This is a genomic window from Halomonas sp. 11-S5, assembly GCF_029889825.1.
GTDB lineage: Bacteria > Pseudomonadota > Gammaproteobacteria > Pseudomonadales > Halomonadaceae > Halomonas.
The window spans coordinates 55,256-111,842 of sequence record NZ_JARANW010000006.1; the positions used below are offsets into that span (position 1 = coordinate 55,256).

A 56,587-nucleotide genomic window follows, 5' to 3' on the forward strand; every position below is an offset into this window, starting at 1 on the left:
CGCCTGGAGAACCTGGCCTCGCTGCCCGGCCCCCTGGAGCTCGACTTCACCGCCGCCCCGCTGCGCGATGCCGGCCTCTTCGCCATCACCGGCCCCACCGGGGCCGGCAAGAGCACCCTGCTCGACGCCCTGTGCCTGGCGCTCTATGGCGGCACGCCACGGCTGCGCCAGGCGCCGGCCCGCGACAGCCAGATCGACGACACCCCGGACTCCACCCTGACCACCAGCGACCCGCGCACCCTGCTGCGCCGCGGCACCGCCGCCGGCTACGCCGAGGTCGACTTCCTGGGCCGCGACGGGCGCCGCTACCGCGCCCGCTGGGCGGTGCGACGCGCCAGGGAGAGGGTCGGGGGCAAGCTGCAGAAGGCCGAACAGTCGCTGCGCGACCTCGACGACAACCGCCTGCTCACCACCCAGAAGCGCGAATTCGACCGCCTGCTGCCGGAGCGCCTGGGGCTCACCTTCGACCAGTTCACCCGCGCCGTGCTGCTCGCCCAGAGCGAGTTCGCCGCCTTCCTCCAGGCCGACGACAACGAACGCAGCGACCTGCTCGAGCGCCTCACCGGCACCGCCGAATACTCGGCGATCTCCATAGCCGCCTACCACCGCGCCAGCGAAGCCCGCAAGGCCGTGGAGGCCCTGGAAGCCAAGCTCGCCGACGACCGGCCTGCCGAGCACGAGGCCCGCGCCGAGCTGGAGCACGCCGCCAAAGCCACCCAGCAAGCACTCACTGACCTGCAGAGCCAGGCGGAATCGCTCAAGGCGCAGAGCCGCTGGCACGACGACGATGCCCGGCTGCACGAGGCCTATCATCAGGGCCTGGCCCAGCAGCAGACGGCCGAGGCGGCGTGGCAAGCGCTCGCCGACCTGCGCGCCGACCGCGAGTGGCGCCGGCTGATCGCCCCGCAGCGCCACGCCCTCACCCGCCAGGCCGCCCTGCCTGAGGAGATCGCCGCCCTGGAGGCGAGCCACGCAGAGACGAAGCGAGGGCTGAGCGACGCCGAGCGCACGCAGGAACAGGCCCGCCAGGCCAGCGAGACCACCGAACGCGCCCTGACAGAGGCCGGCGAGGCGCGGCGAGAGGCCGAACCCGCCCTGCGCGAGGCCCGCGACGAGGCCCAGCGCCTCGCCACCCACCAGAAGCAGCTCGCCGACCTGGAGGCGACCCGCACCCGACAGCAGACCCAGGCCGATACGCTTGCGCGCGAGCACCGCAAGGCCGAGGCAAACCAGCAGGCCCGACAGCAGCAACGCGACGACTGGCAGGCGACCCTGACGCGGTTAGTGGGCACTCACTCTCACCTGGATGACGCCCGCCAGGCCGCCCAGCGGAACCACGACCAGGCCGCCCAGCGCCACCTGGCCCTGGGCGAGCTGGCCAGCCGCTGGCAGGAGTTCGGCCGCGCGGAGCAGACCCTGGCCCAGCTAGTCCGCCGGCTCGGCGACGACGAGACCCGAAGGAACAAGCTCCTGACCGAGGGCCAGAGCGCTCGCCAGGCCTTGGACCAAACCCAAGCGCACCTCGACAGCGTCGGCGCGCTGATCGATCGCAGCCGCGCCGTGCGCAGCGAGAGCGTGGTCCAGCTGCGCGAGGCCCTGCAGGAAGGCGAGCCGTGCCCCGTGTGCGGCGGCCTCGATCACCCCTGGCGCCAGCACCCGCCGGCAACGCCGGAGGCCGCCCAGATCAAAGCCCAGGAAACGGAGGAGACACGCCAGCTCGGCGAGGCCCGCGAGGCGCGCGATGCGGCCCAGCGGCAGCGCGACGAGCTGCTGGGCGAGTACCACGCCGTGGAGGCCGCGCTCCGCCGGCACCGTCAGGATCGCGAAGGGGCCGAGCGGCAACGGGACGCCGCCCGCCAGGCCCTGGAGACGCACCCCCTGCAGCAGGAACTCGCCGTCATCGAGGCGAGTGAGCGCGACGCCTGGCTGCAGGCCCAGCGCAAGGCGAGCGAGACCCTCCGCCGAAAGGCGCGTCAGCAGCTGGACGAGCTGGCCCGAGCCGAGGCCGAGTTGGCCCCGCTGGCGCAAGCCCTGCAGGAGGGCCGGGTGGCGTTGGCGCGCCTGGAGGCCGAGAAGGCAGGTGTCGACAAGCAGCTGGCCGAACTGGACGAGCAGCTGCCGCCGCTACGGAAACAACGCGACGAGCTCGCCCGCGCCCTCGCCGCCCGGCTCGGCGAGTACGCCTCGCCGGACGCCTGGCAGCAACAGCTCGACGCCCATCAGGATCAGGCCCGCCAGGCACGCGACAATACCCAGGCACGCTGGCACGCCGCCCAACAGGAGCAGCAGCGCCTCGCCCAGCGGGCCGAGCACGAGGCCGACCGTCTCGAACGACTGCGCCAGGAGCTGGGAACCCTCACCCGCGAGCTTGCCGACTGGCGAGCAGCGCACCCCGCGCTCACCGATGCCACCCTCTCGCGACTGCTCGCACAGACCGAGGAGGACGCCCGCGACGAGGAGCGGCGCATCGCGGCGACCGACCAGACCCACCAGCGCGCCGCCGCCACCCTGGCCGAACGGCGCGACGCCCTGCTGCGCCACCGCCGCGACCAGAGCTTGATCGAGAGCATCCACGACGAGGCGCTGATCAGCGACGCCGTGGCCGAGGAACTACGCCGCCGCCGGGAGGCCCTGGAGGAGGCCCGGGCCGAGCTGGCGCCCCGCCTGGAGGAGGCCCAGCGAGCCCGCGACAGCGCGGCCTTCGCGCTGAGCGACGACAACCGCAAGCGCGAACGCCGCCAGGCCGGCCAGGCCGAGCTGGAGGCCGCCCAGGCCGAGTTCCGCCGCTGGGGCCAGATCAGCGAGTTGATCGGCTCCGCCGACGGCAAGGCGTTCCGGCGCATCGCCCAGGCCTACAACCTGGAGCAGCTGCTGGAGCACGCCAACGCCCACCTGGCCGGCCTCAGTCGACGCTACCGGCTGGTGCGCGGCGGCAGCCCCCTGGGCCTGCTGGTGGAGGACTTCGATATGGGCGACGAGCGCCGCTCGGTGCACTCCCTTTCCGGCGGAGAAACCTTCCTGGTCTCCCTCGCCCTGGCCTTGGGGCTCGCCTCCATGGCCTCGGGAGAACTCACCATCGAGTCGCTATTCATCGACGAAGGCTTCGGCAGCCTCGACCCGCAATCCCTGGCGCTCGCCATGGAGGCCCTGGACGGCCTGCAGGCGCTGGGCCGCCGCGTAGGCGTGATCTCCCACGTGCAAGAGATGCACGAGCGCATTCCGGTGCAGATCCAGGTGGAGCCGCTGGGCAACGGAACGAGTCGGGCGAGGTTGGTCAGCGTTTGAAGACTCGAGCCGTTCGCGCCCCCACCATCATCGCCTTACCGCGAACGCCGGAACGCCTTGCCGTCGGCGGCCTGCTCAGCGCTGATCAGGCCACCGAAGTTGACCATGCGGGTCTTCACGTAGCCGGGGTGGATTTGGGCCACGGCGATGCCGCGGGGCTCGAGATCCACCGCCAGCGACTTGCCGAAGACGTTGAGGACCGCCTGGAGGCGGCTTGGTAGTGGCGAGCCAGGGCCAGGCCAACGCCGCGCTTGGCGCCGGTGATCAGTACGGTGGAAGTCATCTCAACTCCAGGGTGGGAAAATGGTGACACCCGACAAGGTGGGGCCGGGGGACGCAGTTCAACCCGGCGCCAAAAGCTGCAAGGTCAGGCCCCCAGCGGCGCCAGCGCCATCACCTCGTCTCGCAGCGCCTGCTTCTGTTCCTCGAGGGCGCTGCGCCAGGCAGCGCACTCCTGCTTCCGCCTGGGGGCGTTGCGAGAACTTGCGCTGAAGGCATCGATCCAGGCCTGTCGGGTACACAGGTCCTGAACGTCGCCGAGCAGGCTCTGGCGGCGCTTCAATCCCGACAGGAAGGCGCGGTGGCGTTTCGGGTCCAGCTCGGCCAGATAGCGGATGCGCTTCATGCTCTTGCGCAGCTCGTGGAAGGCGGCGTCAGCGGAGTCGCAGGAGAGTGCCGCCAAGTCGCCATCATGGCGGGCGATGCGCTCGGCCAGTACCGCCTCGATGCGCTTCGACGAGAGCTTGCGCAGGGCCTTACGAAAGTCCCCGGAGGCGATGAAGCCCTGCCAGGCCTGCATCTCCTCGGCATAGTCGGAGGCGCTTAACTGCTGGCACAGCGCCTCATGCTGCCCGCGGTGGCAGGCCTGCAGCCAGCGCTGCAGGGCCTGGTGGGAGCGCGGTGAAAGCGGCGGCGGGGTCTCGGCCAGACTCTCCAGGAACACGTCCAGGTCGCGCAGCTCGCTGGTGGCCTGGGCGCGTCGCTTGAGCCGTTTCAGCCTCTTCTTGAGGCCAGACACCTTGGTGGTGGCCAGCACGGATTCACCGATCGCCCGGCTGCGGCGAAGATTGACGCGGTACTGGTGCAAGAACTCGGGATCGACGCCGGCCGTCACCCCGGGCTCCAGGGCCCTGACCATCAGATACTGGTGCTCCAGCAGGCCGCGAATGCGCCTGGCCAGGCCGGCCTTGTTCAGGTCAGGTGGTGCAGGTGTGTTGCGTTTGAAGAGTGCATGGCTGGCCTCCTCCGGGGTCAGGCTCGCCGCCAGCTCGGCACAGTGCTGCTCCAATGCCGGCCAGGGCGTATCCGGCAGGGTGACATGCAGCAGACTGCCGGTGGGCAGCGCTTGTGGGGCCTCCCCGCAGAGCCAGTGGGCCAGCTCGAGCAGGGCCGGATTATGGCCGATCACCAGCACCCTGTCGGCCTCGTCTGGCAGGGCCTTCAACCACGCCAGCAGCGCCTGGCCATCGAAGGTGTAGAGGGCCTTATTGAAACGCGCCCGTTCGACCAGGGAGAGTTCGGGAAGCTGCCCGGCGATCTCGTCAAGGGTCTCCCGCGTGCGCGCCGCATCGCTGACATGGATCTCGCCCTCCGGCGCCTGCCACCGCTGTAGCGCCTGAGCCATGGCGGCCGCTTGCCGCCTGCCCCGCTTGCGTAACGGCCGCTGGTGATCGGTCATGTCGCCACGGGCCCGTTTGGCCTTGGCATGACGCATCAAGTAGAGCTCCGGCATCTCGACCTCCCAGACGCAAACCGACCCGAAGGAGTGACCCGACGGGTCGACTCGACCCACGGGGCGAACCTATACCACACGATGCGGAAGCAGCCACTGCTTTAGCTGGGATCAGGCCCGCCTGGCGAGCGACCTCGTGACCGCCGCGGAACACCACCCACCAGGGTGGGGATGCTGCGAATCACGAAGCGGCCTGCCAGCGCCCGCTCGGCCTCGGTATCCAGCTTGGCAAAACGCAGGCGCGGCTCCAGTTCACGGGCCGCCTCGGCGAAGATCGGCGCCATCGCCTTGCAGGGGCCGCACCAGCTCGCCCAGAACTCCACCACCACCGGCAGGCTGCTGCGCTCCACCAGGGCCGGGAAGTTGGCCGCTGTCAGCGCCAGCGGCTCGCCGCTGAATAGCGGCTTGTGGCACCTCGTTCAGCCGCGCCTGGCTGACGCGATTGATCGCCAGGCAGTGTGGGCAACCGAGGGTATAGGCATCGCACATGACAGATTCCGACGCATCATTGCGGCGAATATGGCGGAAAAACGCCGCGACGTACAGTGGGACGGCACCGTCCTGCGACCGACGACTACCAACCGGCGCTCAGCCTCCTGAACGAGAAACTCGAGGCGAGCCATGAATTTCAATATGACGGCTTGCGGCCAGCAGCGGACGATCCGGCGAGCCTGATATAACGCCACGCGTCAGGCACGCGGGTGCCGCGTCACCTGCACGCGGTTGTTCGGAAGCTTTGGGACTCTCCTCAATAACCTTCTTGTACAGACGCTCCTCTTTCAAATTACACAAGAGCCAGCCGTCCCGCGTCCGAGATCATCCACCAACAACTTGGTAGAAGGTCGGCGTGGGATTACCATCAAAGAGCGGTCTTACTTTGTCGCCTGCCTCGTCATGGATAGCACTCCCATGCATTGCTTGGAATGCGGCTTGATCTTTGAATTCAACTATGGCCGCATAATTCCCTCCATCTACAGGCTTCAGAAGTCTTCTACTTATGAAACCGGTAAATTTGCTGAATGCTTTACCTGAAGAGGCAAACCATTGTTGAAAATCGGCATCTCTACCTTCCTTAATCGGTGGAAATGATATGATAACGATAAACATGGGGCATTTTCTCCTTTGTGTTATAAATAACTTCGTTCTAAGTCCAAAACTGTAGGCAAGAATCTCTGTGTTGACCTCCTTTCGTTGGTTGGACCGAACGCCCGGCTCACCGAGCAAATTTTTGATGGCGGCTTTTGTGCGTGTTTTTGCACAAAAGGTGACAGCAGAAATTTGTCCGGTGCAGCCGTTTGTTAGCTGACGACCACTACAGTATGAGAAACACATTTTCTTTACCGAATGCCATTTTCATACCTGTGTCTGTAACACCAGTGTATACAGTTGAGTCAAATTTCAAAATACTTACAGTGTGCTCTATACCAGAAAGGTCTTTGACAATAACTTTTGAGCCAACCTCAACTTCTTTTTTAACCAAAATTTTTCCTGAGCCCATGAACGGAATATTTTCAAGATTTGATACTTGCAGATTTTTATTTACTGACATGATTGCTCCAGTGGTTTATATGTGTTTTCGTTGTTATTCCAAGTTTGTATGCAGCCAGACCAACGATCAGCTCTGACCTCAAAACCAAGCCTTGTTCCCATGTACTCATAGCGGAACATAACAGCGAAAACAATAATTCCTAATAACATCATGAGTGCCATTATTGATATTGGGTGCTTCACTCGTAGCCTCCCTTAAGGCAGCTAACGTCAGCATAACCGGTGGAGCAAGCTGACGCGCGTTTTTGCACACAAGATGCGCACCAGCTTGCGGAGTCCGAGTTGATGCTTTTGTTAGCTTTTATGCAGCTACAAACATCCCCTCATTCGGACGGTCAGAATCAGAGCGGTCATCTTTCTCAGCTGCATAAGTTGACTGTGCTGTACTTGTTGATGCGCCTGATCCATAAATCTTTTGAGCATCAGGATTTGAAGGAGTCCAATTCCATTCATCTTGAACAATCTCATCGTTACTTGGAGCTTCTAGAAACTTAGTAGCGAATACTTTCATTTTTCACTCTTCTCCGTTGATAACATAGTCACAATTGAATCTGATATACCTATCCCAGTTAAGTCTTCAATCCATAACCATTGCCCCATTGTGTTAATTTCTAAAAAAAACCACTCACCAGATGGCGTCACAATAAAGTCTAAAGCACCAAATTCAAGGTCTAAAGACTTCATAAACTGATTAACTTTCTCTCGAATTTCGGTAGGAGGCTCGATTGAATAGTGTGGTGTATTTGGAATGTCATACCTCCTCCAGTCAACTCTTGCTAATTTTGATTTTTGCGATTGAATTTGGCATACATGATGATCTGTGCCGACTACAGTGTACCTAACCTCGTAATCTTTTTCTACATATGCCTGAAGAACAATTGGGTTTTCATCAATATTACCAAAATCACAAATTTCAGACTCCGAAATTTTATTTACATACAAGCCCTTAAAGCTTCCATCTGCATCCTGATAAAACTCCTGATTCATGAGCTTCATCACCACATCACCATACGTGTCGATAAATCTGCAAAGCTCTTTTTTTTCATTGCTCACAATTAGCGGTGGCAATATAAATCCGACATTTCTTGCTATATCCATCTGTAAGTATTTATTTTCGGCTTGATATGACTTTGCTAATGGATTCAGCCATTTCGCAGTTTTTAATGTATTGTACAATCCAAGTAGTGTTTTATTCCATTCTCCACGCCATATTTTAAATCCTGGCTCATTTATGTTAGCCTCCTCTAAAGAGACTTCAACGAAAGGTCTCCTTACCCAAACCTTATCTATCTGGTCTGAAATTATAGAAAGGTCATTCTGATTAATATTCCATCTTCCCTGAAAAAACGTAATGTGTGAAGACTTCAGTGAGTCTGTGTCCAAATCAAATCTAAAGTATTTTTTATTACTCGAACCCAGCTTACTGCATACAACATCAGCATGTTTGTCAAATTTATCACTCAATATCAATATCATTCTCTTTCATTTTCCTCTGAGCTAAGTTCTGGCAAAACTAACGCTGAGCTTAGCGGCGGCCTTGCAATGGAGGCGAAGCCGTAATGAAAAGGGCGTCCGGCGGCCATTGGCCGCGTACTACAGCGACTTGTTAATTCTACTCTTTGATCAACTTACCCCAGTCGTCGTCCGTTTCCTCAACGACAATATTGACGCCACAGAAAACTTCTCCGTTGCTCATTCGGATATAGTTGAAAAGCCTTGACCGTACTTTGCCAGTAAACATCGTTCTTTCCCCTCCATCCATAGAGTTATCTATGTGCACGTAATCACCGACGTTGGGCAAAATAGTCTGGCCCGAATCACTTGTAGCCTCAATTCCGACTACTTCGCCGTCGTCCTGAGGGCGCGAGCTACCTTTCGGCAAATATTGGTAATCAATTCCGTATTTGATTTTCATACTCTCACCTTTCTCCATATTTGAATTAACAGGTATTAGACGGCGCGTTCTATGATTGGATAAACGTGCCGGCACGTTTATCCAGCAAATGCTGCCTGCCAAGATCCTCGCAAGCCTCTGATCCTTCAGGAAATTAATTAAAATTAGGCTATATATCCAAAACTCGCTCACATGTCGCCTTTGGTCGATAGCGGCCATATTCCTCTCTCCTCCACCGTGCCGATCAGATTGGTCGAGGTGTGGCCCGGCAGCTGCTGTAATTCTTGTAGTCGCCGTATCATCGTTTTGTCTCTGTGCATCCCGTTGGCCCGCCGCCATGGCGTCGCAAGCCGCTGCGTAATGATTACCTCTAGCCTGCCACCAAAGCCCGCTGAGGGCCAGCCGTGCATCGCGCGAGGGAGTCGCTCCGCCGGGGCTGGCCCGCCAGCCGGTGAAGATCTCCGCCTCGTGGTCGATTTCCATCGGGTAGCAGATGGAAGATGTTGTGCATCCTGGCGTCTGAATTGCCCAGCGCATTCATTGACGGACAAAAGCGGTGCGCATAGGCTATGCGTATAGCCTATGCAAGGCCCAGCCCATGTATCAGCCCTACAACGTACAAGCGCCGAAGAAGCCGACGAACGTCAGCATCAATAGTGAACTTCTCGAGCAAGCGAGGCGCCTGGGCATCAACCTGTCCGCCGCGTTCGAGAGTGCCCTGGCGGAAAAGGTGCGGGCTGCGCTGCGCGAGCAGTGGCGGCAGGAGAACACTGATGCTATCCAGGCCTATAACCGCTTCGTGGATGAGAATGGCACCTTCGGCGATAGCGAAAGGCAGTTCTGATGGCTCAGTTCTGCGTGTACGCGAACTGCAATCCTGCGTCGCGTAAGCGCTATCCCTACCTGCTGGATATCCAGAGCGATCTGCTCAGCGAGCTCCCCACCACCGTGGTGGTGCCGCTCTGCCCTGCCGGCCAGGCCGAAAGTATCCAGATCTCACACCTCAATCCGAGCCTGGCCATCGATGACAACGTCTATATCGCCATGACCCAGGAGCTTGCTGGCATCGAACGTCACCGGCTTGGGAAGGAAGTTCATGATCTTGGCCAGTTTCGTGAACCGATCCTGGCGGCCCTGGACTTCATGATCTCCGGTATCTGAACGCCGGCTGCATGCCTGCGTTATTCGCAACCGGTTGATCCTGTCTCGTTGCTCAACTCGCGCAGCCTGACCTCGAGATCATGGCGCCGGTAGTCGCTATCGAAGGCCATCACCGCGAAGACGCTAGCATCGCGCGGGCCGACCAGCCTGGGGCTCGAGTGGTGAACGAATGTCTCGCCATCCACCGTCAGTTGCAGGCGCGGCAGGCCATCCTCGTCGTAATCCAGGCGCAGTGACTCGAAGCGCCAGGCCAGCGGCGGGTCATCGGCACAGCTCGGCAGATCCAGCGGAACACCCGGCGTGAGCTCGAGGCGCTGCCGCTCCAGTTCGCTGCCTTCTGAATCGGTCACCACCAGCCGGTAGGTGCGCGGCCCCGCGTAAGGCTCGCCCTGTTCGGGTAGCTGGGCCTGCAAGGCGGCACGGACGGGCTCCACCGGAAACAGCGGTGGCTGATACGGCAGTTCCCGCCCCGGGGCAGGACGATAGACGAAGCGCAGCGAGAACAACCGTTCGCTGATGGCATCCAGCCCCGGTACCGAGCCGGTCATGGCAGTTACCGTCTCAGGCTCCCAGGCCAGCTTGGCGTAGCGATCTTGCGGGGTGCGCAGGAAGAGCGTGCCGGGGGTGTCATCCAGCGTCAGCCGCGACGCCGAGGGCGGCTCGGGCGAGGCATCCAGGTAGCGCAGCAGATAGTCCCAGGAGGCGTGGGCGATCCCCTGCTCCTCGGCCGACACGAAGTGAAGCCCGCCCCCCTCGGCCGCGGCCAGGGTGACCGCGAAGGGCTCGCGCTGCATGGCGACGGGGGTGAGATCGGCAAGCGCCAGGGCACGCGTCGGGGCGTCGTCGATGAACGACCAGCCGAAGGGCTCACCATCTTCATCCCAGCCGAGATAAGCGGTGCCACCGGGCAGGCGCTCGTCGCGATTGGCCACCGTCTGCAGGACCAGCTCCGCCCCCGGCGGCACGTAGCCGGCCTCAAGAGACTGAAATCCCGCCGCCTCGGCCTTCAATCGGCCAGAGCCGCTGCCCAACAGCCATACCGGGCCGGGCATGGGCACGCGAAAGTGCCCGTTGGCGTCGGTGGTCGCGGTGGTCGAATAGCGCTTGTTCCATATCAGCTGGCCGTCATGGTCGCTCAGGCCCCAGCCCTGACGGCGCACGGTGATGGTGGCACCGGCCACCGGCGCATCATTGTGGTACTCGACCAGCCGTCCCGAAACGGGCGCCGGCGACAGCCACCACAGCGCCAGCCATGCCAGCAGCGCCAACGCCGCCAGGGTGCCGATCAGCACCACAGCAAGGCGACGGAAGAGCCGCGAACAGCCGCTCATGGCGCTTCACGGGTCGGTGCGCCGCTGAGATAGCGGACGGCGTGGACCGCCACGCGCGGATGTCTCGATCTCAGCACGATGTTCGTCGGGCCAAGCAGGGTGTGAAGGTCCGCCTCCAGCAGTGTCTCGCCACGGAAGGTGACGGCAAGGCGCTCGCCCAGGTGAGAAGCGAGCAGGCCATGGAAAGCGCCGAAACAATCCGGCGTTTCGGGCATATCGAAGCGCAGATACACGAGGTCATCCTCGACGACGGCATGGTCGACCCGCTGGGCGCACGCCGGGGTCAAGACGTAGCGCTCATCGCCCATGTCGAAGACCATGCCGGCCTCGTCGGCCTGGGCCATGGGCACCGGCAGGAACAGCGCTGCCAACAGCAGAAGGTGATGCATCTCTCTCACGCTCCTCTTCGCATCGCTCGCCTGGCTGAACGCATCAACAAGCGCACCCCGTGTATTGGCAGCTCACGCTGTCACTCGCAATGTCCCGGTACCGACGATCACCGCTTGCCCGGCGATACGGATCGCCAGACCGTTTTTATCGCGTTCGGCCTCGGCAAAGATACGGCTCGGGCGCCCCATCTCGATGCCTTGTTCGATTCGCCAACGCCACAGATCGCCGCCCTTCTTGCTCGTCGCCAGTTTTCCCGCCAGGGCTGCGGCGGCGCTGCCGGTAGCCGGATCTTCACGCACACCTCCCTCGGTGGAAAACATCCGGGTTCGCAGCACCTCACTATCTGCGGATTCATCCCCGGCAACGTAGAGGTAGATCTGCTCATGGCCGCTGGGTGACACCCATTCCGCCCAGGCGCTCGGCGCGGGCCGTGCCCTCTCGATGGCTTCCAGCGAATCGAGCTCGATCAAGTGATAGGGTAACCCGCAGGAGGCAAGCACCGGCTCTCCGACGACCTGGCCGGATTCAAGGCCCAGCAACTCTGCAGCAGCAACCTGGTTCAGCGTACTGGCCAGGATGCTGACCGGTTCTGCCGTGGTAAAACTCGCCAGCGCCTGATCAAACGCCACCACCAAGGGCCCGACGCGGGCTTCGAGGGTCAGAGGCCTATCACGCTCGGCCATGCCCAATTCCATCAGCAGATGGGCCGTACCTACCGTCGGGTGGCCAGCGAAGGGCAACTCCATGGTGGGCGTGAAGATACGCATGGGGTAACGGTTCGGGCCGCTAGCCTGTCCGACAAACACCGTCTCGGAAAGGTTCAGCTCGTTGGCGATGGCCTGCAACGTAGCGGTATCCAGGCCTTCCGCTTGCGGAAAAACCGCCAGCGGATTCCCGGAAAAGGCTCGGTCGGTGAAGACATCGAGCAAGGTGTACTCATGGCCTTTCATTGCGATCCCTCTTGCAAATCTCTACCCCTCAGAGTGGATAGGAGCATATCCCCCATGCCCGCCTCACCTGCTGCATGCACCAACTCCACGATTATAGCTTCTCAGCCGAAGCGCTCCCTGAACCCTTCCCTTGCTTCGCCGATGATAGGAAGTAGCTGGTCCTCGGGAATATAAACTACACTAATGCCCAGCCTCTTTGCTTCAGCGGCCAAAAGCGTAGCCGGCTGTTCGCTCGGCACAAAGAGCTTTTTTGGCCCCTTTTTCTTATGCGCTTTCCCCTGCTTCAGCAGGCGCCGAGACTCTAGCTTGCTTGGCTCGTCACTCTTTGCTGATACTGGCGAAGAGCTGAGAATGAAACAGCTTGCGGCATCGATGAGCGCAAAGAAGTTGAAGTCACCATCCTGGTCCGTGTGGATTGGCTGATCGTTCAACTTGAATACGATCCACGCCTCGTTGACTTTAAACTGATTCGGTTGAAGCATTACATCTCCTTGTTGAAAATAACGATAAAGTCAGTCCCGCCAGTGCTATAGATCGGTTTTTTCCTTGGCAGAAAGCGAACGCCCCTTTCTTGATTCTTTCTTCTGGTTTATTGTCTTGTCAAATGATCGCGGAGGAGCGGCTATTTCATCGCATTTTCCAAGACATCGCACAGGTAATCCAACTCTTCCACCAAGGAAATCCGTCGGACTTCCTTGATTGATATACTAAGATCTCCCACTATCTTCTCTAGCCAAAACCTGCCGATCACCACTTGGTAGCAACCCTTTTTCCCTGCAACCGCTTCAAAAGCGGACGCCTCATCCAGGTGGCGCGGCTCGCGCAGACGGGTCTGAGCGTCGGCGTAGATGGCGGCGATCAGCCGGTCGTCGCTCTGGGTCATGGGGTGTCCTGATTGAGAATGTCGATGTAGCCTCGGTAGGCGTAGATCCGGTTGCGCTTCTGCCCGGTGGCCTCGGGGAGGTCGTTGATGAAGTGCTCCAGCGCCGACCAGCCGTCGGCGATGCTGTCTACGTAATGGCCTGTGAGTCCACGGTCCATGGGGCTTCACCTCACCGATCGAAAGCGGGCCTGAGTAAAATAGCGTCACGCCTTATTTTAACTTATGCCCGAAATTAAAATAAGACTCGGCGTTATTTTAACTTCGCCGCTCTGTTTGCCGGCCAACGTGTCGATGCTATCGACATGTGGCCACGACATGTTTAATGAATGCCATTTTTTCGACACGTCCCGCAGACATGTCGATGAGATGGACATCCGGCGGTGGGTTGTCGGCCATGTCGCCCAGGGTGGCGATATTGTAGATCTGCGACAGCCGGTGGTTGTGCTCCAGCGGCGCCTCGTCGAAGGCGTCCAGCGCCTGCTTGCCCAGGGCGTTGCGGTCGACCAGGAAGAGCACGTCAGGGCGCCTGCGGCGCCATCGCGCTGCAAGCAGCGCTCCCACAGGAGGCGCCATTCGCGCTGCAAGAGTGCTCCCACAGGAGGCGCCATCGCGCTGCAAGCAGTGCTCCCACAGGAGGCGCCATTCGCGCAGCACGCAGTGCTCCCACAGGCGCGTGGCATGACGAGGCGTCAGCGCCCCAGATGCGCCTCGAATACCTTCATCAATTCGCGCTTGTCCTCGAAGCCGATGCCCGGCACCTGCGGCAGGGCCACCTGCCCTGCCTCGATGGGCGTGGAGTCGGCGAAGCCGCCGAAGGGGGCGAAGACCCGCGGATAGGACTCGTTGCCGCCCAGCTTGAGGCCGGCGGCGATGTTGAGGGCGAACTGGTGGCCGCCATGGGGAATGCACTGCCGCGATGACCAGCCGTGGGCGCGCAACACCTCGAGCATGCGCAGGTACTCCACCAGGCCATAGCCGAGCACCGGGTCCATCTGCAGGATGTCGCGGTCGGGGCGCATGCCCCCGTAGCGCAGCAGGTTGCGCACGTCCTGGTGGGAGAAGAGATTCTCGCCGGTGGCCATGGGCGGCGCATAGTGTTCGCTCAGTTGCTGCTGCAGGGCGTAGTCCAGGGGGTCGCCGGCCTCCTCGTACCAGCGCACGCCATAGGGCGCCAGGCCATCGCCGAAGGCCAGTGCGGTGCGCAGGTCGAAGCGGCCGTTGGCGTCCACCGCCAGGCGCCCCGCGTCTCCCACGATGTCGATGGCGGCCTCGACCCGCGCGAGATCCTCGGCCAGCGGCACTGCGCCGATCTTCATCTTGGTGCAGGTGTAGCCCAGGTCGAGGTAGTCGCGCATCTCGTCCTGCAGGCCCTGGACCTGCTTGCCTGGATGGTAGTAGCCGCCCGCCGCATAGACGGCGACGCACTCGTCGGGCCGGCCGTCGCCGTGGCGCTCGGCCAGCAGCCGCGCCAGGGGCTTGTTCTCGACCTTGGCGACGATGTCCCAGATCGCCATGTCGATGATGCCTACCGCCACGCTCCGCTCGCCGTGGCCGCCCGGCTTCTCGTTGGCCATCAGTACCGACCACACCTTGAAGGGGTCCAGGTTGTGGCCGCTGTCGTCGAGCAGCGCGCTAGGCTCGGCGTCGCGAAGTCGCGGCAGGAAGCGCTCGCGCAGCAGCCCGCTCTGGGCATAGCGGCCATTGGAATTGAAGCCGTAACCCACCACCTGGCGGCCATCGACTTTGGCATCGGTATAGATGGCCAGCACCGAGACATCCATCTTCGAGAAGGAGATGTAGGCGTTGGCGATGTCGGAGGCGATCGACACGCGGGCCTCTCGAATATCAGTAATCCTCATTCGATATTTCCTGTAGTTTTGCCGTCATGTGCTGGCGCTGGCGCTAGAACCATTTCCCGGTCGGCAACCTGACGCTGAGCACCTCCGTAAAGGCCAGATAGAAGACACCGATCAACACCGCCATGATGGGAATCCACATCAGCAGCCGTCGTAGCGATACGTGGCCTTCCACGGAAGCCAGGAACCAGGTGAAGCCGAAGAAGGCGATCGAGGTCGCCACCAGAAAGCCCAGCCAACCGATGGCGTACCACCACGCGATCAACCCCAGGATGGTCACGACCAATCGCCCGACACTACCTTCGATCTCGACCTCACGGACGCCAGGCTTGATAATGCCCTTGACGATCAAGGCGATGCCCAGCAGTACCGTCATCAGCAGGACCGCGCGCGGGAAGATGATGCTCAGCCGACCCATTTCCTCGCGCGGCAGCCACAGGCCCGCAGAAAACACCAGACCCAGGATGCCCGCGACGATATCGGTATTCAGTCGCACGACCATCAGCTTGTTTCCTCTTCCGAACCCGCCTTTTCCAGGAGCCCCTTACGCGCCAGCCAACCAGGCAGCAGCGCCGTGGCCGCGCTGATCAGCACCAACACCGCCAGCACCTTGGAAAGGGTGTTGTCCACTAGCCGCAGCCAGGGAATCGGGTCGACCACTGCCGCCAGCATGGTCTGTACATAGCCCTGTTCGGCGATGCCCCCCAGGATCATCCCCAGCACGATCGGCGCGGCATGAATGCCGATCAGTCTCAGGAAATAGCCCGCCACCCCCAGGATCAGCATGATGCCGACATCCAGCAGACTGTTACGCAGTGCATAAGTCCCGAGTATCGTGACCATCGCAATGGTCGGCAGCAGGAAATAGAAGGGTGTCTTGATGACCACGCGATGGATCAGGCGGCCACCCAACAACCCGACCGGCAACAGCATGATCGCCGCGAAGCCCATCGACAGGATGAAACCGTTGGTCAGCACGCCGGTCTCGGTGAACAGGTCGAGCCCAGGTCGCAGGCCGTGCATCAGCAGCACGCCGAGGATGATGGCATCCGGTGGCGCACCAGGAATACCCAGCGTCAACAGCGGCACCATGCTACCGGCGACCATCACGTTGTTGCTCGACTCGGATGCAATGACGCCATCGACATTGCCCTTTCCGAAGGAGGATGGATCGCTGGAGAAGCGCTTGGCTTCGTTGTAGGCCACCAGGCTGGTCACGTTACCACCCGCCCCGGGGATAATGGCGATGATTTGCCCGATGAGGCAGGAGCGGATCAGGTTGGTCGGCCGGAGAAAGATATGCCGTCCCATCTTGCGGATAGATGCGAGGGCACCACCCTCCAACTTGTTGCTTTCCTTCAGGGAGCCATGTCCCTGAGCCGCCATCGAGAGCAGTTCGGGCACGACGAACAGACCGATCAGGGCCACGATCAGCACGATGCCTCCCTGCAAGGGCGGAAAATCGAAGATGAAACGGGTTTCGCCGCCGATCGGCGAAACCCCGATCGTGCTGAGCAAGATGCCGATACAACCACCCATCAAGCCCTTGAGCAGGGAGCCCCCTGCCAGGCTGGCGACCAGGGTCAGGCCCAGCATGGCGACCCAGAACATCTCCGCTGGTCCGAACACCACCGCCAGGCGGGCCAGTGGCGGCGCCAGCAACAGCAGAAACGCCACCCCGACGATGCCCCCCACGACCGAGGCGATCGTGGCTGCGGCCAACGCCTCGTAGGCTCGTCCCTGACGAGCCATGGGAAAGCCGTCGAAGGTGGTGGCGATCGACGATGGAGTACCGGGTGTATTGATCAGGATGGCGGTGAAGGCGCCACCGTAGATAGCGCCCATGTAGACGGCCCCCAGGGCCATCAGCCCCTGCAACGGGGACATCGTGAAGGTGAAAGGCAATAACACCGCCAGGGCCATGGTGGCGGTCAACCCCGGCAGCGCCCCGATGAATAGCCCTGCCGTTACCCCGACCAGAATGGTAACAAGCCCCTCGAGCGTCAGGATCGACAGTAGGGCCTCAACGAACATTTCCATGATAACGACCTCGTCTGGCCCTCACCGCTTGGCCGTGAGACGACAGGGACAGGAATATCCTGCTAAGGCCACCCAGGCGGGCGGCCAAAGCCAGACATCCTGCCCTACCCTTCACTGCTGCGTTTGAGCGTCCTCGAGGATCGGTTGGTAGGCTTCCTCCAGGTCCTGGATCACCTGGTCGACCTCATCATCGGTGATGTAGGTCATGACGAAACCGAGCGGCTCCTGCTTGTCGGTGATACGGCGATTGGTCTCGGCGAAGGCCTCCTCGAGCCGGTCGACGACCGCCGTGGGGGTATCCTTCGGAACCGCGACACCACGGTAGGCACCGCCGACGATGTCATAGCCGAGCTCCTTGAAGGTCGGCACATCCGGCATCGCCGGTACTCGTTCCTCGGAGGCCACGGCGAGCACCTTGGCACTGTCCTGCATCTGTACCCCGAGCATGGAGTAATTGAAGATGCCGGACACATGATTGCCTTGCACTGCGGCGGGTAGCGGCCCGGTACCCGTGAAGGGAATGTAGGTCACATCGATGCCCGCCTCACGTTCCAGGCGCAACACCCCCAGATGGTTGGCGCTATAGGTACCGCTGCCACCCAGTGTAACGGCCTGGGGATTCTCCTTGGCATAGGCCACGAGATCGTCCAGCGTATCGAAGGGGCTTTCCTTGGGCACGATCAGGGCATTGGGTGTGAAATGAAAGAAGGTGACGATCTTCCAGTTGTCGGTCTCGAAACCGGCATTGGACCGCATGATTGGCTGGGCAATGATGTGCGGGATATTGACGCCGATCATTTCGTAGCCGTCGGGTGCAGCACTGTTCTGGAACTCGCTCCAGGCCACGGCTCCGCCGCCACCGGGACGGTGAGTCACGTTGACGTCAGTACCCAGGATCTCCTCCAGATGCGGCTCCTGGAAACGCGCCGTGACGTCTGACTCACCACCGGGATCAAAGGGAATCGTGTAGGTGATGGGCTCTTCCGGGTACTCGGCCTGAGCCAGGCCGGCAAGGCCCATGGCGGCGACGGCCGTCACGGCCATCGTCAGCGTCTTGTAGGTGAAGGTCATGGCATGCTCCGACTTAGTTATATTGTCTTGTGTAATGTTATCTTCATCGTTGACGGTAGCCGGGCCAGTTCATGGACTTGTTAGGGTCTGCCTGCGGTCTACCGAGGCGCACCAGCTTCAACCAGCGTGGACGACCTCATTGCTCAAGCTAGCCGAGTTGTAAAAGTTGTCAAGTTACTCACCCCTCGAAGACCCGCCGCCGCGAATTGCGCAGGTGCCGTTGCATGCATCGGCCGGCCCGCTCGTCATCGCCGGCCAGGATGCTGTCGTGGATGTCGCGATGCTCTTGCTGGACCTCCGGGACATGATGCTCCGGGCGCCTCAGGCCCAGCCCACGTGCCAGGTTCTGGCCATAGGTGATCGCCGCCTCGAGCGAGAGCAGGGTGTCGGAGAAGAAGCGGTTGTGGGTGGCCTTGGCGATGGCGAGATGGAAGCCGAAGTCGGCATCCACCCCCAGGGCGTTGTCGCGAATGCGCTGTTCGAGCAGTGCCAGCGCCCGCGTGAGCGCCGCCCGGTCCTCGCCGGTGGCCTTGAACGCCGCCAGGCGGGCGGCCTCGGACTCGACGGCGATCCGGAACTCGAAGCAGCGCTGGATGTCCGCCAGGCTCTCCAGCGGGGCGAACTCGAGCATGGCGCGATCGGGGCGACGCTGGACGAAGCTGCCGGAGCCGCGATGCGAGCGCACCAGGCCATCATCCCGCAGCCGGGCCAGGGCCTCGCGCACGATCGGGCGGGACACGCCGTAGCGGCTTGCCAGCTGCTCTTCCGAGGGCAGACGCTGGCCCTCCGCGATGTCGCGATTGATGATGCGATCGATGATGTCGCCGTAGACCCGATCGCTGAGCTTCTCTCCCTTGCGGCATGGCTCGCCGTCCGGCGAGTCGTCGGAGGCGCGCGTCTCCACTCGTGAATCCATGGTCGTCTCCTGCGGCTTTCCCATAGCATAAGCCACCCCTCGCCCGGAGAGGAGCGGTCCAGCTGCCCGACCCGCCATGGTAGGCTTGGCGGATACTTGTTAGCCGGGAGCCTGATCATGACCGCCGCCGAGATACTCGACCGCCTGGTGGGCTTCGCCACTGTCTCGCGGGATTCCAACCTGGCCTTGATCGAGTGGGTCGAGGGCTTGCTCGATACGCACGGCGTGGCGCACTGGCGGGTGGAAAGCGACGATGGCCGCAAGGCTAACCTGCTGGCGCGCATCGGCCCCGCCGTGGCCGGCGGCGTGGTGCTCTCCGGCCATACTGACGTGGTGCCGGTGGACGGGCAGCCCTGGTCCAGCGACCCCTTCACCCTGGTCGACAAGGGCGATGGCCGGCTCTATGGCCGCGGCACCTGCGACATGAAGGGCTTCATCGCCTGCGCGCTGGCCGAGGTGCCGCGCTGGGTGAAACAGGAACTGGCGACGCCGATCTGGCTGGCGTTCTCCTACGACGAGGAGGTGGGCTGCATCGGCGCCCCGCGGATGATCGAGCGGCTGCTGGCCGACCACCCTCGCCCGGCGGCGGTGATCGTCGGGGAGCCGACCATGATGCACCCGGTGGTGGCCCACAAGGGGGCGACCAACCTGCGCACCACCGTGACCGGCCGTGCCGCCCACTCCAGCCAGGTGAACCAGGGGGTCTCGGCGATCCACGTGGCCGCCCGCCTGGTGACGCGGATCGAGGACGTGATGGCCGAACTCAAGGCCGAGGGGCGCGTGGACGAGGCCTTCAACGTGGTGCACTCGAGCCTGCACGTCGGCAAGATCCAGGGCGGCACGGCCATCAACATCATGGCCCGGGAGTGCAGCTTCGAGTGGGAGATCCGTCACCTGCCCTCGGATCGCTTCGAGGAGCTGCTCGCGCGGGTGAACGATACCGCGGCCGGCCTGGAGGCCGAGATGCGCCGGCGCGCTCCGGACGCCGCCATCGTCACCGAGGCGCTGAACACCACCGTGCCGGCGCTGGCCGACGACAACAACGCCGAGGTGCTGGTGCTGTGTCGCGACCTGCTCGACGAGCGCCCTGCCGGTGCCGTGGCCTATGCCACCGAGGCCGGCCAATTCCAGCGCGAAGGACTGCCCACGGTGATCTGTGGCCCGGGGAGCATCGGCCAGGCCCACCAGCCCGACGAGTATCTCGACATCGAACAGCTCGCGGCGGGAACGGCCTTCATGGTGGCACTGGGCGAGCGGCTGCAACGCCGACAATAAATGGCGTTACCAAGGCACGCCGTCGGCGCCTTCACACCACAATGCGATGATCCACAATGCATTGTGGGATGATCCATGAAAAAGACCCCCACACCTTGCGGTGCGGGGGCCGTTTGCGTTCCGGGGCCGGACTCAGGCCCAGCCGGGATCAGGCGCTGGTGCGACGGCGAATCGGCGCGTCACCGTCCTGGCGACGACGCGGGGCGCGCTCCGGCGCGCCCTTGTCCTCGCTGATCTCCAGCGGACGACCGGCGACGCGGGCCCGGGCCATCTTGGTCAGGATGCTTTCCGGCAGCGAACTCGGCAACTCGACCACCGAGAAGGCGGTGCGGATGTCGATGCGGCCGATGCGGCTGCCCTCGATGCCGCCCTCGTTGGCCAGGGCGCCGACCAGCTGGCCGGGCTTGACGCCATCCTGGTGGCCCACGGCAACGCGATAGCGGGTCATGCCTTCCCGCGGCGCCCGGTCTTCACGATCACCGCGACGCTTCGGGTTGCCGTCACGCGAGTTGCGATCATTGTTGCGCTCGGCACGCGGCGCCTGCACACGACCGATGGGGGGCTCGTCGGCACGCGCCATGCGCGCGAAGGCACAGGCCAGCTCGATGGGGTCGTGCCCCTCCTCGACCATCCGCTCGACCAGGGCGCGCTGCTCGTCGGCACCGGCGGTCAGGGCGGCGACCACGCGCTGGTGGAACATCTCGTCGCGGTGGGCGCGGATGGCGGCCTCGTCGGGCACCGCCATTTCGCTCATCTTCTGGCCGGTGGCCTGCTCGAGCCAGCCCACCTTGCGGCCCTCGCGGAAGCCGACGAAGGTGATGGCGATGCCGGTGCGTCCGGCACGGCCGGTACGGCCGATGCGGTGGGTGTAGGCTTCACCGTCCTGGGGCAGGTCGTAGTTGATGATGTGGGTCAGGCGCGACACGTCCAGGCCGCGGGCGGCCACGTCGGTGGCGATCAGTATGTCGATCTTGCCACGCTTGAGGCGCGTGATGGTGCGCTCGCGCAGGCTCTGGTCCAGATCACCGGAGAGGCTGGCGACGTTCATGCCGCGGGCGGAGAGCTGCTCCATCAGGGTGGTGCAGGCGGCCCGGGTACGCACGAAGACGATGGCCCCGTCGACCGGCTCGACCTCGAGGATGCGCGCCAGTGCCTCCTGCTTGGCCCCACCGTCGACCCGCACCATGCGCTGTTCGATGCTGGCGGCGGTCCCGACCTTGGACGCGATGGCCACCTTGACCGGATCGACCAGGTAGCGATTGACGATGCGCTCGATCTCGGCCGGCAGGGTGGCGGAGAAGAACACCCGCTGGGCGTCCTTCGGGGTGTCGGCCACCACGCGCTTGACGTCGTCGATGAAGCCCATGCGCAGCATCTCGTCGGCCTCGTCGAGCACCAGGGCGGAGAGGCCGTCGAGCTTGAGGCTGCCGCGATCCAGGTGATCGATGACCCGGCCCGGGGTGCCCACTACCACCTGGGCGCCACGCCGCAGCGCGGAGAGCTGCTCGCGATACTCCTGACCGCCGCACAGGGTGGCGACCTCAAGACCCTTGAGGTTCTGGCCGTACTTGCTGAAGGACACGGCCACCTGCTGGGCCAGCTCGCGGGTCGGCGCCAGCACCAGCACCTGGGGCTCGCGGCGGGTCAGCTCGAGGCGGGACAGCAGCGGCAGGGCGAAGGCAGCGGTCTTGCCGGTGCCGGTCTGGGCCTGGCCCAGCATGTCACGTCCTTCCAGCAGCGCAGGGATGGTCTGCGCCTGGATCGGCGACGGGGTCTCGTAGCCCTGGGATTTCACGGCAGAGAGAACGTCAGGCAGCAGGGCCAGATCGCCGAAGCTCGGCGAGGCGACAGAAGTCGAGGTCATTAATCACACCTTGGTAGGCCGACGGGGCCGGCAGAAATTCAGTGGCGTCCCTGACGCGTGCAACACGCTCAGGCATCTACGTTCCGTCCAACGGAGCGTCGGATGAGCAAATCGGAGTCGGGGACGCCGGTCGCACCTGGCATTCGGTCCACGCCATCGGGGATGGCCCATGAACCGCTGTGGCGACCGTTTGCGCCGATCTCGCCCGGGTGGCGTGATCTTGGTGGCGCTCCATCTACACAATTCGAACGCGTGTGGGCCAGTTCTTGCGTCACTGAGCCCGGCGTTTCGGCGCCCACCTGCCTGAGGCAGCGTGGCGTCGTCATGATGGTGGGGTCAACACATGCGAGGAGCGCGCATGCTACCATCGTCGACTGCCACTGACCAGCCTTTTTTCGAGGCCCCTATCCCGCCGGGAGTGCTGCATGCCGAATCTGTGGGTCGATGCCGATGCCTGCCCCAGGGTGGCGCGCGAGATCATCGTGCGCGCCGCCGAACGTACCGCCACGCCGACCTGGTTCGTAGCCAACCACGCCGTGCCGCTGCCGCCCTCGCGGTGGGTCAAGGGCCTGGCGGTGAGCCAGGGCTTCGATGCCGCCGACAACGAGATCGTCGCGCGCCTCGATCGGGGCGACCTGCTGATCACCTCGGACCTGCCGCTGGCCCTGGAGGCCATCGAGCGCGGTGCCGGGGTGATGACCACCCGCGGCGAGACGATGGATGCCAACAACATCCGCGCCCGGGTCCAGATGAGGGATTTCATGGAAACACTGCGCGCCAGCGGCCAGCATACCGGCGGCCCCGGCGGCTACTCCGACAGCGACCGCCGCGAGTTCGCCAATGCGCTGGATCGCTGGCTGGCCAGGAAGCCCCGCCGCTGAAGCCGCCGCTGAAGCCGCCGCTGCGCGACGGATCGCGCTGCAAGCAGCGCTCCTACAGGGTGCGGAGCCACCGGAAAAGCTTTGCCCCCAAAGGATGCGGAGCCACCGGAAAAGCTTTGCCCCCGAAGGGTGCGGAGCCACTGGACAGGTTGTCGTAGGAGCTTTGCTCGCAAAGCGATTGGTACGTGCTGAGGCCCGCTCTTGGCCCTTGGCCCTTGGCCCTTGGCCCTTGGCCTTTGACCCTTGGCGCTCGGCGCTTTAAAGCTTACCCTTTCTCGCGGATCCCCTTGCCGGGCAGCCGCTCGCGGTCATGGGGCCGATCGAGGCCGAGCAGCGGGCCGTAGGGCACGATGCCGGTCGGGTTGATGGTGTCGTGGCTGACATAGTAGTGGCGCTTGATGTGGTCGAAGTCCACCGTCTCCGCGATGCCCGGCCACTGGTAGAGCTCGCGGACGTAGTTGGCGAGATTCGGGTAGTCCTCGATGCGCCTCAGGTTGCACTTGAAGTGGCCGTGATAGACGGCATCGAAGCGGATCAGGGTGGTGAACAGCCGGATGTCGGCCTCGGTCAACCACTCGCCGGCCAGGTAGCGGTTCTCCGCCAGGCGCGCCTCCAGGCGATCGAGCGCCTCGAACAGCGCCACCACATGCTTCTCGTAGACCGACTGCTCGGTGGCGAAGCCAGACTTGTAGACGCCGTTGTTGATGTGGTCGTAGACATCGGCGTTGACGGCATCGATGGTCTCACGCAGGTCCTCAGGGTAGAGGTCCAGGCGGTTGCCGGTCAGCCCGTCGAAGGCGCCGTTCAGCATCCTCAGCAGGTCCGCGGACTCGTTGTTGACGATGCGCCCCGATTGCCTGTCCCAGAGCGCCGGTACGGTGACACGCCCCGTGTAGTGGGGGTCGGTCAGGGTGTAGAGCTCGCGGTGGTAGGCCACGCCGTTGAGCGGGTCACCGCTCGAACCCTCGTCCTGGCGATAGGTCCAGCCCTGGTCGAGCATCAGCGGGCTGACGTGGGAGACCCCGATGGCCGACTCAAGCCCCTTGAGCCGGCGCATGATCAGCACGCGATGCGCCCAGGGACAGGCCAGCGACACATAGAGATGGTAGCGGCCCGCCTCGGCGGGCAGCCCCGGCTGGCCGTCGGGACCTGGTTGACCGTCCGCGGTGACCCAATCGCGCAGCTTGGCGGATTCGCGTACGAACTCGCCGCCGTGTTTATCGGTGTCATACCACTGGTCGTGCCAGGTGCCGTCGATCAGAAGCCCCATGGGTCATCTCCTTCATGCCGATGAGCGAGTGCTCGATTACGAAATTGCCCCCAGCATAAGGCGAATCCATCAACGCTCAAGCGCAGGTTTTGCGCCCCATCATTCGATAGTTTCGAATGGCTCTCCCGGCGAGCAGTCCGCCACTGCGGCCTTCAGGGCCTCGGCGAGGGCATGGGTCGCCGGCCCGGCCCGATCCCGATCGCGGTGGATCAGCTGCACCGGATACTCGCGGCTGCCACCGGCGGCCAACGGCAGCCGCTCGAGTCGCCCCTCGGCCAGTGCCTGGCGCAGGCGGGTCTCGGGAATCCAGGCAAAGCCCAGGCCCCGCTCGAGCATGTCGATGGAGGTCTGCAGGTGGCTCACCGTCCAGCGCTGCTCTGCCTTGAGCCAGCCGGCATCCATGGACTGGCGCAGCGCGGAGTCGCGCACTACCAGCTGGCGGTGCTGCTCAAGGTCGCGCAGGTCGAGCGGGCGACCCAGGCGATGCAACGGATGCTCGGGATGGGCCACGGCGAGGAAGTGCACCCTGACCAGCGGCTCGCCCAGGAAGCCCTGGGCCGAGATGCCCGAGGCCACCAGGTCGGCACTGCCGTCATAGAGCATTTCGATGCCGCCGTTGAGCACCGTCTCGTGGAGCTGGACGCGCACATGGGGATAGGCCGCCGAGAAAGCCTCCAGGGCCCGGGCCAGGGCATCGGGGGGGAAGATCTGGTCGACGGCCAGCACCACCTCCGCCTCGAGTCCCTCGGCCAGGCGACCCGCCACATCTTCCAGCGAAGCGGCATTCTCGAGCAGCTGGCGAGCGCGGCGCAGCAGCAGCTCGCCGGCCTCGGTGAGACGCACTTGCCGGCCCACCGGCTCCATCACCGCCACCCCGAGCTGCTCCTCGAGCTTGTGCACGGCGTGGTTCAGGGTCGAGGGGCTCTTGTGAATCGCCTCGGCGGCACGGGCGAAGCCGCCATGGTCGACCACAGCCGCCAGCATCTGCCATTGGGCCAGGGTGACACGGGACATTTCGAATTCCTCGAATCTATAGAGCGAAACGTTGCGCTTAATCTTCGAAAAATCCGACCTAAAATGCCAGTCAAACCATACAGAATCGGAGACACCCCATGGCCACCCCGACCATCCGGCAGGTCGACCAGCTGGTGAACAGCCAGCCGAGCCAGGACGGCGACGGCGTCAGGATCCAGCGCATCCATGACTTCGGCGGAGGGCTCGACCCCTTCCTGATGCTCGACGAGCTGGGCTCCGACCAGCCGGATGACTACATCGGCGGCTTCCCGCCCCACCCCCACCGCGGCATCCAGACCCTGACCTACGTGATCCACGGCGGCCTGACCCACGAGGACCACCTGGGCCACTCGAGCACCATCCGGGCCGGCGATGCCCAGTGGATGCATACCGGGCGCGGCATCATCCACTCGGAGATGCCGCTGACCGACCAGCAGGGCCTCCACGCCTTCCAGCTGTGGCTGAACCTGGCGGCACGGGACAAGCTGAGCCCGGCCACCTACCGCGACGTGCGCGGCACAGAGATGCCCACGCTGAGCGGCCAGGAGACCAGTCTGGTCGCCCTGGGAGGGTGCTGGCAGGACACCGCCGGCGAGAGCGTCACGGGCCCCCTGGAGGCCCTGGCCGGCCAGGGCGCGGTGGCCCATGCCCGGCTGGCGGCCGGCGGCGAGCTGGCGCTGGCGACCGAGGCCAGCACACTGCTGGTATACGTCTTCAAGGGTAGCCTCGAGATCGCCGGCACCGCGGTGCCCCAAGGCCGGCTCGCGCGGCTGGGCAGCGGCGAGCGGCTCGCGCTGACCAGCCGCGAGGGCGCCGAGGCCCTGCTGCTGGCCGGCGAGCCCCATGGCGAACCGATTGCCCACTACGGCCCCTTCGTGATGAACGCGCACGCCGAGCTGGAGCAGGCGCTGAGGGACTACCGCGATGGCACCCTCACCGGTTGAACGGCATCCACTGAACGACATCCACCCGGACCGGGGTTGAAATTCCCCGGCCCGGCGTGTCCAATGTTGGCTTAACAAACAGTGTTCGCGCTTCTGCGCCGACGCCCTCCTCGCCGCAAGGAGGGCGGGCGACGGCCCTTCCTGTATGTCCGTACAGACTAGGCATCCCATACGTCATGGGGTATGGTTCTGATGCCACTTATTTTATTTCCTTTTCATCTGTCACGGCCCGTTACTCATGATGCGAATCCTCCATTCGCTGCCCCGCACCCACAAGCTGTTGCTGTTACCCGTTGCCACCATGGTCACCGTGCTGGGCGCACAGAAAATCGTTACCTCCTTCGAAGATGTCCAGCGTGACAGCCAGACGCTCGACACCGTTCTCGTCCCCCTCGATGCCGATGCCCGCCCCGGCCTGCCTTCGCTGCGCACGGAGCGAACGCCGGTGGCCGACGCCATCGAGATGGCGACCCAGACCCTCGACGCCACCCGCAACCATGTCCCGCTCTCCGTGCTCACCGCCTCGGAAATCGTCGATATCGATTTCGTCACCTCGGCCAAGTCCCGCAGCAACGAGCCCGGGATTCCCGAGACCCTCGCCCTGCCAGCGGCCTCGCGCGAGGAAAGATCTCGCGGCGACACCGGGCTGCTGGCGGACGGCGGCGCCAGCCTCGATGATGGCGTCCTGCACATGGCCGTGGTCATCGGGACCATCGCCGGCGGCATGCTCGATCATGACGGCGGGCTAGTGGCTGATGCCACCTCCTACGAGGAGGTCTCCGAGGACGAGCTGGCACTGTTCGACGAGGGGCCAATCCAGCTGGAGGAGGAGATCGCCACCAACGAGCCCTACGTGCCGGAGTGGCACACCTATGAGGTCCAGGCGGGCGACACCTTCGCGATCATGGCGCAGGACCACCTCGGCATGGGCTATAGCGAGGTAATGAACCTGCTGGAGCGCCTGCCCGAGCCTCGGCTCCTGACCCACTGGCGGCAGGGCAACCGCCTGGAGTACCAGCTCGACGAAAAGGGCCGCCTGCTCTCCCTGCGCCTGATGAAGAACGCCCGGGACGGCTACCTGGTCGAGCGCCAGGAGCAGGGGTTCGAGGTCGCCACCATCGAACGCGCCGGCGAGGCGACCCAGCGCCTCTTCGCCGGCAGCATCAGCGGCAGCTTCGCACGCTCGGCCAAGGCCACCGGTCTGACCAGCGCCGAGGTCTCGCAACTCTCCCGGGTCCTGGAAAAGAAACTCGACTTCCGCCGCGATACTCGTCGCGGCGATCGTTTTCAGGTGCTGGTGGAGTCCGATCTCATCGACGGCGAGAGCCTCGACCCGCGGGTGCTGGCGGTGGAGTACGCCGGCGAGCGCATGAACCTTACCCTCGTGCGCAACCGCGATGACAACCGCTTCTATACCCCGGATGGCAAGAGCCTCGACCCGGCCTTCGACCGCTACCCCTTTGACGGTCGCTACCGGCTGAGCTCGAACTTCAACCCGCGCCGCAAGCACCCGGTCACCGGCCGCATCAGCCCCCACAAGGGCACCGACTTCGCCATGCCCATCGGCTCCGCCGTCCAGGCACCCGCCAACGGCCGCGTGGAGAAGGTCGGCCACCATCCGGCGGCAGGACGCTACGTGGTGATCCGCCACGACAATGGCTACAAGACCCGCTACCTGCACCTCTCCAAGCCCCTGGTCAGCAATGGCCAGCGCGTCACCATGGGCGAGCGCATTGCGCTGTCCGGCAACTCCGGGCGCAGCACCGGCCCTCACCTGCACTACGAGGTCCTGGTCAACAACCGCCAGGTGAATGCCATGAAGGTGGCCCTGCCCGAGAACCAGAGCCTCCAGGGCGAGCAACTTGTGGCCTTCCAGCGCCAGGCAGCGCCCGCGCTGGCCGCCCTGCAGAGCGGCGAGACCGGCACCGTGGTCGCCAGCGCCGGCGCCGCGGGCGACGACGAGGGCTGAACCTCCCTATCACTGCATCGCCGCCACTGTCTCTCCGCGCCCCGCCCTCGAGCGGGGCGCGGTCGTTCTGGGGCAGCCGGCTCGGCCGTGGCCCGTTACTCCTTGAGCAGCCACTCGGGATACACTAGCCCCCCCCAAGGATCGGAGACCCTCGGCGTGTCCTCACCCCATGCCCAACCCCGGCCGGCCCCGCTGGCCGAGCGCCGCCTGACCAGCTTCCTCGGCGTCTTTCGCTACAGCCACCGTGCCCTGGCGCTGGTCTGGCAGACCTCCCGCGCGCTGACCCTGGGGCTCGCGCTCTGCACCCTGGTCGCCGGGGTCCTGCCCGCGGTGGCGGCCTGGATCGGCCAGCTGATCGTCGATTCGGTGGTGGCGGCCATGGCCCATCATGCCGAGACCGGGGAGGTCGACTGGTGGGGAGTGCTGCGCTACGTGCTGGCCGAGGCAGGCGTGATCGCCACCATCGCCCTGGCCCAGCGCGGCCTCTCGGCCCAGCAGTCGCTGCTGCGCGCCCTGCTCGGCCAGAAGGTCAACGTCATGATCCTCGAGAAGGCCGGCACCCTCTCCCTCGAGCAGTTCGAGGACTCCGAGTTCTATGACAAGCTGACCCGGGCCCGTCGCGAGGCCTCGGTTCGGCCGCTGGGCCTGGTCAACAAGACCTTCGGCCTGGCCCAGAACGCCATCTCGCTGGCCAGCTTCGGTGTGCTGCTGGTGCAGTTCTCGCCCTGGGCGTTGCTGGTACTGGTGATCGGCGCCCTGCCGGTATTCGTCTCGGAGGCCAAGTTCTCCGGCGATGCCTTCCGGCTATTCCGCTGGCGCTCGCCGCAGACCCGCATGCAGATGTACCTGGAGACGGTGCTGGCCCGCGAGGACAGCATCAAGGAGGTCAAGCTGTTCGGCCTGGAGCCGCTGCTGCTGGAGCGCTACCGGACCATCTTCGAGACCCTCTACGACGAGGACCGTCGCCTGACGCTGCGCCGCGAGACCTGGGGCTTCCTGCTCGGGTTGCTGGGCACCCTGGCCTTCTACGCCGCCTACGCCTGGGTGGTGGCGGAGACCGTCACCGGCAGCCTGACGCTGGGCGAGATGACCATGTACCTGATGGTCTTCAAGCAGGGTCAGGCGGCGCTTTCGGCGAGCCTCACGGCGATCGGCGGCATGTACGAGGACAACCTCTACCTCTCGAACCTCTACGAGTACCTGGAGCAGCCGGTGCCCGCCGAGCGCGGCGCCCTGACTACCGGGGCGCGTCCCGGCGACGGCATCCGCTTCGAGGGCGTGGGCTTCACCTACCCCGGCGCCGAGTCGCCGGCCCTCTCGAGCATCTCGTTGCACCTGCGCCCGGGCGGGAGCCTGGCCCTGGTGGGCGCCAACGGCTCGGGCAAGACCACCCTGATCAAGCTGCTGACCCGCCTCTACGAGCCCACCGAGGGGCGCATCCTTCTCGACGGCAGTGACCTGCGCGACTGGGAGGTCCAGGCGCTGCGCCGGCGCATCGGGGTGATCTTCCAGGACTTCGTGCGCTACCAGATGAAGGTGGGCGAGAACCTCGGGGCCGGGGACGTCGCCGCCTTCACCGACGAGACCCGCTGGCGGGAGGCCGCCAGGCGCGGCCTGGCCGATGAGTTCATCGCCGACATGCCCGGCGGCTACCACACCCAGCTCGGGCGCTGGTTCAAGGGCGGCCAGGAGCTCTCCGGCGGCCAGTGGCAGAAGATCGCCCTGTCGCGGGCCTACATGCGCGAGGACGCCGATATCCTGGTGCTCGACGAGCCCACGGCGGCCATGGATGCCGCGGCCGAGGCGGCCATCTATGCCGACTTCCGCGAGCACAGCCGCGACCGCATGACCATCCTGATCTCACACCGCTTCTCGACGGTGCGTGCCGCCGACTGGATCCTCGTCATCGACGGCGGCGAGATCCTCGAACAGGGCGACCATCAGAGCCTGATGGCCGCCAATGGCCGCTATGCACGGCTGTTCCGCCTGCAGGCCAGGGGCTACCGCTGAGCCAGCCACGGCGCCACCCAATCGCGGCAGCGGCTCCCCGCTACCCGACCAGCGGGCGGTCCAGGGCCGTCAGCAGGGTGGCGTCGCGCTGGTAGATGTCCGGCCGGAAGACCAGCTCGCCCTCCTCCCCCGGGTGCACCGTCCAGTAATGCAGGATCACCGGCACGGGACGCTCGAGATGGATGTTGCGGGTCGCGCCCTGGGCGACCAGCGAGGCCATATGGGCGGAGGTGCCGGTGTCATCGAAGAGGTGCTGGGCCAGTTCGAGCACGCCCTGCACGCGGATGCAGCCGGAGCTGAAGGCACGCTGCTCGCTGGCGAAAAGCCCCTGGGCGGGGGTGTCGTGCAGGTAGACGAGGTGAGCATTGGGGAAACGCAGCACGACGCGTCCCAGGGCATTGTGCGGGCCGGGTCGCTGGCGAAGCATGATATTGCCGGGCCGCGACCAGTCGATCTCGCGCGGATCGAGAGGCTGGCCGGAGGGCCCCAGCACCATGAGGTCCTCCCGCCACAGGTAGCCGAGGTCGCGGCGCACCTTGGGCAGCACGTCCTCGCGCAGGATGGTCGGCGGCACCGTCCAGGTGGGGTTGACGGTCAGGTGGGTGATCGCCGAGCGCAGCGAGGGGGTGCGGCGGTAGGGCCGCCCCACCACGATGCGCGAGCGCCACACCCGGCCATCGGGGCGGAAGTAGCTGATCCGGTAGCCGGCGATGTCCACCAGCACGAAGGAGTCCGGCAGCCCATGGAGCAGCCAGCGGGCGCGCTCCAGGTTGACCCGGATCTGGGCGATGCGCGCGCCCACCGGCACATTCAGGGCCTCCCGGGTCCGGGGACCGACGATGCCGTCCGCCTCGAGCAGGTGGCGGCGCTGGAAGCGTCGCACGGCCGCCACCAGGGCGTCATCGTAGCGGCTTAGTTCCGCGGCGTCCGACTCGGCCCCGGCAAAGAGGTCGGCCACCATCACCTCCAGCTCACCGATGATCGCCAGGCGCTCGCGCAGCAGCGGCACATCCTCATGGAGATCGCCCGGGCGCAGCGACTGCTGTCGTTGCGGCAGCCTCGGCCAGCCGCCCTGGCGCTCGATATGGCGGTAGCGGGCCAGGCCCGCGCGCAGGCGCTCATAGGGGGTCGCCGAGGGGCGTGCCAGGGCGAAGGCCTGTTCGAAGCGCTGGGCATCCACCGCCCGCGACACCGCCGCCAGATTCAGGGGTGGCGCGTCGATGGGCACCTCCCAGTCCGGATCGATGCGGTGGGGATCCACCTTGCCGCGCTGAAGATGACGCAGCGCCGTCAACAGGACACGGCTGGCCTGCAGGTCGAAGCGTGCCCGGCCGGCCGGCGTCGTTTCCTCGGCGCGCACCTGGCGGTGTCCCGCCACCAGCGCATCCGGCCGGTAGTCCTGCGGGTTCAAACCATCGGCCTCCAGGCTGCGCAGGGCCGCGGCAAAGGCGGTGACGGTCTCGGCCTCCTGCCAGGCGGGCTGCCCCTCCCGGGCAGCGTAGAAGTCCCGCAGGCCGCCCTCCTCCTCGGCTAGCCGCTCGGCGAGGGCCCCGGCCACGGTGGCCTCGCCCTCCTCGGCGAGGGCCCAGGCACTCATCGAGAGCATCATCCCCACCACGAGAAGCAGTGGCGTCAATCCTTTGGCTGAGGGCATGGGTCCTGGCTCCTGCGTTGAGAATGAGGTCTGGTCATCGTGTTTCCCTTGGTCATAATAGTGCCCGACATGGAACCGCAGGGAAGCCGGCCCCTCTACGTCATCGCCCCGCCGTCGGAAATGGCCGACGACAGCCCAGCATGACACACCACAGGTTTCCCGAATGCCGATCCCCTTCCCGAATCGATGTCTTCCCGGCACCGCCCTGTGCAGCGCGCTGCTGCTGGGCACGCCGGCCGCCCTGGCCGGCGACGATTTCCTGGCCCAGGCCTACTCGCCCGATACGCTGCCCCCGCGTCCTCTCGACCAGACCCTGACCCGGCTGGCGCCCGACGCCGACCCTCGGGTCCTGCGCCTGGCGACCCGCGCACTCTCCTGTGCCGACCCGGACGCCGAACGCCTGGCGGTGATCGACTTCTCGCTGCCCTCCACCGAGCCGCGCCTCTGGGTCTTCGACCTGCAGCGCCGCCAGTTGTTGTTCGAGGAACTGGTCTCCCACGGCCAGGGCTCCGGCAACGCCATGGCCGAGACCTTCTCCAACATCCCGGAAAGCCACCAGTCCAGCATCGGCCTGTTCCGCACCATGAACAGCTATCAGGGCAGCAACGGCTACTCGCTGCGCCTGGAGGGACTCGAGCCCGGGGTCAACGACCTGGCCTACCAGCGCGCCATCGTCATTCATGGCGCCGACTATGTCAGCGAGGCCTTCATCGAGCAGACCGGCCGCCTCGGCCGCAGCTATGGCTGCCCGGCGGTTCGCCAGGCGGTCGCCGCACCGTTGATCGACAGCATCAAGGAGGATCAGTACCTGTTCACCTACTATCCCGATCCGGAGTGGCTGGCGAGCTCGGACTTCTTCCGCTGCAACCGGGATGAGGGGCAACTGGCCCTGAACTGACCCGCGCCCTGCCATGGCGCCACCGCGGGCGGCACCATGGCAGGGCATACGGGCCTCTGCTGCACCCTACTGCACCGCCCTCGGGGCATCGCTCGAGGCTTCAACACCCTCCATTTTATTAACAAGTATTTGATAAAAAAAGGCTTTTCATGAATTGGCCGCCGCCTTGCTTTAGCACTGAACAGCAAGGCAGGCGTAGACCAGGCTCCCCGGGAGTACGAGTGCGTCGGACCCGACCTTCAACGGCGAAGGCCCAGGATCGTGTGTTCGACCATCACTCGACGAGGTACTCCCATGGAGATCCGCAACAAGGCCAACAGGATTCGCCTGTTCACCTTCAAGACGCCCCAGATGCGTGCCTTCCACTTCTCGTGGTTCGCCTTTCACATCTGCTTCTTCGGCTGGTTCGGCATCGCCCCGCTCATGGCGGTGGTACGCGACGACCTCGGCCTGACCAAGACCCAGATCGGCAACACCATCATCGCCTCGGTCGCCATCACCGTAGTCGTGCGGTTGCTGATCGGCGTGCTCTGCGATCGCATCGGTCCGCGCCGCGCCTATACCTGGCTGCTCTGTCTCGGTTCCCTGCCGGTGATGAGCATCGGCCTAGCCTCGAGCTTCGAGACCTTCTTCCTGGCCCGCCTGGCCATCGGAGCCATCGGCGCCTCCTTCGTGATCACCCAGTACCACACCTCGATGATGTTCGCGCCCAACGTGGTGGGCACCGCCAACGCCACCTCGGCCGGCTGGGGCAACCTCGGTGGCGGCACCACCCAGATCCTGATGCCGCTGATCTTCTCCGGCCTGCTGATGCTGGGCGTCAACGAGGCCTTCGGGTGGCGTCTGGCCATGGTGGTGCCGGGCGTGGTGCTGTTCCTCACCGGCATCGCCTACTACCTCTTCACCCATGACGCCCCGGACGGCAACTTCGATGAGCTGCGCGCACGCGGCGAGCTTCCGCCGGCCAGCGGCGAGCATGGCATGGGGGCAAGCTTCAAGGCTGCCGCCGGTGACATCCGTGTCTGGGCACTGTTCGTGGTCTATGCCGCCTGCTTCGGGGTGGAGCTGACCATCAACAACATCGCCGCTATCTACTTCTTCGACAACTTCGAGCTGACGCTGGCCACAGCCGGCATGATCGCCGGGTTGTTCGGGCTGATGAACCTCTTTGCCCGCACCTTGGGCGGCGTCTTCTCCGACCTCTTCGCCCGCCAGGCCGGCTTGAAGGGGCGTGTGCGCTGGCTGTTCATCGCCATGCTCTGCGAGGGCATCGCCCTGATGTTCTTCTCGCAGATGCACGTGCTGGCACTCGCCATCGGCATCATGCTGGTGTTCAGCCTCTTCGTGCAGATGGCCGAGGGTGCCACCTTCGGCGTGGTGCCCTTCATCAACAAGCGTGCACTGGGCGCGGTGGCCGGGATCGTCGGTGCCGGCGGCAACGCCGGGGCGGTGGCCGCCGGCTTCCTGTTCCGCTCCGAGGCGCTCAGCTATCAGCAGGGGCTCTTCTACCTGGGCATCGCCGTGATGATCGCCGCCCTCTGTACCCTGATGGTGCGCTTCTCGCCGGAGGTCGAGGACGAGGAAGCCGCCGCCTACCGCGACGCGGCGAGCGACGAGGGAGGTGGCGCCCTGTCGCTGCGCTGATCACCGCCGTGCCTGCCCCACACCACCGCCTCACCGGGCGGTGGTGTTGCGTTGAGCGCCGGGATTGCAGCCATGTCTCGGACTGGGCCATGCTAGAAACCGACGGGTCACTGGCAGAGGAGAGGACGATGCAGCATCGTGTATTATTGATCACCGGGGCATCGAGCGGGATCGGCGCCGCCACGGCCCGGGCCGCCTCGCGGGAAAGCTACAAGCTGGTGCTGGCCGCCCGCTCCCGGGAGAAGCTGACGGCCCTGGCCGAGGAACTGGGCCCGGAGAACGTACTCGCCATCGGCTGTAACGTCACCGCCATGGAGGAGCAGCAGGCCATGGTCGAGCAGGCCATGGAACGCTTCGGTCGCATCGATGCCGTGTTCGCCAACGCGGGGCGCGGCGGCCCGCCGGGAGGCTTCAGTGGCGCCGACCACGAGGCCTGGCGCGAGATGATCCTGACCAACATCTACGGGGTCGGGCTGACCCTGCAGGCCACCCTGCCGGCACTGCGTCGCAGCCGTGGCCATGTGCTGCTGACCGGGTCGGCCGCCGGCCGCACCACCATTCCCGGCTCCATGTACGGCGCTACCAAGTGGGCGGTGAGCGGGATCGGCTACAACCTGCGCGAGGAGTTACGTGGCAGCGGCATCCGGGTGACCCTGATCGAGCCCGGCATGGTCAATACCCCCTTCTTCGACGACCCCCCGGAGAACGCCCTGGAAGACCGAGACATCGCCAACGCGGTGACCTATGCCCTGGGGCAGCCGGAACACGTGGATGTCAACGAGATCCTGATTCGCCCCACGCCTCCGCTGGGATGATCTACGCCTCTGCACACGCAACAGCATGACACCCAACCAAAGACCTTTCCCCTGACACTCTCGATCGGCGACAGGATTCCGGATATCACCCTCAAGACCCCTGGCCCCGATGGGCCACAGGACCTCTCCACCGGCGAATTCTTCGCCGACCGGCGCGTGGTGCTGTTCGCCGTGCCCGGCGCCTTCACGCCCGGCGGTTCCTGCCCGCTATAGCAGCCAGGCCCTGTGGCTCGAGTACCATTTTCTTGATGCGCCTGTTGGCCACATTTCCCCCTGACCCACCACAACATAGATACAACCGATTGTTATCCTTGTATTTTCTCGGGAAAGCTGAGAAGACTCATACTCTGCATGGGTCACCCACAGAGCCTGTAACATGACTTTACAATCATCCGGGATCGACCAACACTTACCGCGTCGACTCCACAACCACGATCATCCAGTGGTCGTGGGACAGGGCTCAGTTCATCTTCCGGCCAGGAACATGACTGCTGCCTGTGAATGACACCACAGAATCATGACCCCCGGGCCAAGACCCGTGGGCAGGACTCGCCTTTCGCAGGGCCTGATCACCATCAGCAATGGTTGCCAGCAACCATGAGGGAACGTGATGATGGAACCATCCAGGCAATTCATGACAGTAGGGAATACAACCTCTCTTCAGGATACGCTACAGCAGCTTTCAAGTTATGGCTGGTCGATCCACCATGCCGATAATGCACAGGAAGCGATGGAGTTATTGAACAGGGAAGTCTGCAGGGTCGGATTGACCGCCATCGACCCGTCGGCATCCTCGCTTCCCCTGGAAGTCAACACCAGGCCCGGCTTGTCGCAGATCCAGTGGGTGGCGATCCTCGAACATGATGTATTGCCGCACGACAAAGCTCGCGACCTGATCTATAACGCCTGCTATGCCTATCAAGCCCATCCCATCGATGCGAGACGACTCGATATACTGCTGGACAGCGCACTGGGCATGGCGAGCCTTCATGAAGCTCCCCCTATCCCGACGCTTTCCTGTCCGGATGACGACTATCACATGGTCGGTGAGAGCCCGGTCATGCAGCAACTCTACCGAACCATCCACAAGGTGGCCGCCGCCGAGGCTCCCGTACTGATTACCGGGGAGTCCGGTACGGGGAAGGAACTCACGGCCCATGCCATCCATGCCCATTCATCCCGACGCCATGGCCCCTTCAATGTCGTCAATTGCGGGGCTCTACCTTCCGGCCTCATCCAATCCGAGCTCTTCGGCCATGAGAAGGGAGCCTTCACCGGTGCGAACCAACGCAAGATCGGCATCATAGAGAGCTCACAGGGAGGAACGCTTTTTCTCGACGAGATCGGAGACCTGCCCCTGGACATGCAGGTCAACCTGCTTCGCTTCCTGGAAAACCTCAAGGTCTTCCGGGTCGGTGGACTCCAGGAGATTCCCGTCGATGTCAGAGTCCTGGCCGCCACCCACGTCAACCTCGAGAAGGCGGTAGACAAGGGAGAGTTCCGCGAGGACCTCTATCACCGGCTCAATGTGCTTCAAGTCAGGACGCCGGCGCTAAGAGAGCACCCGGAGGACATCGAGCCCCTCGCCCGCTTCTTCTTCCAGAAGTTCTCTGCGGAAAAGCCATCTCGGGTACGTGGGTTCAGCCGCGACTGCACGGTGGTCATTCGGCAGCACCCCTGGCCGGGGAACATACGCGAACTGGTCAACCGGGTCAGGCGTTCCATGGTCATGTGCGAACACCGGCTCATCACGCCCTCCGACATGGGGCTGGAAAGGCGCCATCGCCTTTCCCGGGATACCGATACCCTTCAGCAGGTACGCGACATGGCAGAGTCCGACGCCATCAGGGCCGCCCTCGCACGCAACAAGCACAAGGTGCTGCATGCGGCGCGAGAGCTGGGCATCTCAAGGGTCACCCTGTATCGGCTTCTCGAGAAGCACTGTATCGACAAGAACGGTGGCTCGGATGATGGAGAAACGCACGATCCATCGACATCCAGATTCGTTCAACTAACCTCAACATGATGGAGGAAGGTCACAGGCGCCCGCTGACCAGACCTATTCATGTTAGCCAGGGGCGTTGTGATCGAAATCGGACCATGTCTCTCCCGGGGGACGAGGCACTACTCAAGCAAGAAGAAAAGGAAGGGAACCATGAGTTCACGAGCCACGAGCATCCTCTACACGGCCGGCATGCTATCGGTGATCGGCTGCACGCCCGTTCTGGCCCAGCAGACGGCACAGGACACGCAGATCCAGCCGGTTGGCCAAGAGCCCGAGGAGCGGGAGGTCCAGCCAGATGTCCAGGCCATGGCGGAATACGGCGGCGTGCTGACGCCCAAGGGCAGGCTGGTACTGGAGCCGGAATTCCAGTACTCCCACGAGAGCATCAACCGCATGACCTTCGAGGGGGTCAGCGTTCTGAGCACCCTGCTGATCGGGGTGTTCACGGCACAGGATGTCGACCGGGACAACTACACGGCCTCGCTGACCGGCCGGCTGGGCTTTACCGACCGCCTGGAACTCGAGATGAAGGTGCCCTACGTGTATCGGGATGAGTCGGAAAGGGTGAACGTTCCGATCGAAACCGACAAAAGCGGGGACAATGTTTTCACTCTGGACCGAGAACTATCCAATGATGCGCTGGGCGATATAGAGGTGGCTGCGCACTACCAGTTCAACCGTGGTCTCGATGGCATGCCCTACTTCATCGGCAACCTGCGCTACAAGAGCACCACCGGCGAGGGTCCCTTCGATATCCGTCGCAACAGCGCCGGAAACCCGCTTGAGCTATCCACCGGCACAGGCTTCCACTCCATCGAACCCAGCATCACTATGCTGCTCCCCTCCGCCCCGGCCGTCTACTTTGCCAACCTGGGCTATGTCTTCCACCTGGAAGATAACGTGGACCAGCGACTGACTGATGATAATGATAACGACATTTTTATCGGCGATGTGGATCCCGGGGATGCCGTGAGACTGAGTTTTGGCATGGCCTACTCCATCAACCCGAGGACCTCCTTCACACTGGGCTACAAGAACGACTTCATCGGCAAGACCGAGACGGAATATGTCGACAACAGCACCGGGGGCACCACTCGCGTCAGTTCCAGCACCCTGAACGTCGGCGCCCTGCTGCTCGGCTGGTCCTACCAGTTGAATCCGGATGTCTCCGTCAACCTGGGCCTGGAACTCGGCATCACCGAGGATGCCCCGGACACGACCCTGACCCTTCGCATGCCCATCGGCATGAATGTGTTCTAACCAAGCCCATAAACCAAGGCGGCTGCCAAATCGGCAGCCGTCGCGTCATATTCCTAATATCATCTTCCACCATGCCCTCTTCCAGTCCAAAAGCGCCTCTCGTGCGATAATACGAGCTTGGCAGATGACTCATACCTATCAGCGCAGGATTCCCGAGAAGGAGTCAACAATGGAGGCCCGTTGCTTGGCCGCCCTCAGTGCCCCGATATTGCTGAGTCGAACGTCGATATTGATCCGCTGCTGTATATCCCGCCCGGAGGCATTACTCACCACACCACTGACGATGGCGTTGCGCGTGATATTGTGCAGGGCCGCCGTGAAACCCTTGTGATCGTTCAGGGTAATGCCGGAAAAGTCCGCCAGGCCCGAGAGGTCGACACCACCGGGGGTCACATCGGTTACTGAGAGTCCTGTACCGCCCCCCACCTGCCTGGCTGACCTGGAGGGATCACGGAATGTCTGGGACACGAGGTCCATTCCCGCCTTCGTGAAGTTCACGACCGACACCAGCTCGATGCTATTATCGATCATCGTCTGCAACCTGGCCCCGAAATCCACATCGAGCCCACTGATATTGAACCCCGCCCGCATCTGATCGAGTTCAGCATCGGCGATGACCGTCCCTCGATGGAAATCATCCCGCGTCGCGGACGACAGCGAAACCTCCGTATAGAGTCTCGCGGCTGCCTGATCACTCAGGTAATGTGACCGTTGTTCATTCAACCAGGCGTCACTTGCCGCCGGTGAGGCCGCCGGGGTTTCGGCGGCAACCAACACCAGCAGGGCGCCCACCCAACACACCCGGCTTACATGAATACTCCTAGCGCGAGACAGCATCTTCGCATCTCCTCATCACCGGCCCATCTCATTTCTGGCAGGCAGGGTCAGCAGGCTGGCACCGATGCTGGAGCGGCTCACGCCTCTTGCCAGCGGTGAGTCGGGGCGCACGGCCCAATCCTGCTCATGGTTGAAGTTGTTCCTGGCGATCTCGATCTCCCCGCGCGCCCCCAGCACCGTGCCGTTCCACAGGGACTCGAAGTGCTCCCTCGGCACCACCTGGGTACCCGCCGCGGGATCGCCCACCAGGATATTGTCGTCATCGATGCCCTTGACGACGACGAAATGCTTGTAGCCTCCAGTGTCCACCATCGTAATGGCCGGCACCCCGATGCGAATGAAGTCATCCAGGCTGATCCTGAATCCATCGGCATTGAGCCCCTGGGCATCCAGGTAACGCTTCATGTCCAGCATGGAAAAGCCATGGCGCTGGATCTGTTCGGCATCCCCGGCACGGATCATGCTCTCGAAGACCGCTGCCTCGGTGGTCTCACGCTGATAGTGGAAGGTCAGCAGGGTCGCGACGGACGCGGACCCACAGCTGAAGTCATACTGCTGCCGTATCACCCTGTCCCAGCCCTTCTCCTGCAGGCTCTTGGCCTCGACCTGAAAGCTGCCGAAACGATTGGCAATAGCCACCTGTCCGGCAAGGGCCGCCATAGAACTCCCCATGAGAACGAGTGATGCCATGCTGCAGCAGAGTTGCCTCGTGAGTTTCATGGCACGTCTTCCCCTGGTTGGAAATCGGGTATCCGAACCCGATAGGGGCTCAGTTGGCGATAAAGACACTGATGCCCACCGCATTGTTGATGGAATTCCCGTTGCCGGTCACGGCGCTGAAGATTCCCGTACCGCTATAGCTCCCCAACGCATCGGGGGCGAAACTGATGTTGCCCGAGACCATATCGCCACCGATATCGAAGGAGGTATCCGTTACCGAGGCCTTCAGGTTCTGGACGCTTTTTACCGTAGTGAGGTTGACGATCGCACCTCCCTCCCTGGCCCTGGCCTTACCCATTTCCTCCAGGTTCATCCGCTCCATCGCGGCGAAGCCATCTTCCTGAAGCGCAGAGCCATCATCTGCCTGGCTCTGTGCCGCCCCGAAGGTGATCAGCACCATGGCGAACGTAATAGCCATCAACTGCAGTTGTCGGCGGGGTAAAGTTGAGAGAGTTGAACTGACTGATGACACCTTCATGGCCTTGACTCCCGATATCCGGTCCATAGGGACAGTTCATCAAGGGAGCCGGTGGGGTTGCCCCCACCAGCTCCCGCTTCTTGCGAGCGCGTCATGCGCCCCGGATCATCAGTTGCCGATGCCCACATTACTGTGAGCCGCGACGTTGGTGCCGGACACCTGGGAGTTGTAGAGGCCGGTGGACACGTTCATGTTGTTGATGCCACCGAACACCCCGGCCGCGACGGACACGTTGGCCGCACCGGTAGCCAGGCTGGCACCGCCGCCATTGCCGCCGTTGCCACCTGCACCGCCGTTGCCGGCATAGGCATAGGCATCACCGGTGGTGGCACTGCCACCCCCACCGCCGCCACCATTACCGTTGCCGCCGTTCCCGGCTACAGCACCAGCATCACCACCGGAACCACCGGCGCCGGCTGTGGCCGTGCCAGTTCCAGTGCCGGTGCCAGTACCGGTGCCAGTACCTGCTCCACCAGTACCATTACCGGAACTTGCGTTGGCGCCGGAGCCTGAATCGGAAGCAGCATTCTGCGAGCCGCCTGCTCCCAGGAAGCCCCCATCACCGGCATCGTCATTTTCTGCATTGGCACCCGAAGCGGAGCCAGCTGATGTTCCTCCTACGCCTCCGCCTTGGCCGCTACCACCACCTAAGCCAGCACCGAGCCCGATACCGCCGGCATCGCCACCCGAGGCATCGGTTCCGCTAAAGGCACCAGCACCGCCGCCAGAGCCACCGTTTCCATTGCCGCCATTACCGCCGACACCGATGCCCACATTGGCGGAAAGCGCACCGCCACCAGCACCACCGGTCGCGCCGGTAGCACCCCGGGCGCCGTTGATGTTGATACCGGAACCAACCACGGTGGAGTTGAGCTCCTGCATGGAGATAACGCTGGTAGAGGTGTTGTAGGACTCGCTCATGGCCCAGGCGTCACCGCCACGGCCGGTGGAGCCTCCCGTGCCGCCAGCGCCAGATCCGGCAGCATAGCCACCGGTGCCGGCTCCGCCGGTACCACCAGCACCACCACCACCGCCGCCGAAGAGACCATCGGAGTTATCATCTCCGCCATCGGCATTGCCACCGGTACCACCACCGGCAAGACCCAGACCGAATCCGGCCCCACCATTGGCGTTGCCACTGGCGCCCCCCGTCGCGGTGGCCGTTGAGGTCACATCCTGATCTACATCATCGGCAGCACCAACGCTCGGGTTGGCGTGCGCCGTGGAGATGGCCATTACCATGGCCAGCAGAGGGGTACCCGCTACTACGAGATACTTTTTCATGATCATGTCTCCATTTGTTGTGTCTGCTGCAGCCTGCGAACTCGCGCCATCGCCCCAACCGTTCACGTCTGGACCCTTGAATGACGCTTCCTGCTCGCAGTCACCAACCCATCAGCATGATCCGTGCCAGCTGAGAATCCCCTGGATGTAATTGACTGTAAAAAAGGAAAATTTATAAATGCCAGCCACTTCCCCATCAGTGGAGGCATTGCAGCGGCCTTTTGTAACTGAATGGTTAGTGCCTCATCGGTGAAACACTAGATCGGTAAGAAAACCTGGAATGCCGTGCATTCTCTTCAGAAACAAGCCACTACCAACATCACATGAAGTGACTCGGTAGCGTTACAGTCCGGTATCGAAAAAAGACCGAGCCGACAATCGGTCGACTGGCTAAAGGCTGGCGACAGAAGAAGCCAGTGCAGCTGGTCTCTGGCTGCGAAGCCTGAAGAAGATCAGTAGAGGTGCTGCTCGAGAGCCGAATCACACGGCAGCGGATGAGTTGCCGCCATCCGCACCACGCTGCCCACCACGATAAGGCAGGGCGAGGGCAAGGGTTCGGCGGCGAGCCGTGCCGGCATGTCCGCGAGGTTCCCGACCAGCGAGCGCTGTTCGGGCAGGCTGGCATTGGCCACCAGCATCACCGGCCAGTCGTCGGGGAGCCCAGCCCCGCGTAACCCGTCGCAGATCGCCGATACCTTGCTGAGCCCCATATAGAACACCAGGGTCTCGTCCCGGCGGGCCAGCGAGGCCCAGTCGGGCTCAGCGTCTTCCCGGCAGCATTGGGCCGTGACGAAACGCAACTGCTGGGCATGGGCGCGGTCGGTGAGGGGGATGCCCATGGCGGCACAGGCCGCCGAGGCGGCGGTAATGCCGGGCACGATCTCGACCGGGACACCGGCTTCGCCCAGGGCGGCGAGCTCCTCCCCCATGCGCCCGAACACGCCCGGGTCCCCGCCCTTGAGGCGCACCACTGACTTGCCCTGACGCGCCAGCCTGACCATCAGCTCGCCGATCTCGGCCTGGGGTACGCTATGGTGACCGCGGGCCTTGCCCACGTCGTAGCGCTCCCGTCCGACGGGAATCAGCGCCAGCACCTCATCACCGACCAGGCGGTCGTAGACCACGGCATCGGCCTGCGTCAGCAACCGCGCGGCCTTGAGGGTCAACAGGTCGGCAGCACCGCTGCCGGCCCCCACCAGATAGACGCTGCCGTTACGGCAATCGCCATCCCGCGGCCCATCCGCGGGACGCGCTGCACTGCCGAAACGCTCGGCGAGCCAGCGGCCTGCCCCTTGGGCGAGGCGTGCCAGCAGCCTGCCCGCCATGCCCGATGCTTCAAGCGACATCGATGGTGTTGGGTTGCGTCTTGGCGAACGCATGGGCCCCCTCCTCTTCGGCACGTGGTTCGGCACTTTCTTCGATCAGGGATTTGAGTTCGGGAATGCAGCTGCCGCATTGAGTGCCGCAGGCCAGTCGGGCGCCCAGCGTCTCGACGCTGGCATCCCCCTCTCGGATGGCAGCGACGATGGCCCTCTGCCCCACCTGGTGACAACTGCAGACCAGCGGACCGCTATCGCCGGCCCCATCGTCGCAACCTGCGAGCAACCGGCGCCGGCGTCCGGCGTCCAGCCCCTCGCCCCCGGCCGCTTCGGCGAAGCGCTCGGTGAGCCAGGCCAGGCCGGGCAGCTCGGCGGGGGGGCCCACCATCAGCCACCAGTGCAGGCGCCCTTCCGCGATGCCGGCGGCGCGCCACCGTCCGCCATCCGGATCCTCGCTCCACAGCGTCGGCGCGGTCGGCAGATACGCCGCCAGCCAGGTCCGCCAGTCCGGTGCGTCCCCCGGGTGACCGGCCAGTTGCCAGCGCTCGGCATGGCTCAGGGGAATGCGCGCCCAGTAGGCGACATCACCACGGATCTCGCCACCCAGTGTCAGGTCGTTCGCTACCAGCAGGGTCGCTTCCCAGCTGGCCGCCAGCGGTGCGAGGGCGACCGCGCCTTGCTTGAGTTCCGGCTGGCCGGAGACGGGATCGAGATGGGCCTCGAACAGCGCTCCCGTCCGAGCCGTGCCGCTGAACTGGTCGGTCCAGTGGATGGGCACGAAGAGCTCGCCGCGACGCTGGGCCCGGGAGAGGCGCACCCGGCCGACGTAGTCGCCGCCGGCGCCGGAGAGCCGCGCCAGCTGCTGGTCCTCGATGCCCTGGGCAGCGGCATCTTCCGGTGCAACCTCGATGAAGGGTTCGGCACGGTGGTTCATCAGCCGCGGAGCCCGGCCGGTACGCGTCATGGTGTGCCACTGGTCGCGCACTCGGCCCGTATTGAGCCGCAGCGGACGGGCCGGGCTGAGCGACTGCTCGGGGCCGCGAGGCCGCACCGGGACCAAGTGGGCTCGCCCATCCGGGGTGGCGAAGCGGCCATCCTCGAACAGCCGGGCGGTGCCGTGAGGGGCGTCGGCCGTCACCGGCCACTGGATGGGGGCCAGGGCGTCGTAGGCCGCACGATCGAGGCCGGCCAGCGCCGAGATATCGAAGAGCCGTGCACTCTCGGCGGCGTTCTCGAAGGCCGACAGGCGGGCATGCTCGTCGAAGATCTCGCCGGGGTGCCGGTAGGCGAAGGCCTCGCCGACGCCCAGGCGCCTGGCCACCTCGACCATGATCCACCAGTCGTGGCGAGCCTCTCCCGGCGGCGGCAGCAGGCCTCGCTGGCGCGAGATGCACCGCTCGGAATTGGTCACGGTACCGTCCTTCTCGGACCAGCCCGTGGCCGGCAACACGATGTCGGCATAGGCCAGCAGGTCGGTGTCGGCCACGCACTCGGAGACGATCACCAGCGGGCAACGTGCCAGGGCGCGACGCACGCGGTTGGCATCGGGCAGGCTCACTGCCGGGTTGGTGGCCATGATCCATACGGCCCGGAGCTCGCCGCGCTCGATTGCCGCGAACAGCTCGACGGCCTTGTGGCCCGGTCCCTCGGGCAGGGTCGGCACCAGGCCGTCAGTGGTCCAGAAGCGCGTCACCCGGTCGAGGGCGCCCGGCGTGTGGTAGTCCATGTGGGCGGCGAGCTGGTTGGCCAGGCCGCCCACCTCGCGGCCGCCCATGGCATTGGGCTGGCCGGTGATCGAGAAGGGGCCGGCGCCGGGCAGGCCGAGCTTGCCGCCGGCCAGGTGGCAATTGATGATGGCGTTGGCCTTGTCGGTGCCGCTGGAGGACTGGTTGATGCCCTGGGAGAAGAGCGTCACCACGTGCAGCTGGCTGGCGAACCAGTAGAAGAAGGTCTCCAGGCGTTCCGCATCGACATCGCAGTCGGCGGCGATGGCCTCCAGCGTGGTATCGTCCCCCCGCGCCGCGGCCAGGGTCTCGTCCAGCCCCTGGGTGTGCTTCTCCAGGTAGACCCGGTCGAGCTTGCCCTGGTCGGCCATCCAGGCCAGCAGGCCGTTGAACAACCGCGCATCGCTGCCCGGTGCCACACCCAGGTAGAGGTCGGCGATCTCGCAGCTGTCGGTGACCCGCGGGTCGATCACCACCACCCGCATCAGGGGATTGCGGCTCTTGGCGGTACGCAGCCGCTGGTAGAGGACCGGGTGGTTCCAGGCCAGATTGGCGCCCACCAGCACCACAAGTTCCGCCTCCTCGAGATCCTCGTAGCTGCAGGGTACGGCATCGGCACCGAAGGCACGCTTGTGGGCCGCCACCGCCGAGGCCATGCACAGCCGCGAGTTGGTATCCAGGTGCGGCGTGCCGAGGAAGCCCTTGAAGAGCTTGTTGGCGACGTAATAGTCCTCGGTGAGTAGCTGCCCGGACAGATAGGCCGCCACGGCCTGGTCGCCATGGGCGGTGCGGGTTGCCTGGAGCCGCTCGGCCACGGTGTCGAGGGCGGTATCCCAGTCGACCTCCACGCCATCGACCCGGGGCCGTAGCAGCCGCCCGTGATCGCCCAGGGTCTCGTGCAGTGCCGAGCCCTTGACGCACAGCCGACCGAAGTTGGCCGGGTGGTCGCTGTCGCCGTCCACCCCGGTGAGACGGTCGCCCTCGAGCCGCGCCAGCACGCCGCAGCCGACGCCGCAGTAGGGACAGGTGGTTCGGGCCTGATGCATCTCGACCTCCTTTCAGGACTGCAGACGACGACGCCCACCGCGATTCCCGAGGGAATCCAGCGGTGGGCGTCGTTGCCGTGATGGGGAGGCGACACAGTGCCTCCCCGCTGATAAGGGGGAATCAAGCAATCCCCGTGCCAGCAAGCCCCTACTCCTTGGCACCTGGCGGCTTGGGTACGGAATCAGGCCCCGCGCCCTCGCCTCCTGCACCATGCCAGGGGCGCCATCGGCTTCACCTGCACCATTTTGGACCATATCGGCCGCCTAGCGGACACGACCCAGGGCCGCCGGGCCCCGTGCGACGGGTAACGCCGAGTCTGGAATGCATCTTGCAGCACTGCTGCCATCAGAAGCCGAGCCACGAGCGACACACCCTATGCCACCACCCCTGAAGATCCTGCTGGTCGACGACGAGGTCGTCCGCGCCGCCATGATCGAGGAAGCCCTGACCCGCCAGGGCCACCGGGTCATCTGCCGGTTGACCAGCCCGGCGAGCCTCAACGAGAGGGTCGCCTGCCACCAGCCCGATGTGGTGATCATCGACATGGAATCCCCCGACCGCGACACCCTGGACAGCATGGCGCTGCTAAATCGCGAGAACCCGCGCCCAGTGGTGTTCTTCGCCGACCAGCACGACCCCGAGACCATGCAGGCGGCCCTCAAGTCCGGCGTCAGTGCCTATGTGGTCGACGGCCTGCTCCCCGGCCGGGTCAAGGCGATCATCGAGGTCGCCATCACCCGCTTCGATGCCTTCCAGTCGATGCGCCAGGAGCTCGATCGCGCGCGCAACCAGCTGGTCGAACGCAAACGCATCGAGCGGGCCAAGGGGCTGCTGATGAAGCACCAGGACTGCGACGAGGATCAGGCCTATCGCATGCTGCGCAAGCTGGCCATGGACCGTGGCCAGCGGATCGCCGAGGTGGCCGACAGCGTCATCGATATTCTCGAACGCCTGCAGAAGGGGCCGCTCTCATGACCGCCACACCCTCACCGGAACTCACCCGCCTGACGCTGGGTTTCATCCCTCTGCTCGATGGCGCCCATATGCTTGCGCCCCTGCCGCTGGCCATGAGCCTGGGCTGGGGCGAGCGCCCTGCGAGATCCTGGCGCCCATCACCCTGAGCCGCAGCGGCAATACCCTCACCTTGTCGCCTGACCTGGCAGGCGCCAGCGGCGCCCGCCTCACAGAGGACCCCGCCGACAGCGGCTTGCCCCTGCCGCGGTGCTGCGCCCCGAGGCCGCCGGCCGTTTCGCCGAGCCCATCGCCCGGTACATGCAGGCTAACGGTCGGCACCTGGATCGCCGCACCCAGGAGGAGTGCTACAGCCCCGTGCATTTCGACGCCACCACGCACCACTGATGTGCAACCCCGCCAGAACAAGGCGAACTGGAAGCCGGAAAGACGTGACTCTATTGCACTGGAAATAAAGGAGAAATATAGATTTCATGGTCAGCTGGCCAGATTCTTGATGGTAACGGGAAAGCCGCGATCAATGGCGATCGCGCCATTCAATGACGAAGACGTCTCCGCGCTTCCCGATGTCGGGCAGCGTCGAGGCGTCTTTTTTTGTTCGCGCCTGTTCGCGAGAGAGGTGAAGCGATGAGTCACCGACATTCCCCGGCACCGATCGAGCACCTGGTGATCGTCGGCAATGGCATGGCCGGCCATCGGCTGGTCGAGGCCCTGGCCGGACACCCCGGACGACCGGCCCGCATCACCGTAGTCGGCGCGGAGCCCACCCCGGCCTACAACCGCATCCTGCTCTCGCCCTGGCTGGCCGGCGAGATGGATCGCGCGGCCCTGACCCTGCGCGAGGCCGACTGGTACGCCGAGCAGGGCGTGACATTGGTACTCGGCGAGCGGGTCAAGGGCCTCGATCGCCGGGCCCGCCGCCTCACCCTGACGAGTGGTCACGTCATCGACTACGACCGCCTGGTGCTGGCCACCGGCTCGCGACCGACCCTGCCGGCGGTCCCTGGCATCGGCCTCGACGGCGTGCACGGTTTCCGCGACCTGGACGATGCCCAGGCGCTGGCGGCGGCGGCCGGGACTGGCGGACGGGCGGTGGTCGTCGGCGGCGGCCTGCTCGGTCTCGAGGCTGCCGAGGGGCTACGCAAGCAGGGCATGGCCACCAGCGTGCTGCAGCGCTCATCGCGGCTGATGAACCGTCAGCTCGACGCCACCGCCGCCCAGCTGCTGGAGGCCGAGCTCGCCGGTCGCGGCCTGGCGGTTCACACCGACGCGCGGCTGGCCGCCCTGGAGGACGGCGGCGGCGGCCGGGTCGCCGCGGTGCATCTCGAGGATGGCCGCCGGCTGCCGGCCGACTGCGTGGTTGTCGCCGCCGGCATCACCCCCAACGTCGAGCCGGGACGCGGCGCCGGCCTGGTGGCCGACCGCGCCCTGGTCGTCGACGGGTTCCTCACCACCTCGGACCCGGCCATCCATGCCCTAGGCGAGTGCTGCCAGTTCCAGGGCACCACCTATGGCCTCGTGGAGCCGATCTGGCACCAGGTCGAAGTGCTGGCCGCTTACCTGTGCGGCGAGGCCGTGGCGGGCTACGAGGACGCCCCCAGCGCCACCAAGCTCAAGGTCAGCGGCGTGTCGCTCTATGCCTTCGGCCCCACCGCGCCGGACGACCACCACGAGGTCCTCAGCTACCACGACCCCGAGCAGGGCGACTATCGCCGCCTGCTGCTGCGCAACGGCCGCATCGACGGGGCCGTGCTCTATGGCGACACCGCCATGGGCGCCTGGTACTTCGCCCAGGCCCAGGCCGGGCGCGACCTCGGCCCCTGTCGGCAGGCCCTGCTGCTCGGCGCGGCCGATGCCGAGGCCCTGCTCGACGCCCACGCATCAAGGACCCACCCCCAGAAGGAGGCCGCATGAACAAGCCACGTCTCATCATCATCGGCAACGGCATGGTCGGCCACCACCTGGTCGAGCAGCTGGTCCAACAGGGCGCCACCGAGCGCTACGCCATTACCGTGTTCGGCGAGGAGCGCCACCTGGCCTATGACCGGGTGCATCTCTCCGAGTACTTCAGCGGCCGCAACGCCGAGTCCCTGGCGCTCTCCACCGGCGACTTCTACGCCGAGCACGGCATCGAACTGCGTCTCGCCGAGGCGGTCACCGCCATCGACCGCGACGCCGGCAAGGTGGTCACCACCGAGGGCCGCATCCCCTACGAGCGCCTGGTGCTGGCCACCGGTTCCTTCCCCTTCGTGCCGCCGATTCCCGGCAACGACCGCGACGGCTGCCTGGTCTACCGCACCCTGGATGATCTGGACGCCATCCGCAGCGCCGCCGAAAACGCCGCCACCGGCGTGGTGGTGGGCGGCGGGCTGCTGGGTCTGGAGGCGGCCAATGCCCTGCGCGGCCTGAGCCTGGACACCGCCGTAGTGGAATTCGCCCCACGCTTGATGCCCATGCAGGTCGACGCCGAGGGCGGCGAACTGCTGCGCGAGAAGATCGAGGCACTGGGCGTGCAGGTGCACACCGACCGCGCCACCCAGCGCATCGAAGACGGTGTGGACGCCGCGCACCGCATGGTCTTCCAGGACGACAAGGTGCTGGAGACCGACCTGATCGTGTTCTCCGCCGGCATCCGTCCCCGCGACGAGCTGGCTCGCGACTGCGCCCTGGAGGTCGGCGAACGGGGCGGCGTGGTGATCGACGACCGCTGCCTGACCAGCGACCCGGCGATACTGGCCGTGGGCGAGGTGGCGCTGTGGAACCAGAGCATCTTCGGCCTGGTGGCCCCCGGTTACCAGATGGCCAAGGTGGCGGCCGACACCCTGCTCGGCGGCGAGGGCGAGAGCTTCCGCGGCGCCGACATGTCGACCAAGCTCAAGCTGCTCGGCGTCGACGTGGGCGCCATCGGCGATGCCCATGGCAACCAGACCCCGGGGGCGCGGATGTTCCGCTATCTGGACCCGCTCAAGCAGGAGTACCGCAAGCTAGTGGTCTCCAGCGACGGCAAGCGCCTGGTCGGCGCCATGCTGGTGGGCGACAACGGCGTCTACGACACCCTGCTGCAGTACTACGCCAACCGCATGGAGCTGCCCGAGGAACCCGCCTCGCTGATCCTGCCCTCGAACGAAGGCGCGCCGACCCTGGGGCCCGATGCCCTGCCCGAGACCGCGACGATCTGCTCGTGTCACAACGTCACCAAGGGCGACATCTGCGCGACCCTGGATGCCGGCGCCAGCGACCTCGCCACGGTCAAGGGCGAGACGCGCGCCAGCACCGGCTGCGGCGGCTGTGCGGCGCTGCTCAAGAGCGTGGTCGACCACGAACTCGAGGCCCGCGGCGTGGAGGTCGACCCGTCGATCTGCGAGCACTTCGCCCACACCCGCCAGGGGCTCTATGACATCGTCCGCGTGGAGGGCATCAAGACCTTCGGCGAGCTGATCGACAAGCACGGCAATCCCGACACCCACCGGCCAGGCTCTTCATCAGCCCCGAAGCCAGGCTCTTCATCAGCCCCGAAGCCAGGCTCTTCATCAGCCCCGAAGCTAGGCTGTGACATCTGCAAGCCGGCGGTGGCCTCGATACTCGCCTCCTGCTTCAACGAGCCCATCACCGACGCCGCCCATGTCCCGCTGCAGGACACCAACGACACCTTCATGGCCAACATGCAGAAGAATGGCACTTACTCGGTGGTGCCGCGCATCGCCGGCGGGGAGATCACCCCCGACAAACTGGTGGTGCTGGGCCAGGTGGCGCAGAAATACGGCCTCTACACCAAGATCACCGGCGGACAGCGCATCGACCTGTTCGGCGCCCGCCTGGAGGACCTGCCGGACATATGGGGCGAGCTGATCGAGACGGGCTTCGAGACCGGCCACGCCTATGGCAAGTCGCTGCGTACCGTGAAGTCCTGCGTCGGCAACACCTGGTGCCGCTACGGCGTGGCCGACAGCGTGGGCATGGCGATCAAGCTCGAGCACCGCTACAAGGGGCTGCGCTCGCCCCACAAGCTCAAGTTCGGTGTCTCGGGCTGCACCCGCGAGTGCGCCGAGGCCCAGAGCAAGGACATCGGCGTGATCGCCACTGAGAACGGCTGGAACCTGTATGTGTGCGGCAATGGCGGCATGCGCCCGCGCCATGCCGAGCTATTCGCCACCGACCTCGACGACGAGGCGCTGATCCGCACCATCGACCGCTTGCTGATGTTCTACGTGCGCACCGCCGACCGATTGCAGCGCACCTCGGTATGGCGCGAGAACCTCGAGGGTGGCCTGGACTACCTCAAGGCGGTGGTGCTCGAAGACAGCCTGGGCATCAATGAGGAGCTGGAAAGCCAGATGCAGGCCGTCGTCGACACTTACCAGTGCGAGTGGGCCAATGCCATCGGCGACCCCGAGAAGCTCAAGCGCTTCAGAAGCTTCGTCAATGACAGCCGCCCCGACCCGGACATCATCATGACCAGCGAGCGCGGCCAGCTCCGTCCAGCTTGATCCTCATGTGACCCCACCGAGCACCCATCAAAAGGATACCTATCCATGACGACCGCTACCGCGACCAATCCCATGACCCAGACCTGGCAACGCCTCTGCCACCGCGCCGACCTGGTGCCCTTCTCCGGCGTCGCCGCCTGGGTGGAAACCGCCGAGGGCCCCGCTCAGGTGGCCATTTTCTATATTCCATGCGGCCCGAACACGCCGCAGCCAGCCGGCCCGAACACGCCGGAAGGCACTTTACCCGGCCCGAACACGCCGGGAGAGGCCGGCCACGAGAGCGAGCTCTATGCCATCGACCACCACGATCCCATCGCCGGCGCCAACGTCAACGCCCGGGGCATCGTCGGCGACCTGAAGGGCCAACCGGTGGTGGCCTCGCCGCTCTACAAGCACCACTACCGGCTGACAGACGGCCAGTGTCTGGAAAACCCCGGCCTGCGCCTGCGCACCTGGGCGGTGAGCTTCCACGAGGACAGGGTGATGATCCGGGCCTGAGGTTGGCTGGCCGCTCCCCGCCTCGGCCGATATGCTGATAGTGTGATGCGACGCAGCATCATGAAGCACCGGGAGAGCGGAGATGAGCGAGAAAAGACAGATTGACCTGGCCCTGCAGGGTGGCGGCGCCCATGGCGCCTTCACCTGGGGCGTGATGGACCGTCTGCTCGAGGACGAGCGCATCGAGATCGAGGGCATCAGCGGCACCAGTGCCGGCGCCATGAACGGCGTGGTGATGGCCGATGCCCTGACCCGCGGCGACGAATCCACCGCCCGCGTGGCCCTGCGCGACTTCTGGCGGGCCGTCAGCCGAGCCGGCATGGCGAGCCCCGTGCGCCGTGCGCCGCTGGACGTGCTGACCGGCAACTGGAGCCTCGATCATTCCCCCGGCTATATCGCCCTGGACCTGATGAGCCGGCTGGTCTCGCCCTACCACTTCAATCCCTTCAACTTCAATCCGCTGCGAGACATCGTCGCCGAACGGGTCGACTTCGCGCGGGTCCGGGCCTGCGAGAACCTCAAGCTCTTCGTCACCGCGACCAACGTGCGCAGCGGCAAGCAACGGATCTTCTCCCGCGAGGAGATGAGCCTCGATGCGGTGATGGCCTCGGCCTGCCTGCCCACAGTCTTCCAGGCGGTGGAGATCGACGGCGAGGCCTACTGGGACGGCGGCTACATGGGCAATCCCTCGCTCTCGCCGTTGCTGCACGACTGCAGCGCAGGAGACATCCTGGTGGTGCAGATCACTCCCATGTATCGCCAGGAGGTGCCGACCAACGCCGCGGACATCCTCAATCGCCTCAACGAGATCACCTTCAATTCCGCCCTGATCAAGGAGGTGCGCACGATCGTGATGCTGCAGAAGCTGCTCGGCGAGCATGACATCGACATCGGCTGCTACGGGGAGGCCCGGCTCCACCACCTCAGTGGCGACGAGCCGCTGGCTCACCTCTCCGTCTCCAGCAAGCTCAATGCCGAGTGGGCCTTCCTCTGCCACCTGCATGAGCTGGGGCGCGCGACCACCGAGGCCTGGCTCGCCGAGCACTTCGACGACCTGGGCCAGCGCTCCACCCTGGACGTGGAACGCATCTACCAGGAGATCGAGGCCACTCGCTGAGTCAGCGTTGAGGGTCCACCGTAATATTGCGTTGCAACATGACCAGGCACCGTTCAGGATCGAGCAGGATGGCACTTCGCCATTCGAGAGATATCCCACCAGGCAGGGCCACAGCAAAGGAGGTGAACGTCGCATCGAGCGGGACGACACCGCGCGCGCCTGTCACATCGCTGACATCGAGCGCCGTCAGTGTCGACACTATGACGACAAGGAGAACTGCGCCGATGGTACGCATCGACAAGAAGGCCACCCGTCTCTACGTGCTGGACACCAATGTCCTGATCCACGACCCTGCCGCCCTTTATCAGTTCGACGAGCACGAGGTGGTCATCCCCATGACCGTGCTCGAGGAGCTCGACAAGCACAAGAACGGCATCCGTGAGATCGCCCGCACCGCCCGCCAGGTCAGCCGCACCCTGTCTGACCTCACTGCTAACGTCGATATCGACCAGATCCGCGACGGTATTCCCATCCCCCGACTCACCGGCCCTCAGGGCCGCCTGCGCCTGCTCTGCTACACCAATCTGAAACCGCTTGATCCCCTGGAGGAGAGCCCCGACAACCGCCTCCTGGCCGAGACCTGTCGGCTACACGACGAACGACCGGACGCCTCGGTGATACTCGTCACCAAGGATATCAACCTGCGGGTCAAGGCGGCCGCGCTGGGGGTGCCGGTGGAGGACTACCTTACCGATCGCGCCTTCGAGGACAGCGACTCCATGATCGACGGCGCCCGGATCTATCCGGATGCCGGCCACGATGGCAGCGGGCTCTGGGACAGCCTGGCGGTGGACGTCAAGGTCGTTCGCCACGATCACAGGGTCGTCTACCGCCTCGCCGGCGACATCCCCCGCGAATGGCACCTCGGCATGCTGGTCTCCGACAGCGACAACGGCGCCAGCTTCGAGGCCATCGTGCGCGAGGTAGGGCCGAGGCATGCCCACCTCGAGCTGCTCACCAACTACCGCCACGGCACCAGCGTCTGGGGGATCCATGCCCACGACAGCCGCCAGAACTTCACCCTCAACCTGCTGATGGACGACGACATCGACCTGGTGACCATCGCCGGCAGCGCGGGCACCGGCAAGACCTTCATGACCCTGGCCGCCGCCTTCCAGCAGACCCTGGACACCAAGCGCTTCGAACGCATCGTCTTCACCCGAGCCCCGATCTCGATGAGCGAGGACATCGGTTTCCTGCCGGGCACCGAGGAGGAGAAGATGTCGCCCTGGATGGGCGCCTTCCACGACAACATGGACAACCTACTGCGCGACGAGCACGACGGCAGCAGCACCTGGAACCATGACGCCACTCGCCAGTTGCTCGGCTCGCGAGTGCAGATTCGCGCCCCCGGCTTCATGCGCGGGCGCACCCTGAACGACACCCTCCTGATCATCGACGAGGCCCAGAACTTCACCCCCAAGCAGCTCAAGTCGCTGATCACCCGCGCCGGGCGCAACACCAAGATCGTCTGCCTGGGCAATGTCGGGCAGATCGATACGCCGTATCTGACCGCTAACACCTGCGGCATGGCAACGGTGGTCCAGCACTTCCGCGACTGGCCCCATGCCGGCCACGTCACCCTCAAGAGCGTCGAGCGCTCACGCCTGGCCCTTGCCGGCGAGGAACTGCTCTAGCAGACGCACAAGGGCCGGTGCCTGACGGGCCCGGCCCTTCGTTCGACGCTTCCCGGCTCGTCCCGTGCCGTCAGGAACCGCGGTTGACCGCCTTCTCGATCAGCGCCTCGCTCTCGCTGCCGGGGCCCTTCTTCAGCACCGTCTGGGCCTCATGCCAGAGGCAGATGAAGCGGTGGCAGGAGGCGCAGTGCACCTGGTCATCGGGGTTCTTGACCTGTGAGACGCGCATCAGATGGCTGCCGCAGCTGGGGCAGGCGACCGGCAGGCGAAAGTCTTCCGACAGGGACATGGCAATGCTCCTCGTGTTGCGTGGTGGATTGTGGATGGTACCCATCCTGCCGATATCGCCCGCGATTCTCCAGCCACCCGCCCCGTCATCAACGGGTATCCTTGCGGATCCAGGGATAGTTCGGCGATCCGGCCAGTCGATTTCGCCCCTCATGCTTGGCCCGGTAGAGCGCCTGGTCGGCCTGGGACAGCGCCAGGTCCAGGCTGCCCTCGGGCGGCAGCACCGCCAGCCCCAGGCTTACCGTGATCCGCAGCGTGGTGTCCGCCACCTCGAGCTCGATCGCCTCCACGGCGGAGCGCAGTCGGTCGAGCACCCCCCAGGCCTCGTCGGGCGTGGTGTCCACCAGCATCACGACAAACTCCTCGCCGCCGATGCGGGCGAAGAGGTCATAAGGACGCAGGCAGTCACGACAGGTCGTGGCGAAGGTCTGCAGGGCCAGGTCGCCGACAGCATGGCCATGGGTGTCATTGAGGCGCTTGAAGTGGTCGATATCGAGCATCGCCAGGGGCACCGAGCGGCCCTGGCGGGCGGCATGCGCGCGCACCGCCTCGCCGAAGTCGAAGAAGGCCCGCCGATTGAGCGCCCCGGTGAGCATGTCGGTGCTGACCAGCTTCTGGGTGCGCTGCTCTTTCTGCTTGCGCGGGGTGATGTCGATCAGCAGGCCGTCCCACAGGGTGATGCCGTCACGGCGGCGCGAAGCGCTTGCCCGGCCCTCTAGCCAGCGAACGCCGTCGGCCGTCTCGAGGCGGAACTCCAGCCCCCAGGGTTCCAGGCTCACCGCCGACTGGGCCAGGGAGGTGGTCAGGGCGCCCCGATCCTCGGCATGGATCCGCTCCAGCAGCGTATCGGCGCGGTCCATCACCGAGTGCGGCGACAGGCCCGCCAGCGCCCGCAGCCCATCGCTGAGATAGAGGAAACCGAGCCCACCCCGGGTGTCCTGGCGAAGCTGGAAGACGACTCCCGGGAGCCGCGAGAGGGTCCCCTGGAAACGCTCCAGCAGGGCGTGGTCGTGCAGCGCCTTCTGGCGCAGTGCCGTGATGTCGTGGAGGGTGACCAGCAGTCGCAGCGGCTCGTCCCGGCACGCGCCGAGGGGCTGGAAGACGCCATCCTGGTGGATCAGCCGGCCGTCGGCGCGGCGACACAGTAGCACACCCCGCCAGGGCCGGCGGCGCGCGACGCAGTGGGCCAGGGCATGGCTCATGGCGCCGTGCAGCGGGGTCACGTCCAGGCAGGTGATGCGGCGACCGAGCAGGGCCTCAGCCGGATGGCCGCTGTGCTGCTCGAAGCCCGGATTGACGCGCAGGATGACCCCGTGCGCATCGATGAGCATGACGACGCCCGGGAAGCAGTCCAGCAGCGCCTCGGCCAGCGGCTCCTGCTTCCCCCTGTGCGATCTCCATGTTCGCCACTTGTCCCTGATTCGCGCCATGCCCCACACCTTGGGGATCCCCGCATCGGTTTCGGAAGGGGGTATCCCGCCCCCATTCCCTTACCCTACTCCAGGATGGCAGGCGACACAGCGAAAACTGCCTACGTCCGACTAGAGACTAGAGTTTCAGCCGATCTGCCACGTAATCGGCGTCCTTGTCGCCACGGCCGGAGAGGTTGACCAGGATAT

General features: G+C 64.8%; 52 protein-coding genes and 3 pseudogenes (2 of these 55 cut by a window edge). 21 read left to right on the forward strand and 34 right to left on the reverse strand.

What is annotated here, in order from left to right; translation table 11 throughout:
* Positions 1-3,285 carry the 3' portion of an AAA family ATPase gene (locus tag OP497_RS06715; protein ID WP_280547377.1) on the forward strand. It extends 18 nt beyond the left edge of the window, so the window shows 3,285 of its 3,303 coding nt (coding positions 19-3,303); its start codon lies beyond the left edge, outside the window; its stop codon occupies positions 3,283-3,285.
* A gap of 35 nt (positions 3,286-3,320) precedes the next feature.
* Here OP497_RS06715 and OP497_RS06720 read toward each other — a convergent pair whose 3' ends face one another.
* From OP497_RS06720 to OP497_RS06755, 8 genes and pseudogenes are all read right to left on the reverse strand, one after another.
* Positions 3,321-3,455, reverse strand: a complete 135-nt coding sequence (locus OP497_RS06720) for a hypothetical protein (RefSeq protein ID WP_280547379.1) — start codon at positions 3,453-3,455, stop codon at positions 3,321-3,323.
* Between the two features lie 197 nt (positions 3,456-3,652).
* Positions 3,653-5,017: a CHAD domain-containing protein gene (locus OP497_RS06725; RefSeq protein ID WP_280547381.1), complete on the reverse strand. Its 1,365-nt coding sequence runs from the start codon at positions 5,015-5,017 to the stop codon at positions 3,653-3,655.
* A 94-nt stretch (positions 5,018-5,111) separates the two neighbouring features.
* Positions 5,112-5,506: pseudogene (locus OP497_RS17505) on the reverse strand (thioredoxin domain-containing protein); the annotation flags it as partial.
* A 327-nt stretch (positions 5,507-5,833) separates the two neighbouring features.
* Positions 5,834-6,124: an antibiotic biosynthesis monooxygenase gene (locus tag OP497_RS06735; protein ID WP_280547383.1), complete on the reverse strand. Its 291-nt coding sequence runs from the start codon at positions 6,122-6,124 to the stop codon at positions 5,834-5,836.
* Between the two features lie 205 nt (positions 6,125-6,329).
* A complete protein-coding gene (locus OP497_RS06740; protein ID WP_280547384.1) occupies positions 6,330-6,566 on the reverse strand; it encodes a hypothetical protein in 237 nt (78 codons plus the stop codon).
* 300 nt (positions 6,567-6,866) lie between these two features.
* On the reverse strand, positions 6,867-7,076 hold the full coding sequence (locus OP497_RS06745) for a hypothetical protein (protein ID WP_280547385.1): 210 nt from the start codon (positions 7,074-7,076) through the stop codon (positions 6,867-6,869).
* Positions 7,073-8,041, reverse strand: coding sequence for an MvdC/MvdD family ATP grasp protein (locus tag OP497_RS06750; RefSeq protein WP_280547387.1), 969 nt, complete (start codon positions 8,039-8,041; stop codon positions 7,073-7,075). The genes OP497_RS06745 and OP497_RS06750 overlap by 4 nt, the downstream gene beginning before the upstream one ends.
* Positions 8,042-8,177: 136 nt before the next feature.
* Positions 8,178-8,942 (reverse strand): hypothetical protein, encoded by a 765-nt coding sequence (locus OP497_RS06755; RefSeq protein WP_280547388.1) that lies wholly within the window; start codon positions 8,940-8,942, stop codon positions 8,178-8,180.
* Between the two features lie 115 nt (positions 8,943-9,057).
* Here OP497_RS06755 and OP497_RS06760 point away from each other — a divergent pair, with 115 nt between their 5' ends.
* A complete protein-coding gene (locus OP497_RS06760; protein ID WP_280547389.1) occupies positions 9,058-9,303 on the forward strand; it encodes a type II toxin-antitoxin system CcdA family antitoxin in 246 nt (81 codons plus the stop codon).
* Positions 9,303-9,620 carry a CcdB family protein gene (locus OP497_RS06765; RefSeq protein WP_280547391.1) on the forward strand — a complete coding sequence of 106 codons (318 nt, stop codon included), beginning with the start codon at positions 9,303-9,305 and terminating at the stop codon, positions 9,618-9,620. The genes OP497_RS06760 and OP497_RS06765 overlap by 1 nt, the downstream gene beginning before the upstream one ends.
* A 20-nt stretch (positions 9,621-9,640) precedes the next feature.
* On the opposite strand, the gene OP497_RS06770 is transcribed toward OP497_RS06765, so the two are convergent.
* The 12 genes from OP497_RS06770 to OP497_RS06825 all read right to left on the reverse strand — a co-directional run bounded on the left by OP497_RS06770 (position 9,641) and on the right by OP497_RS06825 (position 19,057).
* The gene (locus OP497_RS06770) at positions 9,641-10,951 is read right to left on the reverse strand and encodes a carboxypeptidase-like regulatory domain-containing protein (protein WP_280547394.1); all 1,311 of its coding nucleotides are present in this window, start codon (positions 10,949-10,951) and stop codon (positions 9,641-9,643) included.
* A complete protein-coding gene (locus tag OP497_RS06775) occupies positions 10,948-11,340 on the reverse strand; it encodes a hypothetical protein (protein ID WP_280547395.1) in 393 nt (130 codons plus the stop codon). Before OP497_RS06775 ends, OP497_RS06770 begins: the two co-directional genes overlap by 4 nt.
* A gap of 72 nt (positions 11,341-11,412) precedes the next feature.
* Positions 11,413-12,291, reverse strand: a complete 879-nt coding sequence (locus OP497_RS06780; protein ID WP_280547396.1) for a PhzF family phenazine biosynthesis protein — start codon at positions 12,289-12,291, stop codon at positions 11,413-11,415.
* Positions 12,292-12,392: 101 nt separating this feature from the next.
* Entirely contained in the window at positions 12,393-12,773 is a 381-nt protein-coding gene (locus OP497_RS06785; RefSeq protein WP_280547398.1) for a hypothetical protein, read from the reverse strand.
* A 140-nt stretch (positions 12,774-12,913) separates the two neighbouring features.
* A complete protein-coding gene (locus tag OP497_RS06790) occupies positions 12,914-13,174 on the reverse strand; it encodes a hypothetical protein (RefSeq protein WP_280547400.1) in 261 nt (86 codons plus the stop codon).
* The gene (locus OP497_RS06795) at positions 13,171-13,332 is read right to left on the reverse strand and encodes a hypothetical protein (RefSeq protein ID WP_280547401.1); all 162 of its coding nucleotides are present in this window, start codon (positions 13,330-13,332) and stop codon (positions 13,171-13,173) included. The genes OP497_RS06790 and OP497_RS06795 overlap by 4 nt, the downstream gene beginning before the upstream one ends.
* A gap of 136 nt (positions 13,333-13,468) precedes the next feature.
* A complete protein-coding gene (locus tag OP497_RS06800; protein WP_280547402.1) occupies positions 13,469-13,690 on the reverse strand; it encodes a hypothetical protein in 222 nt (73 codons plus the stop codon).
* A 173-nt stretch (positions 13,691-13,863) separates the two neighbouring features.
* Positions 13,864-15,033: a mandelate racemase/muconate lactonizing enzyme family protein gene (locus OP497_RS06805; RefSeq protein ID WP_280547403.1), complete on the reverse strand. Its 1,170-nt coding sequence runs from the start codon at positions 15,031-15,033 to the stop codon at positions 13,864-13,866.
* Positions 15,034-15,076: 43 nt separating this feature from the next.
* Positions 15,077-15,532, reverse strand: coding sequence for a tripartite tricarboxylate transporter TctB family protein (locus OP497_RS06810; RefSeq protein WP_280547404.1), 456 nt, complete (start codon positions 15,530-15,532; stop codon positions 15,077-15,079).
* The gene (locus tag OP497_RS06815; RefSeq protein WP_280547405.1) at positions 15,532-17,070 is read right to left on the reverse strand and encodes a tripartite tricarboxylate transporter permease; all 1,539 of its coding nucleotides are present in this window, start codon (positions 17,068-17,070) and stop codon (positions 15,532-15,534) included. Before OP497_RS06815 ends, OP497_RS06810 begins: the two co-directional genes overlap by 1 nt.
* A 111-nt stretch (positions 17,071-17,181) precedes the next feature.
* The gene (locus OP497_RS06820) at positions 17,182-18,141 is read right to left on the reverse strand and encodes a tripartite tricarboxylate transporter substrate binding protein (protein WP_280547407.1); all 960 of its coding nucleotides are present in this window, start codon (positions 18,139-18,141) and stop codon (positions 17,182-17,184) included.
* A 178-nt stretch (positions 18,142-18,319) separates the two neighbouring features.
* The gene (locus tag OP497_RS06825; RefSeq protein WP_280547408.1) at positions 18,320-19,057 is read right to left on the reverse strand and encodes a FadR/GntR family transcriptional regulator; all 738 of its coding nucleotides are present in this window, start codon (positions 19,055-19,057) and stop codon (positions 18,320-18,322) included.
* Positions 19,058-19,174: 117 nt separating this feature from the next.
* Between OP497_RS06825 and argE the strand changes: the two genes are divergently transcribed.
* The gene (gene argE / locus OP497_RS06830; RefSeq protein ID WP_280547409.1) at positions 19,175-20,332 is read left to right on the forward strand and encodes an acetylornithine deacetylase; all 1,158 of its coding nucleotides are present in this window, start codon (positions 19,175-19,177) and stop codon (positions 20,330-20,332) included.
* A gap of 148 nt (positions 20,333-20,480) precedes the next feature.
* Here the strand turns inward: argE and OP497_RS06835 are convergent, their stop codons facing one another.
* Positions 20,481-22,196, reverse strand: a complete 1,716-nt coding sequence (locus tag OP497_RS06835) for a DEAD/DEAH box helicase (protein WP_280547410.1) — start codon at positions 22,194-22,196, stop codon at positions 20,481-20,483.
* Between the two features lie 425 nt (positions 22,197-22,621).
* Between OP497_RS06835 and OP497_RS06840 the strand changes: the two genes are divergently transcribed.
* Positions 22,622-23,077: a YaiI/YqxD family protein gene (locus OP497_RS06840; RefSeq protein WP_280547412.1), complete on the forward strand. Its 456-nt coding sequence runs from the start codon at positions 22,622-22,624 to the stop codon at positions 23,075-23,077.
* A 265-nt stretch (positions 23,078-23,342) separates the two neighbouring features.
* Here OP497_RS06840 and OP497_RS06845 read toward each other — a convergent pair whose 3' ends face one another.
* Together OP497_RS06845 and OP497_RS06850 are read right to left on the reverse strand one after the other, a co-directional pair.
* The gene (locus OP497_RS06845; protein ID WP_280547413.1) at positions 23,343-24,347 is read right to left on the reverse strand and encodes a glutathione S-transferase family protein; all 1,005 of its coding nucleotides are present in this window, start codon (positions 24,345-24,347) and stop codon (positions 23,343-23,345) included.
* 99 nt (positions 24,348-24,446) lie between these two features.
* Positions 24,447-25,361, reverse strand: a complete 915-nt coding sequence (locus OP497_RS06850) for a LysR family transcriptional regulator (RefSeq protein WP_280547414.1) — start codon at positions 25,359-25,361, stop codon at positions 24,447-24,449.
* 98 nt (positions 25,362-25,459) lie between these two features.
* Here OP497_RS06850 and OP497_RS06855 point away from each other — a divergent pair, with 98 nt between their 5' ends.
* The 3 genes from OP497_RS06855 to OP497_RS06865 all read left to right on the forward strand — a co-directional run bounded on the left by OP497_RS06855 (position 25,460) and on the right by OP497_RS06865 (position 30,284).
* On the forward strand, positions 25,460-26,305 hold the full coding sequence (locus OP497_RS06855; protein ID WP_280547415.1) for a pirin family protein: 846 nt from the start codon (positions 25,460-25,462) through the stop codon (positions 26,303-26,305).
* Positions 26,306-26,543: 238 nt separating this feature from the next.
* Positions 26,544-28,274, forward strand: a complete 1,731-nt coding sequence (locus OP497_RS06860; protein ID WP_280547417.1) for a peptidoglycan DD-metalloendopeptidase family protein — start codon at positions 26,544-26,546, stop codon at positions 28,272-28,274.
* A 156-nt stretch (positions 28,275-28,430) separates the two neighbouring features.
* Positions 28,431-30,284 (forward strand): ABC transporter ATP-binding protein, encoded by a 1,854-nt coding sequence (locus OP497_RS06865; RefSeq protein ID WP_280547418.1) that lies wholly within the window; start codon positions 28,431-28,433, stop codon positions 30,282-30,284.
* A 40-nt stretch (positions 30,285-30,324) separates the two neighbouring features.
* On the opposite strand, the gene OP497_RS06870 is transcribed toward OP497_RS06865, so the two are convergent.
* Positions 30,325-31,938 carry a L,D-transpeptidase family protein gene (locus OP497_RS06870; RefSeq protein WP_280547419.1) on the reverse strand — a complete coding sequence of 538 codons (1,614 nt, stop codon included), beginning with the start codon at positions 31,936-31,938 and terminating at the stop codon, positions 30,325-30,327.
* A gap of 163 nt (positions 31,939-32,101) precedes the next feature.
* Between OP497_RS06870 and OP497_RS06875 the strand changes: the two genes are divergently transcribed.
* From OP497_RS06875 to OP497_RS06900, 6 genes and pseudogenes are all read left to right on the forward strand, one after another.
* A complete protein-coding gene (locus tag OP497_RS06875; RefSeq protein ID WP_280547420.1) occupies positions 32,102-32,836 on the forward strand; it encodes a murein L,D-transpeptidase catalytic domain family protein in 735 nt (244 codons plus the stop codon).
* A gap of 294 nt (positions 32,837-33,130) precedes the next feature.
* Positions 33,131-34,480 (forward strand): MFS transporter, encoded by a 1,350-nt coding sequence (locus tag OP497_RS06880; RefSeq protein WP_280547421.1) that lies wholly within the window; start codon positions 33,131-33,133, stop codon positions 34,478-34,480.
* Positions 34,481-34,608: 128 nt separating this feature from the next.
* Positions 34,609-35,295: an SDR family oxidoreductase gene (locus OP497_RS06885; protein WP_280547423.1), complete on the forward strand. Its 687-nt coding sequence runs from the start codon at positions 34,609-34,611 to the stop codon at positions 35,293-35,295.
* A 51-nt stretch (positions 35,296-35,346) separates the two neighbouring features.
* Positions 35,347-35,496: pseudogene (locus OP497_RS06890) on the forward strand (redoxin family protein); the annotation flags it as partial.
* A 409-nt stretch (positions 35,497-35,905) separates the two neighbouring features.
* Positions 35,906-37,321 carry a sigma-54 dependent transcriptional regulator gene (locus OP497_RS06895; RefSeq protein WP_280547424.1) on the forward strand — a complete coding sequence of 472 codons (1,416 nt, stop codon included), beginning with the start codon at positions 35,906-35,908 and terminating at the stop codon, positions 37,319-37,321.
* A gap of 129 nt (positions 37,322-37,450) precedes the next feature.
* Positions 37,451-38,560, forward strand: a complete 1,110-nt coding sequence (locus OP497_RS06900) for a transporter (protein ID WP_280547425.1) — start codon at positions 37,451-37,453, stop codon at positions 38,558-38,560.
* Positions 38,561-38,698: 138 nt separating this feature from the next.
* Here OP497_RS06900 and OP497_RS06905 read toward each other — a convergent pair whose 3' ends face one another.
* The 6 genes from OP497_RS06905 to OP497_RS06930 all read right to left on the reverse strand — a co-directional run bounded on the left by OP497_RS06905 (position 38,699) and on the right by OP497_RS06930 (position 45,968).
* A complete protein-coding gene (locus OP497_RS06905) occupies positions 38,699-39,352 on the reverse strand; it encodes a hypothetical protein (protein ID WP_280547427.1) in 654 nt (217 codons plus the stop codon).
* A 60-nt stretch (positions 39,353-39,412) separates the two neighbouring features.
* Positions 39,413-40,057, reverse strand: coding sequence for a C39 family peptidase (locus tag OP497_RS06910; protein WP_280547429.1), 645 nt, complete (start codon positions 40,055-40,057; stop codon positions 39,413-39,415).
* Between the two features lie 109 nt (positions 40,058-40,166).
* On the reverse strand, positions 40,167-40,595 hold the full coding sequence (locus tag OP497_RS06915) for a hypothetical protein (RefSeq protein WP_280547430.1): 429 nt from the start codon (positions 40,593-40,595) through the stop codon (positions 40,167-40,169).
* A gap of 108 nt (positions 40,596-40,703) precedes the next feature.
* A complete protein-coding gene (locus OP497_RS06920; RefSeq protein ID WP_280547431.1) occupies positions 40,704-41,879 on the reverse strand; it encodes a hypothetical protein in 1,176 nt (391 codons plus the stop codon).
* Between the two features lie 452 nt (positions 41,880-42,331).
* Entirely contained in the window at positions 42,332-43,258 is a 927-nt protein-coding gene (gene cobA / locus OP497_RS06925; protein WP_280547432.1) for a uroporphyrinogen-III C-methyltransferase, read from the reverse strand.
* Complete coding sequence (locus tag OP497_RS06930; RefSeq protein WP_280547433.1) at positions 43,215-45,968, reverse strand: nitrate reductase; 2,754 nt, start codon at positions 45,966-45,968, stop codon at positions 43,215-43,217. The genes cobA and OP497_RS06930 overlap by 44 nt, the downstream gene beginning before the upstream one ends.
* A 376-nt stretch (positions 45,969-46,344) precedes the next feature.
* On the opposite strand from OP497_RS06930, the gene OP497_RS06935 reads away from it, so the two are divergent.
* The 6 genes from OP497_RS06935 to OP497_RS06960 all read left to right on the forward strand — a co-directional run bounded on the left by OP497_RS06935 (position 46,345) and on the right by OP497_RS06960 (position 53,043).
* Positions 46,345-46,944, forward strand: a complete 600-nt coding sequence (locus OP497_RS06935) for an ANTAR domain-containing protein (protein WP_280547434.1) — start codon at positions 46,345-46,347, stop codon at positions 46,942-46,944.
* A complete protein-coding gene (locus OP497_RS06940; RefSeq protein WP_280547436.1) occupies positions 46,941-47,090 on the forward strand; it encodes a hypothetical protein in 150 nt (49 codons plus the stop codon). The genes OP497_RS06935 and OP497_RS06940 overlap by 4 nt, the downstream gene beginning before the upstream one ends.
* A gap of 478 nt (positions 47,091-47,568) precedes the next feature.
* Complete coding sequence (locus OP497_RS06945) at positions 47,569-48,855, forward strand: FAD-dependent oxidoreductase (RefSeq protein WP_280547437.1); 1,287 nt, start codon at positions 47,569-47,571, stop codon at positions 48,853-48,855.
* A complete protein-coding gene (nirB, locus tag OP497_RS06950) occupies positions 48,852-51,428 on the forward strand; it encodes a nitrite reductase large subunit NirB (protein WP_280547438.1) in 2,577 nt (858 codons plus the stop codon). The genes OP497_RS06945 and nirB overlap by 4 nt, the downstream gene beginning before the upstream one ends.
* A gap of 45 nt (positions 51,429-51,473) precedes the next feature.
* On the forward strand, positions 51,474-51,926 hold the full coding sequence (locus OP497_RS06955) for a nitrite reductase (NAD(P)H) small subunit family protein (RefSeq protein ID WP_280547439.1): 453 nt from the start codon (positions 51,474-51,476) through the stop codon (positions 51,924-51,926).
* A gap of 82 nt (positions 51,927-52,008) precedes the next feature.
* Positions 52,009-53,043 carry a patatin-like phospholipase family protein gene (locus OP497_RS06960; RefSeq protein ID WP_280547440.1) on the forward strand — a complete coding sequence of 345 codons (1,035 nt, stop codon included), beginning with the start codon at positions 52,009-52,011 and terminating at the stop codon, positions 53,041-53,043.
* 1 nt (position 53,044) lies between these two features.
* Here OP497_RS06960 and OP497_RS06965 read toward each other — a convergent pair whose 3' ends face one another.
* Positions 53,045-53,284 carry a hypothetical protein gene (locus OP497_RS06965; RefSeq protein WP_280547441.1) on the reverse strand — a complete coding sequence of 80 codons (240 nt, stop codon included), beginning with the start codon at positions 53,282-53,284 and terminating at the stop codon, positions 53,045-53,047.
* Here OP497_RS06965 and OP497_RS06970 point away from each other — a divergent pair.
* Complete coding sequence (locus tag OP497_RS06970) at positions 53,268-54,680, forward strand: PhoH family protein (protein WP_280547442.1); 1,413 nt, start codon at positions 53,268-53,270, stop codon at positions 54,678-54,680. The genes OP497_RS06965 and OP497_RS06970 overlap by 17 nt on opposite strands.
* A gap of 70 nt (positions 54,681-54,750) precedes the next feature.
* On the opposite strand, the gene OP497_RS06975 is transcribed toward OP497_RS06970, so the two are convergent.
* The 3 genes and pseudogenes from OP497_RS06975 to OP497_RS06985 form a co-directional block, all read right to left on the reverse strand.
* Complete coding sequence (locus tag OP497_RS06975) at positions 54,751-54,969, reverse strand: hypothetical protein (protein ID WP_133635369.1); 219 nt, start codon at positions 54,967-54,969, stop codon at positions 54,751-54,753.
* An 88-nt stretch (positions 54,970-55,057) separates the two neighbouring features.
* Positions 55,058-56,398, reverse strand: a complete 1,341-nt coding sequence (locus OP497_RS06980) for a diguanylate cyclase (RefSeq protein WP_280547444.1) — start codon at positions 56,396-56,398, stop codon at positions 55,058-55,060.
* A gap of 118 nt (positions 56,399-56,516) precedes the next feature.
* Positions 56,517-56,587: pseudogene (locus OP497_RS06985) on the reverse strand (tryptophan synthase subunit beta); its annotated part runs 85 nt beyond the window's last position; the annotation flags it as partial.

Excerpts from the sequence above, each read along its gene's own strand:
- OP497_RS06855 (WP_280547415.1), top strand. The coding sequence starts at position 25,460 with ATGGCCACCCCGACCATCCGGCAGGTCGACCAGCTGGTGAACAGCCAG.
- OP497_RS06930 (WP_280547433.1), bottom strand. The coding sequence starts at position 45,968 with ATGCATCAGGCCCGAACCACCTGTCCCTACTGCGGCGTCGGCTGCGGC.
- OP497_RS06880 (WP_280547421.1), top strand. The coding sequence starts at position 33,131 with ATGGAGATCCGCAACAAGGCCAACAGGATTCGCCTGTTCACCTTCAAG.
- OP497_RS06745 (WP_280547385.1), bottom strand. The coding sequence starts at position 7,076 with ATGAAAGTATTCGCTACTAAGTTTCTAGAAGCTCCAAGTAACGATGAG.
- OP497_RS06870 (WP_280547419.1), bottom strand. The coding sequence starts at position 31,938 with ATGCCCTCAGCCAAAGGATTGACGCCACTGCTTCTCGTGGTGGGGATG.
- OP497_RS06955 (WP_280547439.1), top strand. The coding sequence starts at position 51,474 with ATGACGACCGCTACCGCGACCAATCCCATGACCCAGACCTGGCAACGC.
- OP497_RS06755 (WP_280547388.1), bottom strand. The coding sequence starts at position 8,942 with ATGGAAATCGACCACGAGGCGGAGATCTTCACCGGCTGGCGGGCCAGC.
- OP497_RS06770 (WP_280547394.1), bottom strand. The coding sequence starts at position 10,951 with ATGAGCGGCTGTTCGCGGCTCTTCCGTCGCCTTGCTGTGGTGCTGATC.
- OP497_RS06785 (WP_280547398.1), bottom strand. The coding sequence starts at position 12,773 with ATGCTTCAACCGAATCAGTTTAAAGTCAACGAGGCGTGGATCGTATTC.
- OP497_RS06735 (WP_280547383.1), bottom strand. The coding sequence starts at position 6,124 with ATGTTTATCGTTATCATATCATTTCCACCGATTAAGGAAGGTAGAGAT.
- OP497_RS06765 (WP_280547391.1), top strand. The coding sequence starts at position 9,303 with ATGGCTCAGTTCTGCGTGTACGCGAACTGCAATCCTGCGTCGCGTAAG.
- OP497_RS06970 (WP_280547442.1), top strand. The coding sequence starts at position 53,268 with ATGGTACGCATCGACAAGAAGGCCACCCGTCTCTACGTGCTGGACACC.
- OP497_RS06780 (WP_280547396.1), bottom strand. The coding sequence starts at position 12,291 with ATGAAAGGCCATGAGTACACCTTGCTCGATGTCTTCACCGACCGAGCC.
- OP497_RS06935 (WP_280547434.1), top strand. The coding sequence starts at position 46,345 with ATGCCACCACCCCTGAAGATCCTGCTGGTCGACGACGAGGTCGTCCGC.
- OP497_RS06805 (WP_280547403.1), bottom strand. The coding sequence starts at position 15,033 with ATGAGGATTACTGATATTCGAGAGGCCCGCGTGTCGATCGCCTCCGAC.
- OP497_RS06980 (WP_280547444.1), bottom strand. The coding sequence starts at position 56,398 with ATGGCGCGAATCAGGGACAAGTGGCGAACATGGAGATCGCACAGGGGG.
- OP497_RS06845 (WP_280547413.1), bottom strand. The coding sequence starts at position 24,347 with ATGGGGCTTCTGATCGACGGCACCTGGCACGACCAGTGGTATGACACC.
- OP497_RS06825 (WP_280547408.1), bottom strand. The coding sequence starts at position 19,057 with ATGGATTCACGAGTGGAGACGCGCGCCTCCGACGACTCGCCGGACGGC.
- nirB (WP_280547438.1), top strand. The coding sequence starts at position 48,852 with ATGAACAAGCCACGTCTCATCATCATCGGCAACGGCATGGTCGGCCAC.
- OP497_RS06915 (WP_280547430.1), bottom strand. The coding sequence starts at position 40,595 with ATGAAGGTGTCATCAGTCAGTTCAACTCTCTCAACTTTACCCCGCCGA.
- OP497_RS06910 (WP_280547429.1), bottom strand. The coding sequence starts at position 40,057 with ATGGCGGCCCTTGCCGGACAGGTGGCTATTGCCAATCGTTTCGGCAGC.
- OP497_RS06860 (WP_280547417.1), top strand. The coding sequence starts at position 26,544 with ATGATGCGAATCCTCCATTCGCTGCCCCGCACCCACAAGCTGTTGCTG.
- OP497_RS06740 (WP_280547384.1), bottom strand. The coding sequence starts at position 6,566 with ATGTCAGTAAATAAAAATCTGCAAGTATCAAATCTTGAAAATATTCCG.
- OP497_RS06810 (WP_280547404.1), bottom strand. The coding sequence starts at position 15,532 with ATGGTCGTGCGACTGAATACCGATATCGTCGCGGGCATCCTGGGTCTG.
- OP497_RS06850 (WP_280547414.1), bottom strand. The coding sequence starts at position 25,361 with ATGTCCCGTGTCACCCTGGCCCAATGGCAGATGCTGGCGGCTGTGGTC.
- OP497_RS06815 (WP_280547405.1), bottom strand. The coding sequence starts at position 17,070 with ATGGAAATGTTCGTTGAGGCCCTACTGTCGATCCTGACGCTCGAGGGG.
- OP497_RS06975 (WP_133635369.1), bottom strand. The coding sequence starts at position 54,969 with ATGTCCCTGTCGGAAGACTTTCGCCTGCCGGTCGCCTGCCCCAGCTGC.
- OP497_RS06900 (WP_280547425.1), top strand. The coding sequence starts at position 37,451 with ATGAGTTCACGAGCCACGAGCATCCTCTACACGGCCGGCATGCTATCG.
- OP497_RS06760 (WP_280547389.1), top strand. The coding sequence starts at position 9,058 with ATGTATCAGCCCTACAACGTACAAGCGCCGAAGAAGCCGACGAACGTC.
- OP497_RS06775 (WP_280547395.1), bottom strand. The coding sequence starts at position 11,340 with ATGCATCACCTTCTGCTGTTGGCAGCGCTGTTCCTGCCGGTGCCCATG.
- OP497_RS06920 (WP_280547431.1), bottom strand. The coding sequence starts at position 41,879 with ATGAAAAAGTATCTCGTAGTAGCGGGTACCCCTCTGCTGGCCATGGTA.
- argE (WP_280547409.1), top strand. The coding sequence starts at position 19,175 with ATGACCGCCGCCGAGATACTCGACCGCCTGGTGGGCTTCGCCACTGTC.
- OP497_RS06875 (WP_280547420.1), top strand. The coding sequence starts at position 32,102 with ATGCCGATCCCCTTCCCGAATCGATGTCTTCCCGGCACCGCCCTGTGC.
- OP497_RS06895 (WP_280547424.1), top strand. The coding sequence starts at position 35,906 with ATGATGGAACCATCCAGGCAATTCATGACAGTAGGGAATACAACCTCT.
- OP497_RS06725 (WP_280547381.1), bottom strand. The coding sequence starts at position 5,017 with ATGCCGGAGCTCTACTTGATGCGTCATGCCAAGGCCAAACGGGCCCGT.
- OP497_RS06940 (WP_280547436.1), top strand. The coding sequence starts at position 46,941 with ATGACCGCCACACCCTCACCGGAACTCACCCGCCTGACGCTGGGTTTC.
- OP497_RS06885 (WP_280547423.1), top strand. The coding sequence starts at position 34,609 with ATGCAGCATCGTGTATTATTGATCACCGGGGCATCGAGCGGGATCGGC.
- OP497_RS06945 (WP_280547437.1), top strand. The coding sequence starts at position 47,569 with ATGAGTCACCGACATTCCCCGGCACCGATCGAGCACCTGGTGATCGTC.
- cobA (WP_280547432.1), bottom strand. The coding sequence starts at position 43,258 with ATGCGTTCGCCAAGACGCAACCCAACACCATCGATGTCGCTTGAAGCA.
- OP497_RS06795 (WP_280547401.1), bottom strand. The coding sequence starts at position 13,332 with ATGGACCGTGGACTCACAGGCCATTACGTAGACAGCATCGCCGACGGC.
- OP497_RS06790 (WP_280547400.1), bottom strand. The coding sequence starts at position 13,174 with ATGACCCAGAGCGACGACCGGCTGATCGCCGCCATCTACGCCGACGCT.
- OP497_RS06750 (WP_280547387.1), bottom strand. The coding sequence starts at position 8,041 with ATGATATTGATATTGAGTGATAAATTTGACAAACATGCTGATGTTGTA.
- OP497_RS06835 (WP_280547410.1), bottom strand. The coding sequence starts at position 22,196 with ATGACCTCGACTTCTGTCGCCTCGCCGAGCTTCGGCGATCTGGCCCTG.
- OP497_RS06840 (WP_280547412.1), top strand. The coding sequence starts at position 22,622 with ATGCCGAATCTGTGGGTCGATGCCGATGCCTGCCCCAGGGTGGCGCGC.
- OP497_RS06820 (WP_280547407.1), bottom strand. The coding sequence starts at position 18,141 with ATGACCTTCACCTACAAGACGCTGACGATGGCCGTGACGGCCGTCGCC.
- OP497_RS06960 (WP_280547440.1), top strand. The coding sequence starts at position 52,009 with ATGAGCGAGAAAAGACAGATTGACCTGGCCCTGCAGGGTGGCGGCGCC.